This is a genomic window from Enterobacter sp. MGH85, from assembly GCF_001037655.1.
Taxonomy (GTDB): Bacteria; Pseudomonadota; Gammaproteobacteria; order Enterobacterales; family Enterobacteriaceae; genus Enterobacter; species Enterobacter intestinihominis.
Genome location: NZ_KQ089925.1, coordinates 2,177,077 through 2,234,747 on the forward strand (window position 1 = coordinate 2,177,077; position 57,671 = coordinate 2,234,747).

44 protein-coding genes and 1 pseudogene (1 of these 45 running past the window's edge) are annotated in these 57,671 nt (G+C 55.7%); 25 read left to right on the forward strand and 20 right to left on the reverse strand.

Annotated elements, in window-relative coordinates; all coding sequences use genetic code 11:
- Positions 1–307: the final stretch of an aminopeptidase PepB gene (gene pepB, locus SK51_RS10340; protein WP_023306708.1), read on the forward strand. The gene continues 980 nt to the left of window position 1, outside the view; 307 of the gene's 1,287 nt are visible here — the last part of the coding sequence; its start codon lies off the left edge, out of view; it ends in the stop codon at positions 305–307.
- A gap of 96 nt (positions 308–403) precedes the next feature.
- On the forward strand, positions 404–1,180 hold the full coding sequence (gene sseB / locus SK51_RS10345; RefSeq protein WP_023306707.1) for an enhanced serine sensitivity protein SseB: 777 nt from the start codon (positions 404–406) through the stop codon (positions 1,178–1,180).
- A 17-nt stretch (positions 1,181–1,197) separates the two neighbouring features.
- Here the strand turns inward: sseB and SK51_RS10350 are convergent, their stop codons facing one another.
- The 4 genes from SK51_RS10350 to SK51_RS10365 all read right to left on the reverse strand — a co-directional run bounded on the left by SK51_RS10350 (position 1,198) and on the right by SK51_RS10365 (position 5,827).
- Entirely contained in the window at positions 1,198–1,968 is a 771-nt protein-coding gene (locus SK51_RS10350; RefSeq protein WP_023306706.1) for a MurR/RpiR family transcriptional regulator, read from the reverse strand.
- Positions 1,968–2,813 (reverse strand): 3-mercaptopyruvate sulfurtransferase, encoded by an 846-nt coding sequence (sseA, locus tag SK51_RS10355; RefSeq protein ID WP_023306705.1) that lies wholly within the window; start codon positions 2,811–2,813, stop codon positions 1,968–1,970. Before sseA ends, SK51_RS10350 begins: the two co-directional genes overlap by 1 nt.
- An 89-nt stretch (positions 2,814–2,902) precedes the next feature.
- Complete coding sequence (locus SK51_RS10360; protein WP_023300715.1) at positions 2,903–4,270, reverse strand: 6-phospho-alpha-glucosidase; 1,368 nt, start codon at positions 4,268–4,270, stop codon at positions 2,903–2,905.
- A gap of 12 nt (positions 4,271–4,282) precedes the next feature.
- Positions 4,283–5,827, reverse strand: a complete 1,545-nt coding sequence (locus SK51_RS10365; RefSeq protein ID WP_023306704.1) for a PTS transporter subunit EIIC — start codon at positions 5,825–5,827, stop codon at positions 4,283–4,285.
- Positions 5,828–6,113: 286 nt separating this feature from the next.
- Between SK51_RS10365 and SK51_RS10370 the strand changes: the two genes are divergently transcribed.
- The 16 genes from SK51_RS10370 (at position 6,114) to SK51_RS10445 (ending at position 29,337) form a co-directional block, all read left to right on the forward strand.
- The gene (locus SK51_RS10370) at positions 6,114–11,066 is read left to right on the forward strand and encodes an alpha-2-macroglobulin family protein (protein ID WP_023306703.1); all 4,953 of its coding nucleotides are present in this window, start codon (positions 6,114–6,116) and stop codon (positions 11,064–11,066) included.
- A gap of 1 nt (position 11,067) precedes the next feature.
- Positions 11,068–13,395, forward strand: a complete 2,328-nt coding sequence (gene pbpC, locus SK51_RS10375; protein ID WP_032676143.1) for a peptidoglycan glycosyltransferase PbpC — start codon at positions 11,068–11,070, stop codon at positions 13,393–13,395.
- 88 nt (positions 13,396–13,483) lie between these two features.
- Complete coding sequence (locus SK51_RS10380; RefSeq protein ID WP_023306701.1) at positions 13,484–15,862, forward strand: DMSO/selenate family reductase complex A subunit; 2,379 nt, start codon at positions 13,484–13,486, stop codon at positions 15,860–15,862.
- Entirely contained in the window at positions 15,859–16,488 is a 630-nt protein-coding gene (locus SK51_RS10385; protein ID WP_022649006.1) for a DMSO/selenate family reductase complex B subunit, read from the forward strand. The genes SK51_RS10380 and SK51_RS10385 overlap by 4 nt, the downstream gene beginning before the upstream one ends.
- The gene (locus tag SK51_RS10390) at positions 16,481–17,260 is read left to right on the forward strand and encodes a dimethyl sulfoxide reductase anchor subunit family protein (protein WP_023306700.1); all 780 of its coding nucleotides are present in this window, start codon (positions 16,481–16,483) and stop codon (positions 17,258–17,260) included. Before SK51_RS10385 ends, SK51_RS10390 begins: the two co-directional genes overlap by 8 nt.
- Positions 17,260–18,135, forward strand: a complete 876-nt coding sequence (locus SK51_RS10395) for a 4Fe-4S binding protein (RefSeq protein ID WP_023306699.1) — start codon at positions 17,260–17,262, stop codon at positions 18,133–18,135. The genes SK51_RS10390 and SK51_RS10395 overlap by 1 nt, the downstream gene beginning before the upstream one ends.
- Positions 18,136–18,259: 124 nt before the next feature.
- Positions 18,260–18,691: a nucleoside-diphosphate kinase gene (ndk, locus tag SK51_RS10400; RefSeq protein ID WP_003860625.1), complete on the forward strand. Its 432-nt coding sequence runs from the start codon at positions 18,260–18,262 to the stop codon at positions 18,689–18,691.
- A 147-nt stretch (positions 18,692–18,838) separates the two neighbouring features.
- Entirely contained in the window at positions 18,839–20,005 is a 1,167-nt protein-coding gene (locus SK51_RS10405) for a dual-specificity RNA methyltransferase RlmN (protein ID WP_003860623.1), read from the forward strand.
- A 291-nt stretch (positions 20,006–20,296) separates the two neighbouring features.
- Positions 20,297–21,307: a cytoskeleton protein RodZ gene (rodZ, locus tag SK51_RS10410; protein WP_023306698.1), complete on the forward strand. Its 1,011-nt coding sequence runs from the start codon at positions 20,297–20,299 to the stop codon at positions 21,305–21,307.
- A gap of 26 nt (positions 21,308–21,333) precedes the next feature.
- The gene (ispG, locus tag SK51_RS10415) at positions 21,334–22,452 is read left to right on the forward strand and encodes a flavodoxin-dependent (E)-4-hydroxy-3-methylbut-2-enyl-diphosphate synthase (RefSeq protein WP_003860619.1); all 1,119 of its coding nucleotides are present in this window, start codon (positions 21,334–21,336) and stop codon (positions 22,450–22,452) included.
- An 81-nt stretch (positions 22,453–22,533) separates the two neighbouring features.
- Positions 22,534–23,808, forward strand: a complete 1,275-nt coding sequence (gene hisS / locus SK51_RS10420) for a histidine--tRNA ligase (protein ID WP_022649001.1) — start codon at positions 22,534–22,536, stop codon at positions 23,806–23,808.
- Positions 23,809–23,821: 13 nt separating this feature from the next.
- Positions 23,822–24,442, forward strand: a complete 621-nt coding sequence (locus SK51_RS10425; protein ID WP_032622338.1) for a YfgM family protein — start codon at positions 23,822–23,824, stop codon at positions 24,440–24,442.
- Between the two features lie 10 nt (positions 24,443–24,452).
- A complete protein-coding gene (gene bamB / locus SK51_RS10430) occupies positions 24,453–25,631 on the forward strand; it encodes an outer membrane protein assembly factor BamB (RefSeq protein WP_022648999.1) in 1,179 nt (392 codons plus the stop codon).
- A 112-nt stretch (positions 25,632–25,743) separates the two neighbouring features.
- The gene (gene der / locus SK51_RS10435; protein ID WP_022648998.1) at positions 25,744–27,216 is read left to right on the forward strand and encodes a ribosome biogenesis GTPase Der; all 1,473 of its coding nucleotides are present in this window, start codon (positions 25,744–25,746) and stop codon (positions 27,214–27,216) included.
- 299 nt (positions 27,217–27,515) lie between these two features.
- On the forward strand, positions 27,516–29,057 hold the full coding sequence (locus SK51_RS10440; protein ID WP_023306697.1) for a peptide MFS transporter: 1,542 nt from the start codon (positions 27,516–27,518) through the stop codon (positions 29,055–29,057).
- Between the two features lie 58 nt (positions 29,058–29,115).
- A complete protein-coding gene (locus tag SK51_RS10445; RefSeq protein WP_022648996.1) occupies positions 29,116–29,337 on the forward strand; it encodes a zinc ribbon domain-containing protein in 222 nt (73 codons plus the stop codon).
- Here the strand turns inward: SK51_RS10445 and SK51_RS10450 are convergent.
- The 3 genes from SK51_RS10450 to xseA are packed head-to-tail and all read right to left on the reverse strand — an operon-like array spanning position 29,334 to position 32,136.
- Positions 29,334–29,684, reverse strand: coding sequence for a protealysin inhibitor emfourin (locus SK51_RS10450; RefSeq protein WP_006811517.1), 351 nt, complete (start codon positions 29,682–29,684; stop codon positions 29,334–29,336). The two genes, SK51_RS10445 and SK51_RS10450, sit on opposite strands and share 4 nt — an antisense overlap.
- Positions 29,685–30,704: a M4 family metallopeptidase gene (locus SK51_RS10455; protein ID WP_023306696.1), complete on the reverse strand. Its 1,020-nt coding sequence runs from the start codon at positions 30,702–30,704 to the stop codon at positions 29,685–29,687.
- A 58-nt stretch (positions 30,705–30,762) separates the two neighbouring features.
- Positions 30,763–32,136 (reverse strand): exodeoxyribonuclease VII large subunit, encoded by a 1,374-nt coding sequence (gene xseA, locus SK51_RS10460; protein WP_023306695.1) that lies wholly within the window; start codon positions 32,134–32,136, stop codon positions 30,763–30,765.
- A 159-nt stretch (positions 32,137–32,295) separates the two neighbouring features.
- Between xseA and guaB the strand changes: the two genes are divergently transcribed.
- Positions 32,296–33,762, forward strand: a complete 1,467-nt coding sequence (gene guaB, locus SK51_RS10465; RefSeq protein WP_003860601.1) for an IMP dehydrogenase — start codon at positions 32,296–32,298, stop codon at positions 33,760–33,762.
- Positions 33,763–33,830: 68 nt separating this feature from the next.
- On the forward strand, positions 33,831–35,408 hold the full coding sequence (gene guaA / locus SK51_RS10470) for a glutamine-hydrolyzing GMP synthase (RefSeq protein WP_006811514.1): 1,578 nt from the start codon (positions 33,831–33,833) through the stop codon (positions 35,406–35,408).
- Between the two features lie 159 nt (positions 35,409–35,567).
- Here the strand turns inward: guaA and SK51_RS10475 are convergent, their stop codons facing one another.
- From SK51_RS10475 to SK51_RS10480, 3 genes are all read right to left on the reverse strand, one after another.
- Positions 35,568–36,059: an Hcp family type VI secretion system effector gene (locus SK51_RS10475; protein ID WP_023300702.1), complete on the reverse strand. Its 492-nt coding sequence runs from the start codon at positions 36,057–36,059 to the stop codon at positions 35,568–35,570.
- Between the two features lie 251 nt (positions 36,060–36,310).
- Positions 36,311–36,826, reverse strand: a complete 516-nt coding sequence (locus SK51_RS24140; protein WP_023300701.1) for a DUF2778 domain-containing protein — start codon at positions 36,824–36,826, stop codon at positions 36,311–36,313.
- A gap of 461 nt (positions 36,827–37,287) precedes the next feature.
- On the reverse strand, positions 37,288–37,641 hold the full coding sequence (locus tag SK51_RS10480; protein WP_006811509.1) for a helix-turn-helix domain-containing protein: 354 nt from the start codon (positions 37,639–37,641) through the stop codon (positions 37,288–37,290).
- A gap of 334 nt (positions 37,642–37,975) precedes the next feature.
- On the opposite strand from SK51_RS10480, the gene SK51_RS10485 reads away from it, so the two are divergent.
- Positions 37,976–39,151 (forward strand): multidrug efflux RND transporter periplasmic adaptor subunit OqxA, encoded by a 1,176-nt coding sequence (locus SK51_RS10485; protein WP_022648992.1) that lies wholly within the window; start codon positions 37,976–37,978, stop codon positions 39,149–39,151.
- Positions 39,152–39,174: 23 nt separating this feature from the next.
- Positions 39,175–42,327: a multidrug efflux RND transporter permease subunit OqxB gene (oqxB, locus tag SK51_RS10490; RefSeq protein ID WP_023300700.1), complete on the forward strand. Its 3,153-nt coding sequence runs from the start codon at positions 39,175–39,177 to the stop codon at positions 42,325–42,327.
- A 66-nt stretch (positions 42,328–42,393) separates the two neighbouring features.
- On the opposite strand, the gene SK51_RS10495 is transcribed toward oqxB, so the two are convergent.
- The 3 genes from SK51_RS10495 to SK51_RS10505 all read right to left on the reverse strand — a co-directional run bounded on the left by SK51_RS10495 (position 42,394) and on the right by SK51_RS10505 (position 45,106).
- Positions 42,394–42,873: an efflux pump transcriptional repressor OqxR gene (locus SK51_RS10495; protein ID WP_003860591.1), complete on the reverse strand. Its 480-nt coding sequence runs from the start codon at positions 42,871–42,873 to the stop codon at positions 42,394–42,396.
- Between the two features lie 167 nt (positions 42,874–43,040).
- Positions 43,041–44,429 carry a sensor histidine kinase gene (locus SK51_RS10500; protein WP_023306694.1) on the reverse strand — a complete coding sequence of 463 codons (1,389 nt, stop codon included), beginning with the start codon at positions 44,427–44,429 and terminating at the stop codon, positions 43,041–43,043.
- Positions 44,429–45,106, reverse strand: coding sequence for a response regulator (locus tag SK51_RS10505; RefSeq protein ID WP_023306693.1), 678 nt, complete (start codon positions 45,104–45,106; stop codon positions 44,429–44,431). The genes SK51_RS10500 and SK51_RS10505 overlap by 1 nt, the downstream gene beginning before the upstream one ends.
- A 205-nt stretch (positions 45,107–45,311) precedes the next feature.
- Here SK51_RS10505 and SK51_RS10510 point away from each other — a divergent pair, with 205 nt between their 5' ends.
- Positions 45,312–46,148: a MipA/OmpV family protein gene (locus tag SK51_RS10510; protein ID WP_023306692.1), complete on the forward strand. Its 837-nt coding sequence runs from the start codon at positions 45,312–45,314 to the stop codon at positions 46,146–46,148.
- A gap of 130 nt (positions 46,149–46,278) precedes the next feature.
- On the opposite strand, the pseudogene SK51_RS10515 reads toward SK51_RS10510, so the two are convergent.
- The 3 genes and pseudogenes from SK51_RS10515 to SK51_RS10525 form a co-directional block, all read right to left on the reverse strand.
- Positions 46,279–47,023 (reverse strand): annotated as a pseudogene (locus tag SK51_RS10515) (alpha/beta fold hydrolase).
- Positions 47,024–47,033: 10 nt separating this feature from the next.
- Positions 47,034–47,501 carry a DUF6130 family protein gene (locus SK51_RS10520; protein ID WP_023306689.1) on the reverse strand — a complete coding sequence of 156 codons (468 nt, stop codon included), beginning with the start codon at positions 47,499–47,501 and terminating at the stop codon, positions 47,034–47,036.
- A gap of 156 nt (positions 47,502–47,657) precedes the next feature.
- On the reverse strand, positions 47,658–47,828 hold the full coding sequence (locus SK51_RS10525; RefSeq protein WP_017383512.1) for a YfgG family protein: 171 nt from the start codon (positions 47,826–47,828) through the stop codon (positions 47,658–47,660).
- Between the two features lie 368 nt (positions 47,829–48,196).
- Here SK51_RS10525 and SK51_RS10530 point away from each other — a divergent pair, with 368 nt between their 5' ends.
- A complete protein-coding gene (locus SK51_RS10530; protein ID WP_023306688.1) occupies positions 48,197–50,494 on the forward strand; it encodes an EAL domain-containing protein in 2,298 nt (765 codons plus the stop codon).
- On the opposite strand, the gene ppx is transcribed toward SK51_RS10530, so the two are convergent.
- The 4 genes from ppx to purM form a co-directional block, all read right to left on the reverse strand.
- Entirely contained in the window at positions 50,442–51,980 is a 1,539-nt protein-coding gene (ppx, locus tag SK51_RS10535; protein ID WP_003860570.1) for an exopolyphosphatase, read from the reverse strand. The two genes, SK51_RS10530 and ppx, sit on opposite strands and share 53 nt — an antisense overlap.
- Before the next feature lie 3 nt (positions 51,981–51,983).
- Positions 51,984–54,044 (reverse strand): polyphosphate kinase 1, encoded by a 2,061-nt coding sequence (gene ppk1, locus SK51_RS10540; protein WP_006811494.1) that lies wholly within the window; start codon positions 54,042–54,044, stop codon positions 51,984–51,986.
- Positions 54,045–54,248: 204 nt separating this feature from the next.
- Complete coding sequence (gene purN / locus SK51_RS10545; RefSeq protein ID WP_023300681.1) at positions 54,249–54,890, reverse strand: phosphoribosylglycinamide formyltransferase; 642 nt, start codon at positions 54,888–54,890, stop codon at positions 54,249–54,251.
- On the reverse strand, positions 54,887–55,924 hold the full coding sequence (gene purM, locus SK51_RS10550) for a phosphoribosylformylglycinamidine cyclo-ligase (RefSeq protein ID WP_023306687.1): 1,038 nt from the start codon (positions 55,922–55,924) through the stop codon (positions 54,887–54,889). The genes purN and purM overlap by 4 nt, the downstream gene beginning before the upstream one ends.
- A 266-nt stretch (positions 55,925–56,190) precedes the next feature.
- Between purM and SK51_RS10555 the strand changes: the two genes are divergently transcribed.
- Positions 56,191–57,621 (forward strand): 6-phospho-beta-glucosidase, encoded by a 1,431-nt coding sequence (locus tag SK51_RS10555; RefSeq protein ID WP_023306686.1) that lies wholly within the window; start codon positions 56,191–56,193, stop codon positions 57,619–57,621.
- The last annotated feature ends 50 nt before the right edge of the window (positions 57,622–57,671 follow it).

Sequence of the window (57,671 nt, forward strand, 5' to 3'; positions counted from 1 at the left end):
GGCCGCTCGCCTGCTGGCCAGCGCGGCGGCGGAAAACGAGCCGTTCTGGCGTCTGCCGCTGGCCGAGTTCCACCGCAGCCAGCTGCCGTCTAACTTCGCCGAGCTGAACAACACCGCGAGCGCGGCGTACCCGGCGGGAGCCAGCACAGCAGCAGGCTTCCTGTCTCACTTCGTTGAGAACTACCATGAAGGCTGGCTGCACATTGACTGCTCCGCAACCTACCGTAAAGCGGCGGTTGAGCAGTGGTCAGCAGGCGCAACCGGTCTGGGTGTGCGTACCGTGGCGAACCTGCTGACGGCTGAGTGATCTTTTTTGCCGGGTGGCGCTACGCTTACCCGGCCTACAAAACCCGTAGGCCCGTGCAAGCGTTGCGCCGCCGGGCAATTGTGAAGTAGCCAAACTATGTCAGAAACCAAAAACGAATTAGAAACCCTGCTGGAGCAGGCGGCGACCGAGCCCGCCCACCGTCCGGCCTTTTTCCGCACGCTGCTGGAATCCACCGTCTGGGTGCCGGGCACCGCAGCAGAAGGGGAGCAGGTTGTCGAAGACAGCGCCCTGGATCTGCTGCACTGGGAGAAAGACGACGGCACGTCGGTGATCCCGTTCTTTACCTCGCTCGAGGCCTTGCAGGAAGCGGTAGAAGACGAACAGGCGTTCGTGGTGATGCCGGTGCGCACGCTGTTCGAAATGACCCTGGGGCAGACGCTGTTCCTCAACGCCAAACTGCCGACAGGGAAAGAGTTCACTCCGCGTGAAATCAGCCATCTGATTGGTGACGAGGGCAACCCGCTCAGCACCCAGGAGGTGCTGGAAGGGGGCGAAACGCTGCTGCTGTCTGAAGTGGCCGAGCCGCCCGCGCAGATGATTGACTCCCTGACCACGCTGTTTAAAACCATCAAGCCGGTAAAACGCGCGTTCCTCTGCTCCATCAAAGAGAGCGCTGACGAAAAGCCTGTTCTGCTGATTGGAATTGAGGCCGACGGCGATGTTGACGAGATCATCCAGGCGGCGGGAAGCGTAGCGACCGACACGCTCCCGGGCGATGAGCCGATTGATATCTGTCAGGTGAAGAAAGGTGAGCAGGGCATCAGCCACTTTATTACCGAGCACATCACCCCATTCTACGAGCGTCGCTGGGGCGGCTTCCTGCGCGATCTCAAGACCAACCGCATTATCTGATTACGGCGGGGTGACCTTCACCCCGTTGCTTCCAGCAACAGTAAATCCATCAGCAGCACCAGATTCGACTCAAACGACGTCACCCCTGCGGCTTCGGCGGCGAAATGTACCGCTTCGTCATAGAGGGCAAAATGCACGTCGGCCATACCTGCCAGCGTATTGGCCGACGCGCGGGTAAACGCGACGATCGTCATGCCGACGTTTTTGGCGATCCGCGCTTTATCCAGCACCTGCTCCGTTTCGCCGCTGCGCGAAACGGCAATAAATACCTGATAGCGTGCGGCGTTGCTGAGAAAAATATTCCGGCTGTCCCCCGGTCCGGAGATGAACGCGGTTTTTCCCAGCACCTGCAACTTCTTGGTCAGGTACTCGGCAAAAAGATATGAAAACCCGGCGCCGTAGAGAAAGAAGCTCTCTTTCTGGCGCAGCAGGCTGGCAAACTGCTGGCGTTTGTCCTGGGTAACCCACTGGAAGGTCTGCTGATAGTTGGCAATAAACCGGGCAAAAAGCGCGGGCATTTCTGCATGTTGCGCAGACTGTACGGTGATATGCGGCGTGTCAGAAAGCAGCTGCTTGCAGTGCCAGATAAACTCGCTAAAGCCGCTGAAGCCCAGCTTCTGGCACAGCCGCATAATCGTCGCGGTGGAGACAAATGTCGCCAGCGCCAGCTCGCGCACCGTGATATTGCCCACCAGCAGCGGATGCTCAGTGAGGTGGGCGAGAACGCGATACTCCGCGCGGGTCAGTGACGACCCGCGTGTTAACAGCGTTGCCAGGCGGTTATCCATTATTTAGCCGGTTCTACCGGCAGATCGTCCCGTGCACCCCATTCACTCCAGGCACCGTCATACAGCATCACGTCATTTGCGCCAAGGGTTGCCAGCGCCAGGATCACCACGCAGGCCGTCACGCCGGAGCCGCAGCTGGCAATAACCGGACGATGCAAATCCACGCCCTGACGTTCAAAAATGGCACGCAATTCATCGGTGGTTTTCAGCTCGCCTTCAAACACCAGATCGCCCCACGGCACGTTCAGCGCCCCCGGGATATGTCCGCGCTTCAGCCCCGGACGCGGCTCATCCGCTTCAGCGTTGAAGCGCGGAGCAGGACGGGCATCGACGATTTGCGCCGTGTTTTCGTGGCTCACGACCAGCACGTCGGTCAGGCGTTTCACCACGTGTGCGTCGAACGTGGCATCGAATTCGCCTTCCGGCAGCGTCACGTCGCCCTGCTGAAGCGGCAGCTCGTCGCGCTTCCAGCCCGCAAGCCCGCCCGCCAGAATCGACACTTTTTCCACGCCGAAGTTTTTCAGCATCCACCACGCCCGCGGGGCGGAGAAGAGGTTACCCTCATCGTAAACAACGAGGTGTTTGTCTTTGCTGATGCCGAGCTCGCGCATCGCCACGGAAAACGCTTCCGGACGAGGCAGCATGTGCGGCAGGGGAGAGGTGTGATCGGAGAGGGCTTCGATATCGAAAAAAACCGCGCCAGGCAGGTGCCCTGCGTGATATTCAGCGGGAACGTCACGATGCTCCTGGCCCGGAGGGGCCATGCGCGCGTCGATAATCTGAACTTCCGGGTCGTCGCCGTGCTCAATCAGCCAGTCGGCGGCGACAAAATATGAGGTGGACATGGTTGCCTCCATTCTTTTCCGTAAAAAAGGATTGTCGGTGTTTTTTCTGACACCGACAAGTTAACCACGTTCAACTCGCGAGCAAGCCCCTATTTTTTCACCGCTTCACCGTCCTGCCATGCCTTTTGCAGCGCTGGCCAGTAGTCGCGGTTGGCTTCGATCATCTCATCCAGAATCGCTTTCGCGTGCTCCATGGTCGGCACGGTGCGGTTCAGGGTAAACGCCTGCAACGCTTTCTCGTAGCTGCCTTCGATGGTTGCCTCCACCAGCAGCTGTTCAGAAGCGAGCTGCTGTTGCAGGAGCGTCTGGTGGAACAGCGGCACCCGACCCACGCGGACGGGCTCTGGTCCTTCGGAGGTAATATAGGCAGGCACTTCCACCACCGCATCATAAGGCAGGTTGGTAATCGCCCCGCGGTTTTCCACCATCACCAGGTGACGCTGGCGCAGGTTGAATGCCAGCGAGCAGGCGACATCGACGATAAATTCGCCGTGAACACCTACGTGGAAGGCGTCCGGTAAGATCCCGCTGCGCTGGTACTCTTCGGCGGCGGCAAACAGCTTTTTCTCACGTCCGTTCATCACTTCGTTGGCACGGGTATAGTCCGGGTTCTGATGCTCCACAATCTGGTTCGGCATCAGGTAGTACTGTAGATACGGGTTCGGCAGGTACTCCGGGAAGTTATCCATAATCGGCTTGATGTTGCGCCAGGTTTTCACCCATGACGGATCCGAGTGCTGCGGGTCGGTTTTGGCCGCGTCTTCCGTCAGCAGGCCAAACTTCGCGATATGTTTACGCAGCTCCGGCAGCTTGTCCTCGCCGTCCACCAGCACGCGGGTAAACCAGCCGAAGTGGTTGAGGCCAAAATAGTCCACCTCCAGTTTATGACGGTCCACGCCCAGAATGGCGCCCATATTGCGCATCGCGGCGACAGGCATATCGCAGATGTTCAGCACGCGTGCGTTGGGGCGCAGGCGACGCACGCCCTCAGCGACGATCGCCGCCGGGTTGGAGTAGTTCACGATCCACGCCTTTTCGTGCGCGTAGCGTTCCACCCTATCGATCAGCTCTACCATCGGCAGGATCGTACGCAGGCCATATGCCAGCCCGCCGGGTCCGCAGGTTTCCTGGCCGACCACCCCGTGGCGCAGCGGAATTTTTTCATCCTGCTCGCGCATTTTGTACTGTCCGACGCGCATCTGAGCAAAAACAAAATGCGCGCCGCTGAAGGCCACCTCCGGATCGCTGGTGACGGTGAATTTGATGCTCTGGCTGTGGTCGCGAATGACCTTTTCCACCACGGGCGCAATGGTGTTCTGGCGCGCCTCGTCGATGTCATACAGGCGAATCTCTGCCAGGGGGAAATCGTGCAGGCGTACCATCAGGCTTTTCACTATACCTGGCGTGTAGGTGCTGCCGCCGCCGGCAATCGACAGAATGAATGGGGGTGTTAACATCTTTAGCTCCTTTCAGAGAAACGTCTCAACGGCTTCTCGCATTTTTTTGACATGCAGCCCGTAGACCACCTGAACGTTGTTACCTTGTTTGATAATCCCTTTCGCGCCGGTCGCTTTCAGGCGCGGTTCGTCGATGATGGCGACGTCCTTCACCGTGACGCGTAAGCGGGTGTAGCAGTTATCAACCACCTGAATGTTTTCCCGACCGCCCAGACCGACGACGATCGATTCGCCCAGCCCGTCATTATTTCCCTTCGCCTGGTATTCCTGTTTGCTGTAGAGGCGCGTCTCCCGATCGTCATCTTCACGACCGGGCGTTTTCATGTTGAAACGCAGGATCAGGAAGCGGAACACCACGAAATAAAGAGCGAACATGATCAGCCCGACCACGATGTACATGGGCCAGTTGGACTTTTCCGTGCCGAGCGGCAGGTTGTAGAGGATAAAATCGATAATTCCGTTGGCGCCGATGGCGTGAACGCCAAACAGGGTGAACAGCATCATGCCAATGCCGGTCAGCACCGCATGCACCACGAACAACAGCGGGGCGACAAACAGGAAAGAGAACTCGATCGGCTCGGTTACGCCGACCAGCAGCGAGGTCAGCGCCGCCGGGATCAGAATGGCTTTCGCAATCGCTTTACGCTCTGGCTTCGCGGTCATGTACATCGCCAGCGCGGCGGCGGGAAGGCCGAACATCTTGCTGATGCCGCGAGCATCCCACACCACGGTGCTGCTGAGCTGCTTCACGTCCGGGCAGGCCATCTCGGCGAAGTAGATATTGCGCGCGCCATGGTAAGCCGTACCGCACACCTCCTGCGTACCGCCCAGTTCGGTATACAGGAACGGCGTATAGACCAGATGATGCAGGCCCGTCGGCACCAGAATGCGTTCAAGGAAACCGTAGATCGCCACCCCAAACGGACCGGACCCTTTGATCGCCAGCGCCAGGGCGCTTATTCCATGCTGTGCGTACGGCCAGAGTTCGCTCATGACCACGCCGAGCAGCATAGAGACTGGCAACATCACAATCGCGACAAAGCAGTGGCCGGAGTATATCGCCATCGCGCCGTTAAACTGGACACCGGAATATTTGTTGTACAGATAACCGGAGAGCGCCCCGGTCAGGATCCCGGCGAAAACGCCCATCTCCAGCACCTGGACGCCCAGAACCATGCTTTGTCCGGCGGCTTTCATCTGCTCTGCAGGGGCCAGTTCTCCCTGAAGCTGTAACGTCACGTTCATGGCATTGATAAACACGATAAAAGTCACCAGCCCAATCAGCGCCGCGTAGCCTTTGTCTCGGGTTGCCAGGCCAATGGGGATCCCGACGGCAAACAGCAGCGCCAGGTTGACCAGCACCGACACGGCAGATTTGGCGATCAGCTGGCCGACACTCTGGATCAGCGGATGGCCGAGAAACGGCAGGTACTCGGCCAGATTGCCGTTACCCAGCACATTCCCAAAGGCGATAAACAGACCGACGATAGGTAAGATAAGTACAGGTCCGTAAAGTGATTTTCCGAAATTTTGTAGGGCGTTCACGGCTCGTTTCATGGCTTTCTCTCTTATTGAACCGCGCACTCGGGGTGCGTCATGGTCATAAAACTAGCAGGCATGATGCGAGCTTATCCAGCTATCTTCTTGTTTTAAAAACAAATGACGCGAAAGGTAACATGTTACGTTACGCTGTGTGATCGCGGTTCCACCCTCGCATACGAGTACGATGCCATTCTGCGAGGCGCTTTCCAGATTATAAAATTGGACTTTTTGTAATAACGAAACTTGCGGATAATACTTATCCGGACGACGACCAACAGGCTCCTCAGGCCAGGGACATAGGATGAAACCGTTTCGCTTAGCTGCGATCTCTCTCGCGCTGCTCACCACCTTTACGCTTGTCGGCTGTGATAACAGCGATGACAAACCTCAGGCCGCTGCCCCCGCAGCGTCTACTACATCAGAACAGAAAACCCCGGCAAAACCGGATCCTGAAAAGCTGGCTAAGCTGGCCGCGCAGAGTCAGGGTAAGGCGTTGACGCTGCTGGATGCCTCTGAAGTGCAACTCGACGGTGCTGCGACACTGGTTCTGACCTTCTCTGTACCGCTGGATCCCAGCCAGGATTTTGCGAAAACGGTGCATGTGGTGGATAAAAAAAGTGGCAAAGTGGACGGCGCCTGGGAACTGGCCCCCAATCTGAAAGAGCTGCGCCTGCGCCATCTGGAGCCGAATCGTAATCTGGTCGTCACCGTCGAGCGTAATTTGCTGGCGCTGAACAAAGCGACATTCGGCATTGACTATGAAAAAGCGATCACCACCCGGGATGTTGAACCGACGGTCGGATTCGCCAGCCGCGGATCGCTGCTGCCGGGTAAAGTGGTGGAAGGGTTGCCGGTGATGGCGCTCAACGTCAACAATGTGGACGTGAACTTCTACCGCGTTAAGCCGGAGTCGCTGGCCTCGTTTGTCAGCCAGTGGGAGTACCGTAACTCGCTGACCAACTGGGAATCTGACAACCTGCTGAAGATGGCGGAACTGGTCTACACCGGCCGTTTCGACCTCAACCCGGCGCGCAACACGCGTGAAAAACTGCTCCTGCCGCTCAAAGATATTAAGCCGCTCCAGCAGTCTGGCGTCTATATCGCCGTGATGAATCAGGCTGGTCACTATAACTACAGTAACGCCGCGACGCTCTTTACCTTAAGTGATATTGGGCTGTCCGCTCACCGTTATCATAACCGCCTGGACATCTTCACCCAGAGTCTTGAAAACGGTGCGGCGCAGTCAGGCGTGACCATTACCCTTCTGAACGATAAAGGACAGACCCTGGCCGAGGCGAACAGCGACGCCGATGGTCATGCGAAACTGGAAACCGATAAAGAAGCCGCGCTGATCCTGGCCAGTAAAGATGGCCAGACCACGCTTCTTGACCTCAAACTTCCGGCACTGGATCTGGCGGAGTTTGATATCGCCGGTAACCCGGGTTACAGCAAACAGTTCTTTATGTTTGGCCCGCGCGATCTCTATCGTCCGGGTGAAACGGTGATCCTTAACGGCCTGCTTCGCGACAGCGATGGCAAACCGCTTCCCGAGCAGCCTGTAAAACTTGACGTGCTGCGTCCGGACGGCCAGGTAGCGCGTACGGTCGTTGTGCAACCTGAGAACGGCCTTTATCGCTTCAACTATTCGCTTGATAGCGGCGCCCAGACCGGCATGTGGCATATTCGCGCGAATACGGGGGATAACCAGCAGCGCATGTGGGATTTCCACGTCGAAGATTTTATGCCTGAGCGTATGGCGCTGAATCTGACCGGGCAAAAAACGCCGGTTTCCCCGCAGGAGGATGTGGACTTTAACGTTGTGGGCTATTACCTGTACGGCGCGCCGGCTAACGGTAATTCTCTGCAAGGCCAGCTTTTCCTGCGTCCGCTGCGTGACGCGGTGCCTGCACTGCCTGGCTTCCAGTTCGGTGATATTGCCGAGGAGAACCTGAGCCGCAGCCTGGATGAAGTGCAGCTTACGCTGGACGAACAGGGGCGCGGACAGGTTACCACCGAAAGTCAGTGGAAAGAGGTGCACTCGCCGCTGCAACTGATTTTGCAGGCCAGCCTGTTGGAATCAGGCGGGCGTCCGGTAACGCGACGCGCCGAGCAGGCTATCTGGCCTGCGGCTGAACTTCCGGGGATCCGCCCACAGTTCGCCAGCAAGGCCGTGTACGACTACCGCACCGATACCACCGTCAACCAGCCGATTGTTGATGAGAACGGCAACGCCAGCTTTGACATCGTCTATGCCGATGCCAGCGGGGCGAAAAAAGCGGTATCTGGTCTGCAGGTGCGTCTGGTCCGCGAGCGTCGCGACTACTTCTGGAACTGGTCCGAGAGCGAGGGCTGGCAGTCTCAGTTTGATCAAAAAGATCTGGTTGAGGGCGAGCAGGAACTTAACCTCAAGGCCGATGAAACCGGTAAAGTCACCTTCCCGGTGGAGTGGGGCTCATACCGTCTGGAAGTGAAAGCCCCTGATAGCATGGTCAGCAGCGTGCGCTTCTGGGCGGGGTACAGCTGGCAGGATAACAGCGATGGCACGGGTGCTGCACGCCCGGATCGTGTGACGCTGAAACTGGACAAGCCATCCTATCAGCCAGGCGATACCATCAACCTGCATATTGCAGCGCCGGCCGCAGGCAAGGGCTATGCAATGATCGAATCCAGCGAAGGGCCACTGTGGTGGAAAGAGATCGACGTACCGGTTAACGGTCTGGATCTCGCCATTCCGGTGGATAAGGCCTGGAAACGTCACGATCTCTACCTCAGCACGCTGGTGGTTCGTCCTGGCGATAAATCTAAATCCGCCACGCCAAAACGCGCGGTTGGTCTGCTGCATCTGCCAATGGGGGACGAAAATCGTCGCCTGAGCATCGCACTTGATAACCCACAAAAAATGCGTCCGAACCAGACGCTTTCTGTGAAAGTGAAAGCCAGCGTAAAAGAGGGGGCTGTGCCACAGAAGGTGAACGTGCTGGTCTCGGCTGTTGATAGCGGCGTGCTGAACATTACCGACTACGTCACGCCGGATCCGTGGGAAGCCTTCTTCGGTCAGAAGCGCTATGGCGCGGACATCTATGATGTTTACGGCCAGGTGATTGAAGGTCAGGGACGTCTTGCCGCACTGCGCTTTGGCGGAGACGGCGATGAACTGAAACGCGGCGGTAAGCCACCGGTGAACCATGTCACCATTATTGCTCAGCAGGCGCAGCCGGTTACGCTTGATGCCAACGGTGAAGGCACCATCACGCTGCCGATTGGCGATTTTAACGGCGAACTGCGTCTGATGGCGCAGGCCTGGACGGAAGACGATTTCGGCAGCAGCGAAAGCAAAATCATTGTGGCGGCTCCGATTATCACCGAGCTTAACACGCCGCGATTCCTCGCAAGTGGCGATACCTCTCGCCTGACGCTGGACCTGACCAACCTTACTGACCAGCCGCAAACGCTGAACATTGCGTTAACCGCAACCGGTAAGGTGTCGCTCGAAGGTGCTCAGCCAGAGCCGGTTAAGCTGCCGCCTGGCGCTCGTAGCACTCTGTTTATTCCGGTGCGCGCGCTGGAAGGCTATGGCGATGGTGAAGTAACTGCTCAGGTGACGGGGCTTCAGCTCCCTGGTGAGACGTTTGCGCCGCAGCATAAGAGCTGGAAAATTGGTGTACGCCCCGCATTCCCGGCGCAAACGGTGAATACGGGCACGATGCTGAACCCTGGCGAATCCTGGAGCGCGCCAGCACAGCATATCGACGGTTTCTCGCCTGCCACGCTACAGGGACAGCTGTTGCTCAGCGGTAAACCACCTTTGAACCTGGCGCGCTACATTCGTGAACTTCAGGCCTATCCATACGGATGTCTTGAGCAGACCACCAGCGGCCTGTTCCCGTCCCTCTACACCAACGCGGCACAGCTTACGGCGTTGGGCATTAAAGGCGACACCGACGATAAACGCCGTGCGGCCATTGATATCGGCATCTCCCGTCTGCTGCAAATGCAGCGTGACGATGGCGGTTTTGCCTTGTGGGATAAAAACGGCCCGGAAGAGTACTGGCTGACCGCCTATGTTACGGACTTCCTGGTGCGGGCAGGGGAGCAGGGTTACAGCGTGCCTGCCGAGGCGGTGAATAACGCCAACAGCCGACTGCTGCGCTATTTACAGGATCCGGGGATGATGTCCATCCGCTACAGCGACGACACCCAGGCCAGCAAATTTGCTGTCCAGGCGTATGCTTCGCTGGTGCTGGCTCGTCAGCAAAAAGCGCCGCTCGGTGCACTGCGTGAAATCTGGGAGCGTCACGCTCAGGCCGCTTCCGGGCTTCCGTTGATGCAGCTGGGCATGGCACTCAAACTGATGGGGGATACACCGCGCAGCCAGCAGGCGCTGGATCTGGCTCTCAAAACTCCCCGTAACGACAGCCGAAACTGGATGGCGGATTACGGCAGCCAGCTGCGTGATAATGCCCTGATGCTCTTCCTGCTGGAAGAGAACAAGCTGCTGCCGGATGCGCAAAACAGGCTGTTGAACGCGTTATCTGAAGACGCGTTCAGCCAGCGCTGGCTGTCAACCCAGGAGAGCAATGCGCTGTTCCTGGCTGGACGTTCACTGCAAACCTTGTCAGGCGCGTGGCAGGCAACGACCACCCTCTCTGAACAGACCCAGAGCAGTGATAAAGCGCAGGTAGAAAACCTGAACGGCGACCAGCCTGGTGCCTTGCAGGTGACGAATACCGGCACGACGCCGCTGTGGGTACGACTGGACACTACTGGCTATCCGGAGTATGCGCCCCAGCCATCTTCTCACGTCTTGCAGATTGAACGTCATATCCTGGCGACAGACGGCAGCAGCAAGTCGCTCTCTTCACTTAAGAGCGGTGAGCTGGTTCTGGTGTGGCTGGAAGTGAAGGCCAGCCAGAACGTACCGGATGCGCTGGTGGTGGATCTGCTCCCGGCAGGTCTGGAGCTGGAAAACCAGAATCTGGCGAGCAGCAGCGCCAGCTTGCAGGACAGCGGCAGTGAAGTGCAAAACCTGCTGAATCAGATGCAACAGTCTGATATTCAGCACATGGAATTCCGGGACGATCGCTTTGTGGCCGCCGTGCCGGTCAATGAAGGTCAGCCGGTCACGCTGGTTTACCTGGCCCGTGCCGTTACGCCGGGAACCTATCAGGTGCCTGTTCCGATGGTCGAGTCCATGTACGTTCCGCAGTGGCGGGCAACGGGGTCGGCCAGTGGCCCGCTGATCGTTGTTCCGTAAGATGCGGATAGCACGCCTGATTCGCTCCCGCTGGCTGTGGCTTGCGGGAGCGCTTCTCTTTTCAGGGGGGCTGATTGTCGCCGCTGACCGCGTGTGGCCGTTGCCCCTGAAAGAGGTCAACCCTGCGCGAGTGGTCGTGGATGAGCAGGGTGTTCCGTTGTGGCGTTTTGCCGACAGCGAAGGCATCTGGCGCTATCCGGTTACCATTGAAGAGGTTTCCCCACGCTATCTTGAGGCGCTGATCCAGTATGAAGATCGCTGGTTCTGGGATCACCCTGGCGTCAATCCGCTTTCTGTACTGCGTGCCGCCTGGCAGGATCTCACCGCCGGGAGAGTGGTTTCTGGCGGGAGCACGCTTACCATGCAGGTGGCACGCCTGCTGGATCCGCATCCGCGTACCTTTGGCGGTAAAATTCGTCAGCTGTGGCGGGCGATGCAGCTGGAGTGGCATCTCTCCAAGCGTGAAATCCTGACGCTGTATCTCAACCGTGCCCCGTTTGGCGGCACGTTGCAGGGCGTGGGCGCGGCAAGCTGGACTTATCTTGGCAAACCGCCGTCTCAGCTGAGCTATTCCGACGCGGCGCTGCTGGCTGTACTGCCACAGGCACCCAGCCGTCTGCGCCCCGACCGCTGGCCGGAACGTGCCGAAGCGGCGCGGAACAAAGTGCTCGACCGCATGCTGACTCAGGGCGTCTGGTCTGAGAAGCAGGTGAAAGAGTCCCGTGAAGAGCCGGTCTGGCTGGCCCCCCGGCAGATGCCGCAGCTGGCGCCGCTCTTTTCCCGCATGATGTTGAGTAAAAGCCGCGACACAAAAATAGTCACCACGCTGGATGCAGCTTTGCAACGACAGCTTGAAGAGCTGGCAATGAACTGGAAATCGCGCCTGCCTGCCCGCAGTTCACTGGCGATGATCGTCGTGGATCATACATCCATGAAAGTGCGTGGCTGGGTAGGCTCGGTAGATATCAATGATGACAGTCGCTTTAGTCACGTGGATATGGTCAATGCGATCCGATCACCGGGATCGGTCCTCAAGCCATTCATCTATGGCATGGCGCTGGACGATGGCCTGATCCATCCCGCTTCGTTATTACAGGATGTTCCAAGAAAAACGGGGGATTATCGCCCCGGCAACTTTGACAGCGGTTTCCATGGGCCGGTCAGCATGAGCGAAGCCCTGGTGCGTTCCCTCAACCTGCCTGCGGTGCAGGTACTGGAAGCGTACGGCCCAAAACGTTTTGCAGGCATGCTGAGCAACGCGGGATTACCGCTCATACTCCCCGCGGGTGCGCAGCCCAACCTCTCCCTGATCCTGGGTGGCGCTGGGGCACGCCTGGCTGATATCGCTGCCGCCTACAGTGCCTTTGCGCGGCAGGGGCAGGCGGGCCGGTTGCGTTTACAGCCGGGAGATCCGCTGATCGAACGTCCGCTGCTGTCGCAGGGGGCGGCGTGGATCATTCGTCGCATTCTCGCCAGTGAAGCACAGCCCCTGCCGGACAGTGCGCTGCCCCAGGTTGCGCCGCTGGCGTGGAAAACGGGCACCAGTTACGGCTACCGGGATGCCTGGGCCATCGGGCTGAACGCCCGGTATGTCATTGGAATCTGGACCGGACGTCCGGACGGCACGCCCGTTGCCGGGCAGTTTGGTTTCGCCAGCGCAGTTCCGCTCCTGCATCAGGTCAATAACATGCTTCAGTCCCGCTCGATGGTGGATGAAGCCCGTCTGCCGCGCGATCCGCGTCCTGCAAGCGTAGGACGGGGCGTGATTTGCTGGCCGGGGGGCCAGTCCCTGCCTGAAGGGAACGAAAACTGTCGGCGTCGGCTGTCAACCTGGCTGCTGGAAGGCAGTGAACCGCCTACGCTGCTGCTGCCGGAACAAGAGGGTATTCGCGGGATCCGTTTCCCGGTCTGGCTGGATAAAGAAGGCAAACGCGTCGCAGCGGATTGTCCTGATGCGACAGAAAAAGTGCTGGATGTCTGGCCGCTGCCGCTGGAGCCCTGGCTGCCTGCTGCCGAAAAACGGGCTGCTCGTCTCCCCGCCCGTTCAGCGATTTGCCCTCCGCTGAATAACCATAATGCGGCGCCGCTGATGTTGTCAGGCGTCAGAGAAGGGGCGGTAATTAAACGTCTTCCGGGTGAGAAAAACATGACCCTGTTCGTTTCAACCAGCGGCGGGGAGGGGCAACGATGGTGGTTTTTGAATGGCGAACCGCTGGACGGACATCAGAAGAATTATTCACTGCAATTATATTTGTCGGGTAAATATCAGTTAGTTGTATTAGATGAAACAGGACAAACGGCGACTGTCAATTTTGAGTTAGATCGCTAAGTGTTACTCCTCAAGAGTTAGCTTGATAATTATCAATATCCGTTCCTGAAAAAAAACGAGAATGCGTTTTTATTTTAAGGAACGAGCAATGGAAAAAAATAAACATCAGGGAGAGGGGACTATTCCCGCCATATCCCGGCGTCAGTTTATTCAGGCAGGATCGGCGCTCGCCGCTCTGCCTTTTGTCGTCAAAACCGGCAAAGTACAGGCACAGGGCGCGGCGGTTTCAGACACTACGCCTGAAGAAAAAGTAGTGCAAACCTGTAGTACGTTTGACTGCGGCGGCAAGTGTGATATTCGTGCTCACGTCAGTGAGGGCGTTGTGACCCGAATTTCTACGCGTCCGGATAACGCGTTGGATCCGCAAATGCCCGTAATGCGCGCCTGCGTGCGTGGCCGGGCTTATCGGAAATTTGTTTACCATCCCGATCGACTGAAATACCCAATGAAACGTGTAGGGAAACGTGGCGAAGGAAAATTCGAGCGTATTACCTGGGATGAAGCCACCACCCTTATTGCGAATCAATTAAAAACTATTACGCAAAAATACGGTGCGGCTTCACGCTATGTTCATGTGGGCACCGCTGTGTCCGGCGGGACTTTTTCCGGCGATAAAATGGTTCGTCGTCTGCTCAACTTAACCGGCGGCTATCTCGAAAGCTATCACTCGGTCAGTATGGGTAACACGGCGGCAGCAACGCCGTATACCTATGGCACCGCTGCCAGCGGCAGTTCTCTTGACACGCTGCTGGACACCAAACTGGTCATCCTCTGGGGACATAACCCGACGGAAACGATCTTTGGTCACAGCAACCACTTCTACCAGAAGATGAAGCAAAACGGCACTCGCTTTATTGTTGTCGACCCTCGCTATTCCGATACGGTTTCCTCCCTGGCCGATCAGTGGATCCCGCTGCTTCCCACCACGGACAACGCCCTGATGGACGCGATGATGTATGTGATCGTCACGGAGAACCTGCACGATCGCGACTTTATTCAGCGCTACACCCTGGGCTTTGACGAAGACACTATGCCAGAAGGCGTTCCGGCCAATGAATCCCTGATGGCTTACCTGAGCGGCGCAAAAGATGGCGTGGCGAAAACGCCCGAGTGGGCAGAGAAAATCACTCACGTGCCTGCACAAACAATTCGGCAACTGGCGCGCGACTACGCAACCACCAAACCCGCTGCGCTGATCCAGGGCTGGGGACCGCAGCGTCATAACTGCGGCGAGCGCACCGCGCGCGGCTCGACGTTGCTGGCTACGCTCACGGGTAACGTCGGGGTGAAAGGCGGTTGGGCAGCAGGCTATGGCGGCTGCGCAAACCGGAAATTTGCCGCCGGACCAGAAATGCCGGACAACCCGGTCAAAGCCAAAATATCGGTGATGAACTGGGTGCAGGCCGCCGACGATGCCTCTCAGGTCACCGCGGACGTCGGCCTGAAGGATGCCGAAAAGCTGGACAGCAATATCCGCATCCTGTTCTCGCTGGCGGGAAATTATCTGGCTAACCAGAACCCGGATCTTCATCAGGCAACCCGTGTCCTGGAAGACGAGTCGAAAATCGAGTTTATCGTCGCAAGCGATCTGTTTATGACGCCGAGCGCCCGATACGCCGACCTTCTTTTGCCGGAAACCAGCTTTATGGAACGCTGGAATATCGGCGAAACCTGGGGCACGGCAAGCTATCTGATCCTGTCAGAAAAGCTCATTGAACCTGAATTTGAACGCCGTTCAGACTACGACTGGCTGCGGGAGGTCGCCGCTAAGCTTGGCGTCGAACCCGCGTTCAGTGAAGGGCGTGACGAAAAAGCGTGGATTGAGCACATCTGGGAGCAGACGCGTCTTTCCATGCCTGACGAAAACCTGCCGGACTTCGCGACGCTACAGAAGACGCGTCAGCACCTTTTCAAAAGCGCGCCGTTCGTCGCCTTTGAAGACAACATTCGCGATCCGCAGAATCATCCGTTTCCGACGCCGTCCGGAAAAATTGAGATCTTCTCGAAGCGTCTGTACGACATGCATCACCCGGAAATTCCGGCGCTGTCGCACTACGTGCCTGCCCATGAAGGGCCGGAAGACGCGCTGGCGAAACGCTTCCCGCTCCAGCTGATTACATGGAAAGGAAAAAACCGCGCTAACTCCACCCAGTACGCCAACCCGTGGTTAATTGAGGCGCAGCAGCAAAAGCTGTGGATCAACCCGCAGGATGCGCAAAATCGCGGCATTGCGCAGGGAGATACCGTGCGTATTCATAACGCGCGCGGCATTTGCGAGATCCCGGCGGAGGTCACGCCGCGCATCATTCCAGGCGTTGTGGCCATGCAGGCAGGTGCCTGGTGGCAGCCGGACGAGCAGGGTATTGATAAGGGCGGCTGCGCGAACGTGCTCAGTTCCGCACGTATTACCGCGCTTGCGAAAGGGAATTCCCATCAAACCATGCTGGTGGAGGTAGCTAAAGCATGAGTCAGTTTAAACATTACGCACCGGTAAGCGACAAACAGCTGGGTTTTTATATCGACTCTTCTCGCTGCTCGGGCTGCAAAGCATGTCAGGTAGCGTGCAAAGATAAAAACAACCTTGAGGTCGGACGTCGTTTCCGTCGCGTGTACGAAGTTAATGGCGGGAGCTTTATCCCGACCGGGCAGGGTGGCGTCAGCAATAACGTTTTTGCCTACACGCTCTCTATCTCCTGTAACCACTGTGCCGACCCAATCTGCACCAAAAACTGTCCGACCACTGCGATGCATAAGCGTCCGGGGGACGGTATTGTGCGCGTAGATACTGATAAGTGCGTCGGCTGCGGCTACTGCGCGTGGTCATGCCCTTACGGCGCGCCACAGCTCAACGAGCAGACCGGGCAGATGTCCAAATGTGATTTCTGCGTGGATCTACAGGCGAAGGGGGAACAGCCTGTCTGTGTGGCAACCTGTCCACTCGAAGCGATTAAATTCGGGCCGATTGATGAACTGCGGGCGAAGTATGGTGCGGTCTGTGATGTGAAAGGCTTGCCTGATTCCTCCATCACCAAACCGAACCTGGTGATCAAAGCGCATCAGGGCGCAGAGAAAGAGGGGAAACGTCATGCATGAGTTACCGCTGCTGATTTTTACGCTGTTCCTGCAAGGATCGGTTGGCGTTACGCTGTGGCTGGCCTTCGGAAGCACGCAACGCAGCGCGCTGCTGCCGGCTGCCGGAGCGTTTGTGCTGGCCAGCCTCGGTCTGCTCGCCTCCGCGTTGCACATGGGCTATCCACTTAATGCGTTCAACGCGCTGCGTCACGTATCCAGCTCCTGGCTGAGCCGTGAGATTATCTTTGCCAGTCTTTATCTTGCGGCACTTGGCCTCGCAACGCTGCTGATGTTTGTCAAAAAACCAGGCTGGAAGCCGCTGTTGGTTGTGGCAGGTCTTGTCGGGCTGGTGGATGTGTTCTGCATGGCGCAGATCTACATGCATGCATCCGTGGTGACGTGGCATCACATTAATACCCTGGTGCTGTTTATCGGTTCGGTGGGAATTATCGGTTCAGCCTGCATGGCCGTTGGGGCACGTTCCCAGACTCGCGTGCGAACGGCGATTGTCATTATCACGCTGCTGGTGATTGCACGTCTGGTGATGCAGCCCGTCTGGCTGGCAGATATTACGGCTATGGACAACACCGTTGTGACGTTCCCACACGCACCGTTACAAATGCTGGAGCAACTGCGAACCGTGCATCTGCTGAGCTGGTGCGTTTCCGTTGCGGGTATGGTGTGCTTTGCTGCGGGCGGCTTAAAAGCGGCGCGAGGCACAATGCTGTTGGGCAGCGCCTTGCTGATTGTGGGTGAGCTGATGCTGCGCTTTGTTTTCTTCAGTATTGGCTGATGGGCGGATTAACCTTTGCCCCGGCGATGGACGTGACGCATGCGTGCGTCCGTCGCCGTTTTCGCCACTCTTCCTGCTGCGCCTGCGCGGACGTCTGTCCCGTGCAGGCTTTTTCTTTTACCGACACCGGCGTCTCGGTTGATGACAGCCGCTGTATTGAATGCAGTGACTGCCTGTTTGTCTGCCCCGCTGAAGCCATCACCGGCATCACGCCGCGAAAACGTTTTCTGTGTGGCGATACGCTTGTTGGGCCTTTTACTGACCGTGCGCCAGGGGTGAATGAGCTTCTGCTGTGGCACGCGCAGCACCACGTTCGTTTTATCAGTATCGACGCGGAGCAGAATCCTGAATGGTTGCTGGCGATTGCCCGGCTGAATCTGGCGCTTCGTCGACGTGGTGAAGCAGCGTGGGCGTTTAAACATATACCCGTCAACGAGGTAAATACCGCCCGGCGTGCGCTGATGCACGTTCCCCGTGAGGATGTCCGGGTCTGTTGCGTCGTGCCCGGTCAGCGTGAGCTGCGCAGGGCGTTTTCTGCATTTAGCGAGGCAGAGATAACTCTCGATACCGAATCCTGCGTACTCTGCGGCGCGTGCTGGCGGAGTTGTACGGAAAACGCGATTCGGTTTGAGAACGCTGAACTGGTCGTGGAAACCGGACGCTGTACGGGGTGTGGCGGCTGCGAAGCGGTATGCCAGCATGCGGCGATAAACGTGACGCAAACAGACGGGACAGCGAAAAGCGTGACCATACCGGCATATGAAGCCGTTTGTTTGACGTGCCACCGTCATTTCTGGTCATTTAGTTCTGATGAAAAGCAGTGTCCGCTCTGTTTTCACCATCAGTACGGCATGCGAAATACGAGCTGTTGCTAATCTTCGTCTCATTTTAAAAAAATGTTATGCATAACCATAGGCAATGGCGCTATTGCTCTTTATAATCCGCGCCACACCATACTCAGGTATGCAAAAACAACAGAACATTTTACAGAGGTTATCAATGGCTATTGAACGTACTTTTTCCATCATCAAACCAAACGCGGTGGCAAAAAACGTTATTGGCAGCATCTTCGCTCGCTTTGAATCAGCAGGGTTTAAGATCGTTGGCACCAAAATGCTGCACCTGACCGTTGAACAGGCTCGCGGTTTCTACGCTGAGCACGAAGGTCGCCCATTCTTTGACGGTCTGGTCGAGTTCATGACTTCTGGCCCAATCGTGGTATCCGTACTGGAAGGCGAAAACGCGGTACAGCGTCACCGCGATCTGCTGGGTGCAACCAACCCGGACAACGCGCTGGCAGGTACTCTGCGCGCTGACTACGCAGACAGCTTCACCGAGAACGGCACCCACGGTTCCGACTCTGTTGAATCTGCTGCGCGCGAAATCGCGTTCTTCTTTGCAGAAGGCGAAGTGTGCCCGCGCACTCGCTAATAATTTCGTAAATGCCGCGTGCAAACGTGGCATCCCTGCGCCAGACTTTGTACAATGCAACGCCCCGGACGAGCAGACTGCTTACCGGGGCGTTTCTTTTCAACCCACCAAGGGCCACAACGTGTAACAACGAGGCCGGAAAAAATTATGTCTGAATTAGTGAATACCTCCGAAGTCGCCATTCCTGCGGTTCCCAATAAAAATGGAAAAATTAACCTGCTGGACCTGAACCGTCAGCAGATGCGCGAGTTCTTTAAAGAGATGGGCGAGAAGCCGTTTCGTGCCGATCAGGTCATGAAATGGATGTACCACTATTGCAGCGACAACTTTGATGACATGACGGACATCAACAAAGTGCTGCGCAATAAGCTTAAAGAAGTGGCGGAAATCCGCGCACCGGAAGTGGTGGAAGAGCAGCGCTCTTCAGATGGCACTATCAAGTGGGCCATTGCCGTTGGCGATCAGCGTGTTGAAACCGTGTATATCCCGGAAGACGATCGCGCCACGCTGTGCGTCTCTTCTCAGGTGGGCTGTGCGCTGGAGTGCAAATTCTGCTCTACGGCGCAGCAGGGCTTTAACCGTAACCTGCGCGTATCGGAAATTATCGGCCAGGTCTGGCGTGCTGCGAAAATCGTGGGTGCAGCGAAAGTCACCGGTACACGTCCAATCACCAACGTGGTGATGATGGGGATGGGTGAACCGCTGCTCAACCTGACCAACGTCGTTCCGGCGATGGAAATTATGCTCGACGATTTCGGTTTTGGTCTGTCCAAGCGCCGCGTTACGCTCTCTACTTCCGGCGTGGTGCCTGCGCTGGACAAACTGGGCGATATGATTGACGTTGCGCTGGCCATCTCCCTTCACGCGCCAAACGACGCCATCCGTGACGAAATTGTGCCGATCAACAAAAAGTACAATATCGAAACTTTCCTGGCTGGCGTGCGCCGTTACCTGGAGAAATCCAATGCTAACCAGGGCCGCGTGACCATTGAATACGTGATGCTGGATCATGTTAACGACGGTACCGAGCATGCACATGAGCTGGCTGAACTGCTGAAAGATACGCCATGTAAGATCAACCTGATCCCATGGAACCCGTTCCCGGGCGCGCCGTATGGCCGTAGCTCGAACAGCCGTATCGATCGCTTCTCAAAAGTGCTGATGGAGTATGGTTTCACCACCATCGTACGTAAAACGCGTGGCGATGATATCGACGCAGCCTGTGGTCAGCTGGCGGGTGACGTTATTGACCGTACCAAACGTACGCTGCGTAAGCGCATGCAGGGTGAGTCAATCGCGGTCAAAACCGTTTGATTATTATGCAGACACGGCGCGTTTTTTGCGCCGTGAAGCATTAATTTACTGAATATTCAGTCACAATCCTTATGACTGATTAATAATTACGGTGCGTTTCATACGACTTTCGGGCAGTATGTAACGACGTAACAACAGTTTAGCGTGAAGGCCTGCCAGCGCTGTCATCTGCGGCCCGACAGTCTTATACTGTTTGTTCCAGGTTAACTGACCTAAAGTTTCGCGGTGCGGGTGGCATTGTGACTCACCGGCACCTGAACCCTTATTTTCACGTACCAGTAGTTGTAGCGAATGAATACTGAAGCCACTCACGATCAAAATGCAGCACTCTCCACTGGCGTTCGTCTTCGCAACGCCCGTGAACAACTCGGACTCAGCCAGCAAGCCGTTGCAGAACGCCTGTGCCTGAAGGTTTCCACCGTTCGCGACATTGAAGAAGATAAGGCACCCGCCGATCTGGCTTCAACGTTTCTGCGCGGTTATATCCGTTCTTACGCCAAACTGGTTCATATTCCTGAAGACGAATTACTGCCGATGATGGAGAAGCAGGCGCCTGTGCGTGCGGCAAAAGTTGCGCCGATGCAGAGCTTCTCTCTGGGCAAACGTCGTAAAAAACGCGATGGCTGGCTGATGAGCTTTACCTGGCTGGTCCTGTTCGTGGTTGTCGGCCTGACGGGCGCATGGTGGTGGCAAAACCACAAAGCGCAACAGGAAGAGATCACCACCATGGCCGATCAGTCCTCCGCTGAGCTTAATCAGTCTGGTACTAACGGCGCGCAAAGCGTGCCGCTGAGCACCGAAGGGGCTGCGACCTCCAGCGAACCTCAGGCGACAGCAACCAGCACGCCTGCAACCGATCCAGCGGCGACGCCAGAATCGACGGCGAATACCGCACCGGCTACCCAGGCCCAGGATCAGAACGCGGTCGTATCACCTTCTCAGGCCAATGTTGATACCGCCCCTGCGGCAACGGCACCGGCAGATAACACCGCGGCGTCACTGCCAACTGACCCGGCGGGTACGGCGGCACCTGCCGTTGACCCGAATGCGCTGGTGATGAATTTCACGGCTGATTGCTGGCTGGAAGTGACTGACGCGACAGGTAAAAAGCTGTTCAGCGGCCTGCAACGTAAAGATGGCACGTTAAATCTAACGGGCCAGGCACCATACAAGCTTAAAATCGGCGCACCGGCAGCGGTACAGATCCAGTATCAAGGAAAACCTGTCGATCTGAGCCGCTTTATCAGAACTAACCAGGTTGCGCGTCTTACCGTTAATGCCGAACAATCAGCAGCACAGTAACAGACGGGCAATGCGGGAGATTTTACATGCATAACCAGGCTCCTATTCAACGTAGAAAATCGAAACGGATTTACGTTGGGAACGTGCCAATCGGCGATGGGGCGCCTATCGCCGTCCAGTCGATGACCAATACGCGTACTACGGATGTAGAAGCGACGGTTAATCAAATCAAAGCATTAGAACGCGTCGGCGCGGACATTGTTCGCGTCTCAGTGCCGACCATGGACGCCGCTGAGGCGTTCAAACTGATCAAGCAGCAGGTGAGCGTTCCGCTGGTTGCCGATATTCACTTCGATTACCGTATCGCGTTGAAAGTCGCTGAATACGGTGTCGATTGTCTGCGTATTAACCCAGGCAACATCGGCAACGAAGAGCGCATTCGCATGGTGGTTGACTGCGCCCGCGACAAAAACATTCCAATCCGTATCGGCGTAAACGCTGGCTCTCTGGAAAAAGATCTCCAGGAAAAGTATGGTGAGCCGACGCCACAGGCGCTGCTCGAATCCGCCATGCGTCACGTCGATCATCTGGATCGCCTTAACTTCGATCAGTTCAAAGTGAGCGTGAAAGCGTCTGACGTTTTCCTGGCCGTTGAATCGTATCGTCTGCTGGCAAAACAGATCGATCAGCCGCTGCACCTTGGCATCACCGAGGCGGGCGGTCTGCGCAGCGGTTCGGTAAAATCGGCAATTGGTCTCGGCCTGCTGCTCTCTGAAGGCATCGGTGACACGTTACGCGTCTCCCTGGCCGCCGATCCGGTGGAAGAGATCAAAGTCGGTTTCGACATCCTGAAATCACTGCGTATCCGCGCGCGTGGGATCAACTTCATCGCCTGCCCAACCTGTTCACGTCAGGAGTTTGACGTGATCGGCACCGTCAATGCCCTGGAGCAGAGACTGGAAGACATTATCACCCCGATGGACGTCTCCATCATCGGCTGCGTGGTGAACGGTCCGGGTGAAGCGCTGGTGTCCACGCTGGGCGTTACCGGCGGTAACAAGAAAAGTGGTCTCTATGAAGATGGCGTTCGTAAAGATCGTCTGGATAATAGTGATATGATCGACCAGCTTGAAGCCCGCATTCGCGCAAAAGCGACGATGATGGACGAAGCGCAGCGCATCAGCGTTCAGCAGGTTGAAAAATAACGTGATGGGAAGCAGGCTGCTTCCCATGTATGATTGAACCCATTCTTTGGGTTCTTTTTTGTATATAGAAAGAGAATAAACGTGGCAAAAAACATTCAAGCCATCCGCGGCATGAACGATTATCTGCCTGGCGAAACCGCCATCTGGCAGCGCATTGAAGGCACACTGAAGCAGGTGCTCGGCAGCTACGGTTACAGCGAAATTCGTTTGCCGATTGTAGAGCAGACCCCGTTATTCAAACGCGCGATCGGCGAAGTAACCGACGTGGTTGAAAAAGAGATGTATACCTTTGAGGACCGCAACGGCGACAGCCTGACCCTGCGTCCTGAGGGGACGGCGGGTTGCGTACGCGCCGGCATCGAACATGGTCTCCTGTACAATCAGGAGCAGCGCCTGTGGTATATCGGCCCGATGTTCCGCCACGAACGTCCGCAAAAAGGCCGCTACCGTCAGTTCAACCAGCTTGGCGTGGAAGTGTTTGGTCTGCAAGGACCAGATATCGATGCCGAACTGATTATGCTGACTGCCCGCTGGTGGCGTGCGCTCGGTATTTCTGAGCACGTTTCCCTGGAGCTGAACTCTATCGGTTCTCTGGAAGCGCGTGCGAACTATCGCGATGCGCTGGTGGCGTTCCTGGAACAACACAAAGAGAAGCTCGACGAAGACTGTAAACGTCGTATGTACAGCAACCCGCTGCGCGTACTCGATTCCAAAAATCCTGACGTACAGGCGCTGCTGAACGATGCGCCAGCGCTGGGTGACTACCTGGATGAGGATTCCCGCGAACACTTTGCTGGCCTGTGCAAGCTGCTTGAAGCGGCGGGCATTGCTTATACCGTTAACCAGCGTCTGGTGCGCGGTCTGGACTACTACAACCGCACCGTATTTGAGTGGGTCACCACCAGCCTCGGTTCGCAGGGCACCGTCTGTGCTGGCGGTCGTTATGACGGACTGGTCGAGCAACTGGGTGGTCGCGCAGCACCGGCTGTAGGCTTCGCGATGGGCCTTGAGCGACTTGTTTTGCTGGTTCAGGCAGTTAATCCGGAATTTAAAGCCGATCCTGTTGTCGATATATACCTGGTGGCCTCAGGTGCGGATACGCAGTCTGCGGCGATGCAGCTTGCCGAACGCGTGCGCGATGCGCTGCCGGACGTAAAGCTGATGACCAACCACGGCGGCGGCAACTTTAAAAAACAGTTTGCTCGTGCCGATAAGTGGGGCGCAAGTATTGCACTGGTGCTGGGTGAGTCCGAAGTGGCCAACGGCGAAGTGGTGGTTAAAGACCTGCGCTCTGGTGAGCAAACTACGGTAACGCAGGATGGCGTTGCGGCGCACTTGCGCACTCTATTGGGCTAAGGAGAAGGACTGCGTGGAAATGTACGAGAACGAACACGACCAGGTTGATGCGGTTAAACGCTTCTTTGCTGAAAACGGCAAGGCACTGGTTGTAGGGGTTATTTTAGGTGTTGGTGCGCTGGTTGGCTGGCGTTACTGGAACAATCATCAGGCTGACTCTGCTCGCGGTTCATCCCTGAACTACGAAAACACCGTTAGCGCAATCCGTGCCGATCAGCCGCAAACGCTGACGGCTGCGGAGAAATTTGCCGCTGACAACAAAAACACCTACGGTGCGCTGGCTGCGCTGGAAGTGGCTCAGCAGTATGTTGATAAAAACGAACTGGACAAAGCCGCTGCGCAACTGTCTCAGGGGCTTGCTGCTGCCAGTGACGAAAATCTGAAAGCGGTGATCAATCTGCGCCTGGCACGTATTCAGGTTCAGCAGAAAAAAGCCGACGACGCGCTGAAAACGCTTGATACCATCAAAGGTGATGGCTTTGCCGCTATTGTCGCCGATCTTCGCGGTGAAGCACTGCTGAGTAAGGGTGATAAAGCGGGCGCGCGTAAAGCGTGGCAAGCTGGCGTGGATAGTAAAGCTTCACCTGCGCTGAGCGAAATGATGCAGATGAAAATAAATAATTTGTCCGTCTGAGAGGGACCCAATGCAATTGCGTAAATTACTTCTGCCAGGACTGCTTTCTGTTACGTTATTGAGTGGTTGTTCACTGTTCAGTGGCGAAGAAGACGTTGTCAAAATGTCCCCGCTACCGACGGTTGAAAACCAGTTCACTCCGTCCACCGCCTGGGACACCTCCGTGGGTGATGGTATTGGCGATTTTTATTCCAACCTGCACCCGGCATTTGCTGACGGCGTGGTCTATGCGGCCGATCGCAAAGGCACCGTTAAAGCGCTGAACGCTGATGACGGAAAAGAAGTGTGGTCCATTAACCTGGCGGAAAAAGACGGCTGGTTCTCCCGTAAACCTGCGCTGCTTTCTGGCGGCCTGACCGTTGCCGGCGGTCACGTGTATGTGGGCAGCGAAAAAGCGCAGGTTTACGCGCTGAATGCCAGCGACGGTTCGGTTGCATGGCAGACCAGCGTTGCCGGTGAATCCTTGTCACGTCCGGTTGTCAGCGACGGCCTGGTGTTGATCCATACCAGCAACGGCCAGTTGCAGGCGCTGAACGAAGCCGATGGTCTGGTAAAATGGACGGTTAACCTGGATATGCCAGCGCTGTCTCTGCGTGGTGAATCTGCTCCGGCGACTGCATTTGGCGCCGCCATTGTGGGTGGTGACAACGGTCGTGTCAGCGCAGTACTGATGCAGCAGGGTCAGATGATCTGGCAGCAGCGTATTTCCCAGGCGACCGGTTCAACTGAAATCGACCGTCTGAGTGACGTGGACACCACGCCGGTCATCGTTGACGGTGTGGTTTACGCGCTGGCGTATAACGGCAACCTGACGGCGCTGGACCTGCGTAGCGGCCAGATCATGTGGAAACGTGAGCTGGGTTCCGTGAACGATTTCATTGTCGACGGCAACCGTATTTATATGGTGGATCAGAACGACCGTCTGCTGGCGCTGAGCACCGAAGGTGGCGTGACGCTGTGGACGCAGAGCGATCTGCTGCACCGTCTGCTGACCGCACCGGCACTGTATAACGGCAGCCTGGTGGTGGGCGACAGCGAAGGCTATATGCACTGGATCGATCCAGAGAATGGCCGCTTCGTGGCGCAGCAGAAAGTGGACGGCTCGGGCTTCCTGACCGACCCGGTTGTGGCTGACGGCAAACTGCTGATTCAGGCAAAAGACGGCACGCTGTACGCGATCACGCGTTAATTACACGGCGGTTGTAGTATACTAAACGGCTCCTGTTCACTCAGGAGCCGTTTTGACATTTTTAAAAACGCTGCGAAAGCGACGTTATTTTGAATTTTATGAGGCTTCAAACATGGTACCTGTGGTCGCGCTTGTCGGGCGCCCTAACGTTGGAAAATCCACTCTTTTTAACCGTTTAACACGCACCCGTGATGCGCTGGTTGCGGATTTCCCGGGGCTGACGCGTGACCGTAAGTACGGTCGTGCAGAGGTGGAAGGACGCGAGTTCATCTGTATCGATACCGGGGGTATTGACGGTACGGAAGACGGCGTAGAAACCCGCATGGCAGAGCAATCTCTGCTGGCTATCGAAGAAGCGGATGTGGTTCTGTTTATGGTGGATGCGCGCGCTGGCCTGATGCCCGCGGACTCCGCTATCGCTAAACATCTGCGTTCACGCGAAAAGCCAACCTTCCTGGTGGCGAACAAAACTGACGGTATCGATGCCGATCAGGCCGTTGCGGATTTCTGGTCTTTAGGCCTTGGCGATATTTATCCAATTGCGGCCTCGCATGGCCGTGGCGTCACCAGCCTGCTGGAAACCGTTCTGCTGCCGTGGGTTGATGAAGTAAACCCGCCGGAAGAGGTGGACGAAGACGCCGAATACTGGGCACAGTTTGAAGCCGGAGAGGAAGGCGAGGAAGAGCCGGAAGATGACTTCAACCCGCAGGATCTGCCGATTAAGCTGGCTATCGTTGGTCGCCCAAACGTAGGTAAGTCTACGCTTACTAACCGTATTCTGGGCGAAGAGCGCGTGGTGGTTTACGACATGCCAGGCACAACGCGCGACAGCATTTACATTCCAATGCAGCGCGATGAACGTGAGTACGTACTTATCGACACTGCAGGGGTGCGTAAGCGCGGGAAAATCACCGATGTAGTGGAAAAATTCTCGGTGATCAAAACCCTTCAGGCGATTGAAGACGCCAACGTGGTGCTGCTGGTTATTGACGCACGTGAAGGTATCTCCGATCAGGATCTCTCTCTGCTCGGCTTTATCCTTAATAGTGGGCGCTCACTGGTTATCGTCGTCAACAAGTGGGATGGCCTGAGCAATGAAGTACGCGAACAGGTGAAAGAGACGCTGGACTTCCGTCTGGGCTTTATCGACTTTGCCCGCGTTCACTTCATCTCTGCCCTGCACGGCAGCGGCGTAGGCAACCTGTTCGAATCCGTTCGTGAAGCCTATGACAGCTCTACCCGCCGCCAGAGCACGGCGATGCTGACCCGTATCATGAACATGGCTGCTGAAGACCACCAACCGCCGCTGGTGCGTGGCCGTCGCGTGAAGCTGAAATATGCCCACGCCGGGGGGTATAACCCGCCTATCGTGGTGATCCACGGTAACCAGGTGAAAGACCTGCCGGACTCCTACAAACGCTACCTGATGAACTACTTCCGTAAGTCGCTGGACGTGATGGGTACGCCTATCCGTATTCAGTTCAAGGAAGGGGAAAACCCGTTTGCGAATAAACGTAATACCCTGACGCCGAACCAGATGCGTAAGCGTAAGCGTTTGATTAAGCACATTAAGAAAAGCAAATAATTCTTACCGAACTCACTAAAACCCGCGCCTGTCGCGGGTTTTTTTCGCTCATTCAAAAGGTCTGCCTTCCCTGTGTGATGTCAATCACTATTCGCTTTTAACCATGTTTATATCTAAGAAAGTAGACAATCGTCGAATTTTCATCTTAAAGTCCAGGGTTCGGTACTAGACAAAACTAGCGCCTGGTTATCAAATGGTTAACCAACATTTCGCCGCATGTAAAAAATCGATCGGATACGTAACCGTTCGGCGTACATGCTGGTGTTTACAAGCACGACACATACCTTTTCGGGAGAATTATGCAATCCTCTGTTAATCAAAAAGAGAGCCGAACCTTCTTCGGCCATCCTTATCCGCTCGGTTCGCTGTTCTTCACCGAGATGTGGGAGCGTTTCTCGTTTTACGGTATTCGCCCGCTATTGATCCTGTTTATGGCCGCCACCGTGTATGACGGCGGAATGGGCCTGGCGCGTGAAAACGCCTCGGCGATTGTCGGCATCTTCGCGGGCACCATGTACCTCGCCGCACTGCCGGGCGGCTGGCTGGCGGATAACTGGCTCGGCCAGCAGCGGGCCGTCTGGTACGGTTCGATTTTGATTGCACTTGGGCACCTGTCGATTGCCCTGTCGGCCATTATGGGCGACAACCTGTTCTTCATCGGCCTGATGTTCATCGTGCTCGGCTCCGGCCTGTTCAAGACCTGTATCTCGGTCATGGTCGGTACCCTCTACAAAAAGGGCGATGCGCGTCGTGACGGCGGTTTCTCGCTGTTCTATATGGGCATCAACATGGGCTCGTTCATTGCTCCTCTGATTTCCGGCTGGCTGATTAAAACCCACGGCTGGCACTGGGGCTTTGGTATCGGCGGTATCGGGATGTTGGTCGCCCTGATTATCTTCCGCGTGTTTGCCGTTCCGGCCATGAAGCGCTACGACAGCGAAGTCGGTCTGGACTCCACCTGGAACAGTCCAGTAGTGAAACGTAACGGCGTGGGTGCCTGGCTGCTGGCGCTGGCTGTGGGTGTTGCAATCATCGTCACGTTGATTGCCCAGGGCGTGATTGTGATTAATCCGGTCGCGGTGGCCAGCGTGCTGGTATATGTGATTGCCGCCTCCGTCGCGCTCTACTTCATCTACCTGTTCATCTTCGCCGGGCTGAATCGCAAAGAGCGCGCAAGGCTGCTGGTATGCTTTATTCTGCTGGTCTCCGCCGCGTTCTTCTGGTCCGCGTTCGAGCAGAAGCCAACCTCCTTCAACCTGTTCGCCAACGACTACACTAACCGCATGATCGGTGATTTTGAGATCCCGGCGGTGTGGTTCCAGTCGATTAATGCCCTGTTCATCATTCTGCTGGCACCGGTATTTAGCTGGGCATGGCCGAAGCTGGCGAGCAATAATATTCGCCCGAGCAGTATCACCAAGTTCGTGATCGGTATTTTGTGCGCGGCGGCGGGCTTCGGCCTGATGATGCTGGCGGCACAGAACGTGCTGAGCAACGGTGGAGCAGGGGTTTCTCCGTTCTGGCTGGTGGGCAGTATCCTGATGCTGACGCTCGGGGAACTGTGCCTGAGTCCGATTGGTCTGGCAACCATGACCCTGCTGGCGCCGGAAAGAATGCGCGGTCAGATGATGGGCCTGTGGTTCTGCGCCAGTGCGCTGGGTAACCTGGCTGCGGGCCTGATTGGTGGTCACGTGAAGGCCGACCAGCTGGATATGCTGCCAGACCTCTTTGCCCGTTGCTCCATCGCGCTGTTGATTTGTGCTGCGGTGCTGATCGTCCTCATTGTTCCGGTGCGTCGCATGCTGGAAAATGTGCAGACAAAACCGGCTACCGAAGCCTGATACTATTCAGCCTGCCGGGGCAGTTATCCAGCCCCGGCCCACCTCAACAGGAGAGAGCATGTCGATAACCTGTCCGGATTGCCACGCAGCGCTCGAGCCGCAAAACGGTATCGCGCACTGCGACAGCTGCAATAACGATATTCCCCTCGAAGCGCGCTGCCCTGATTGCCATCAACCGCTTCAGGTACTCAAGGCCTGCGGTGCGGTGGACTATTTTTGCCAGAACGGCCACGGTCTTATCTCAAAAAAACGCGTGGAGTTTGTTCGGGCTGAGGCTTAATCGCACACGCAGCCTTCACCTTTCTGCCACAGTTCCACCAGCGACTCGGGTGCTTCCTGCTCGGGTACCAGCACGATGATATCGGCGTAGTGCGCCTGATTTTGGCCGGTCCAGATAATCTGGATGCGGAAATAGCGCTGGTCACCGCTGCCGGGGGAAGAGGCTTGCCCAGGCGGCTGGCCGCGCGGGAAAGCCTGCTCCAGAATGCTCACCAGGCGCTGGCGCTGGGCCTCATTAAGCGAGGAGAGCGCAATGGTGCGCTGGCCGCTCAGCTTAGGGATAAAAGCGACGCCGCCTTCCCGGGCCAGCTCAACCACGGCGTCATCCGTCAGTTCCGGAACCTGCATTTACAGCACTCCTACCTGTTCCCAGGCTTGTTTTATAGCCGCCCCAACGTCGCTACCGGAGCGTTTCTCGCCGTGCGCTATCGTCAGTTTTGCAAAGGCATCAAAATCCGCATCCTGCGCCAGGTTGCGATCGCAAACCGTGTCGTACCAGGCATAACCCGCTTTTTCCCAGGCGTAGCCACCGATCGCCGTTGCGGCCAGGTAAAACGCGCGGTTGGGGATACCGGAGTTAAGGTGTACGCCGCCGTTATCCTCGCGCGTTTTGATGAAATCTTTCATATGCCCGGGCTGCGGATCTTTACCGAGCAGCGGATCGTTATAGGCCGTGCCGGGTTCAGACATGGAGCGAAGCCCTTTCCCGTTGATGCCCTCCGCCAGCAGCCCTTCACCAATCAGCCAGTCTGCTTTATCGGCGGTTTGCTTAAGATGGTATTGCTTCACCAGCGAACCGAACACGTCGGATAACGACTCGTTCAGCGCGCCCGATTGTTCAAAGTAGATGAGTCCGGCTTCGGTCTCCGTCACGCCGTGGCTAAGCTCATGCGCTACCACGTCGATGGCAATGGTAAAGCGGTTGAAGATTTCCCCGTCACCATCGCCAAAGACCATCTGCTGGCCGTTCCAGAAGGCGTTTTGATACTCACGGCCATAGTGCACGGTGCCGGTGAGGATCAGCCCTTTGTTATCGAGCGAATCGCGCTGATACTCCTTCCAGAAGAAATCATGGGTAATACCCAGATAATCGTACGCTTCATCCACCGCCACATCTCCGTTGGAGGGCTGGCCTTCATAGCGTACCTGGGTACCCGGCAGCTCCTGGGTCTGTTTCGCATCGTAGATGTCACGCTCAAGCTGACCGGCTTTATTCACATGCGGCGCGGCGGGTTTGCCCGGCATATGGGCCATCAGCGTCTGGACGTGGGTTAAGGTCTGACGGGCGCAGCGCTGCTGCGGCTCAGAACCGCTTTCGATAATACGGCGAAGAATATACGGAGGGATGACGCTATGTAGATGGGGCATGCTGCTCTCCTTATTAAAAAAGGCAATAGCAGCAGTATAGTTTGTAACCGGCGAAGATTTATCCGCTTTTACGCTGACGCGTTTTTTTCACCGGTTTGATCTCTTTCACTTCACTCTCGACCCAGCCGTCAGAAAACCGGGTGGTGAGCACATCCCCTGCTTTAACCTGCTTCGTCTGCTTCAGCACTTTGCCGTCCGTCGCGGTGGTCACGCTATAGCCGCGGGCCAGCGTGGAGAGTGGACTGACGGCTTCCAGATGGGTGACCGCATTGCCAAAACGCTCGCGGGTGGCGCTCAGGCGTGAGCGGATATTTTCCGCGAGGCGGAACTCAAGCTGCTGGATCCGCGTTTGTGCGCGATAAATCTTTGGCTGCGGATTCTGCTGGTTCAGACGCTGAGTCGTGCGCTGCTGGCGCGATATCGCTTTCTTAAGCTGGTTATCCAGCGCGAAGTTCATCCGCTGACGCAGACGCTCCAGTACGGTTTGCTGACGCGCCAGACGCAATTGCGGATGCTGCTGTTGCAGACGATGATGAAGCTGGGTAAAGCGGCGGGTACGGTTGGCGAGGAAGTAGTCCATCGCCATCTCCAGGCACTGCTGCCCGTTCTGGATCTGGCGCAGCAGCTCCTGCTGATTACGGCTGACCACCTCTGCCGCCGCGGACGGCGTGGGCGCGCGTAAATCCGCGACAAAATCGGCTATCGTCACATCCGTTTCATGGCCGACGGCGCTCACCACAGGGATAAGGCTGGCAAAGATTGCCCGCGCCACGCGCTCGTCGTTAAAGCTCCACAGGTCTTCCAGCGAGCCGCCGCCGCGCCCGACGATCAGGACATCGCACTCCTGACGCGCATTCGCCAGCTCAATCGCGCGCACGATCTGCCCCGGCGCATCGTCACCCTGAACGGCAGTTGGGTAGATAATGACGGGCAGGGAAGGGTCACGGCGCTTCAGGACGTGCAAAATATCGTGCAGCGCCGCGCCGGTTTTCGAGGTGATAACTCCAACACAGTGGGCAGGTGAGGGCAGGGGTTTTTTAAACTGCTGGTCAAACAATCCCTCAGCCGAAAGCATGGCTTTTAACTGCTCGTACTTCTGCTGCAACAAGCCTTCACCAGCGGGCTGCATGCTCTCGACGATAATCTGATAATCGCCGCGCGGCTCATACAGGGTAATGTTGGCGCGAACCAGAACCTGCTGGCCATGCTGAGGGCGGAACGTCACGCGACGATTGCTGTTGCGGAACATCGCGCAGCGCACCTGAGCGGTGTCGTCTTTTAGCGTAAAGTACCAGTGACCGGAAGCAGGCTGCGTGAAGTTAGAGATTTCACCGCTGATCCAGACCTGTCCCATTTCCTGCTCAAGCAGCAAACGCACCGTCTGATTAAGGCGGCTGACAGTATAAATTGAGGGGGATTGAGAGGATAACATGTGAGCGGGATCAAATTCTAAATCAGCAAGTTATTCAGTCGATAGTAACCTGCTGAGAGGCGATCGCAAGCATTTTTTTCAAAAAAGTGTAGATGCAATCGGTTACGCTCTGTATAATGCCACGGCAATATTTAACCACCCAGGTCAGAGATATTGCCCATGCTACGTATCGCTAAAGAAGCACTGACGTTTGACGACGTCCTCCTCGTTCCCGCTCATTCCACCGTTCTGCCGAATACTGCCGACCTCAGCACGCAGTTGACGAAAACCATTCGTCTGAACATTCCTATGCTCTCCGCAGCAATGGACACCGTGACTGAAGCGCGTCTGGCTATCGCTTTGGCACAGGAAGGCGGCATTGGCTTTATCCACAAAAACATGTCTATCGAGCGTCAGGCGGAAGAAGTTCGCCGCGTGAAGAAACATGAATCCGGTATCGTGTCCGATCCTCAGACCGTTCTGCCAACCACCACCCTGCACGAAGTGAAAGCGCTAACCGAGCGTAACGGCTTTGCAGGTTACCCGGTTGTGACCGAAGACAACGAGCTGGTGGGCATCATCACCGGTCGTGATGTGCGTTTCGTGACTGACCTGAACCAGCCTGTCAGCGTCTATATGACACCAAAAGAGCGCCTGGTGACCGTTCGCGAAGGCGAAACCCGCGACGTGGTGCTGGCGAAAATGCACGAAAAACGCGTTGAGAAAGCGCTGGTTGTGGATGCGAACTTCCACCTGCGTGGCATGATCACCGTTAAAGATTTCCAGAAAGCAGAACGTAAACCGAACGCCTGTAAAGACGAGCATGGCCGTCTGCGCGTCGGCGCTGCGGTTGGCGCGGGCGCAGGTAACGAAGAGCGCGTTGACGCGCTGGTTGCCGCGGGCGTTGACGTGCTGCTGATTGACTCCTCACACGGCCACTCCGAAGGCGTTCTGCAACGTATTCGTGAAACCCGTGCTAAATACCCGGATCTCCAGATCATCGGCGGTAACGTGGCTACGGGCGCAGGTGCTCGCGCACTGGCGGAAGCCGGTTGCAGCGCGGTGAAAGTGGGTATCGGCCCTGGCTCTATCTGTACTACCCGTATCGTCACCGGCGTGGGCGTTCCGCAGATCACCGCGGTGTCTGACGCGGTTGAAGCGCTGGAAGGCACCGGTATTCCGGTTATCGCGGACGGCGGTATCCGCTTCTCTGGCGACATCGCCAAAGCGATCGCCGCAGGTGCCGCAGCCGTGATGGTGGGCTCCATGCTGGCCGGTACCGAAGAATCCCCGGGCGAAATCGAACTCTACCAGGGCCGTTCTTATAAATCCTACCGCGGTATGGGCTCCCTGGGCGCGATGTCCAAAGGTTCCTCCGACCGTTACTTCCAGACCGATAACGCCGCTGACAAACTGGTACCGGAAGGCATCGAAGGCCGCGTGGCCTATAAAGGCCGTCTGAAAGAGATCATCCACCAGCAGATGGGCGGCCTGCGTTCCTGTATGGGGCTGACCGGCTGTGGTACCATTGACCTGCTGCGTACCAAAGCGGAATTCGTACGCATCAGCGGTGCGGGTATCCAGGAGAGCCACGTGCACGACGTGACGATCACCAAAGAGTCCCCGAACTACCGTCTGGGATCATGATTTTCTTCGCCCGACCTCGTGTCGGGCGATTTATTTAATCTGTTTCACTTGCCTCGGAATTAGCGTCAATGACGGAAAACATTCATAAACATCGCATCCTCATCCTCGATTTTGGTTCTCAGTACACTCAACTGGTGGCGCGTCGCGTGCGTGAGCTGGGCGTTTACTGTGAGCTGTGGGCGTGGGATGTCACGGAAGCACAGATTCGCGAGTTCAATCCAAGCGGCATCATCCTGTCCGGCGGCCCGGAGAGCACCACCGAAGAGAACAGCCCGCGCGCGCCACAGTACGTATTCGAAGCGGGCGTACCGGTGTTCGGCGTGTGCTACGGCATGCAGACTATGGCGATGCAGCTGGGCGGCCACGTAGAAGGCTCTAACGAGCGTGAGTTCGGCTACGCGCAGGTAGAAGTCGTCACCGACAGCGCGCTGGTGCGCGGAATCGAAGACTCCCTGACCGCAGACGGCAAACCGCTGCTGGACGTGTGGATGAGCCACGGCGACAAAGTCACCGCTATCCCGTCGGACTTCGTGACTGTAGCCAGCACCGAAAGCTGCCCGTTCGCGATTATGGCGAACGAAGAAAAACGCTTCTACGGCGTGCAGTTCCACCCGGAAGTGACTCACACCCGTCAGGGTATGCGCATGCTGGAGCGCTTCGTGCGTGATATCTGCCAGTGTGAAGCCCTGTGGACCCCGGCAAAAATCATCGACGACGCCGTGGAGCGTATCCGCCAGCAGGTTGGTGATGACAAAGTGATCCTCGGCCTCTCCGGCGGCGTGGACTCCTCCGTGACCGCGATGCTGCTGCACCGCGCCATCGGCAAAAACCTGACCTGCGTCTTCGTGGACAACGGCCTGCTGCGTCTGAACGAAGCCCAGCAGGTCATGGACATGTTCGGCGACCACTTCGGTCTGAACATCGTTCACGTGGAAGGCGAACAGCGCTTCCTGGACGCGCTGAAAGGCGAGAACGATCCGGAAGCGAAACGTAAAATCATCGGCCGCGTATTCGTGGAAGTGTTCGATGAAGAAGCGCTGAAGCTGGAAGACGTGAAATGGCTGGCGCAGGGCACTATCTACCCTGACGTGATCGAGTCTGCGGCCTCCGCAACCGGTAAAGCGCACGTTATCAAATCTCACCACAACGTGGGCGGCCTGCCGAAAGAGATGAAGATGGGCCTGGTTGAACCACTGCGTGAGCTATTCAAAGACGAAGTGCGTAAGATCGGTCTGGAGCTGGGGCTGCCGTACGATATGCTCTACCGTCACCCATTCCCGGGCCCGGGCCTCGGCGTACGCGTGCTGGGCGAAGTGAAGAAAGAGTACTGCGACCTGCTGCGTCGTGCGGACGCGATCTTCATCGAAGAGCTGCACAAGGCTGACCTGTACAACAAGGTAAGCCAGGCGTTCACCGTGTTCCTGCCGGTTCGTTCTGTAGGCGTAATGGGCGATGGACGTAAGTACGACTGGGTTGTTTCCCTGCGTGCAGTGGAAACCATCGACTTCATGACCGCGCACTGGGCGCACCTGCCGTATGACTTCTTAGGCCGCGTGTCTAACCGCATCATCAACGAAGTGAACGGCATTTCCCGCGTGGTGTATGACATCAGCGGCAAGCCACCGGCGACGATCGAGTGGGAATGATTTCGCGTCTGGCTACAGCCTGTAGGTAAATGCAGTAAAGTATCTCTAAGCCCGCGTAACTGCGGGCTTTTTTGTTTTTTATGTCTGGCACTTTCTGGCAGCGTTAGCAACGAAGAGCATAATTTCAGAACGCACTGTGGCGCAGAAAGTAACAGAAATTTATGCTGTTGGCCTCTCGTACCATGAATCAGAGAATTGGATATTCCCATCTACAATACGCCATGTGATTTTTTCATATTGCATAGAGACGGATTCCATATGATTTAACTTATCATTGCCTGATAATTTAACATTGGGCACACCACAATTAACACCCGTTATTTTTACATTTTCCATTAATACGGTGTAATAACACACCTCTTGGCCCGCATCATTGATATGATAAAATTTTACTTCTGCACTTTTTAATGTTTGCCCTGTAGCTGCTGCTTTGTAGAGATAGGGACTGGAACTGTCGACTTCTTTTTCAAAATTAAATGATGAATGTTGGCGTGTTCCGGTGATCTTTCCATTGGCAGTATCGACGGGAAGGTTAACACCATGACCCATACTGATTACCTCGATAGAGCCCTCACGATCCTGAACATCTACAGAGCCTTTGATATCTGCACCACCATCATCTTTTAGCCAAAGATAGGGAGGGATAGGCATTTTATTTACTCCTTATTAGTTTAATTAACTTCATTGTTATGATGTAGAAAAAGATAGAGGTAAGAGTGTTGAATGAAATTAATACATAATCATAACTATAATAGATATCTTCGGGTGTTGGGTTGTTGCTAATTAAATAGGAAATTCTAATAGCTGTTTCGTGACTTATTAATGGATGTTCAGTTAAGTAGCAAACATCTAACCATGAAACAATAGCGAATATGCCGATGAAAAGAACCATTCTAACAGAACTAAGGACAAGTTTTCTGATAACCACCAATAATGACCTCAATTGTTCCATAGGATTCTAAATCAAGACCTTTAACCTTTGCTGTCTTTGTTCTTAATAGTGCGTTTCTTAATCTATTGTAATCTGATTGGCTTGGTAAAGTTATACACCCTTCTGATACCTGACCGGGATGTAGCCTAAATCCACCTCTGGCTACGCTTTTGTAAAATGTAGAATCATCTATATTCCCATCGTCGCGAAATAAAGCAAACCATTCAGAATGATCAACATGATAACTAAAAGTGCTTTTATATGTATCGACTCCCCAGGCTCTAAATCTGTTAGCCATACTTCCTTTAGGCCTGTCTACTATATAATATTTACCTTTTGGTAGCGGTCCAACGTTAGGAATGATGCCACATGCTCCTTTGTTTCTGTATGCACCGTTACCAGAAAAAGCCATAAAGACTCCAACACCATCAAATTCAAGTGGTGAGTAATCAGCATCATTTATAATAAACTTTCCATGCAAAGTCATGTATCTCTCTTTTCTTTATAGATGCTTATGAAAATTATCTGCATATAGTGCGTGTATTTTTAAAATAAAATATACATAAAGTGCGCATTTAATTATTTTACTCTAAAAAAGGTTGGCTTGCCTTTGGAAAGTAGATCTATATCAATTTTACAGCTACACCCGATAGTAGATCGTTTTAAGGGATGTGTTCATAAAAATATAAAGTGAAGTTCCACAGATAATCCCGACAAAAATCATCCCTACAGTTGTGCTCGGAACCTCGACGTAACGAGATTAAGGACAATATATAAGAAAGCCGATTATCGAGAATAGCGTAAAGCCAAAATGCAAGGACTGAGCTGATATGATTGAGTAGGAATAAGCCCGTAAACCTTTCTGCACGTCATAAGCAGTTAAGACTGATAAACCCCCCTTTTACAGAGGGTTTTTCTTTTGTAACTGATATCCGAACGGGACGTGAATTATTGGCTCATCTGTCGGGATCCACGGCAGCCGATACTGCGTCGCCATGCCCCTGGCGCCTGACCATACTGACGCTTAAAGCTGCGGTTGAAGGACTGCTGAGAGTCAAAGCCCAGCGCGATCGCCACGTTCAGAATCGGTTCATCGCTTTGGGCTAAGCGCTCAACCGATTTTTGCAGCTTTTGCGCGCGAATATATTCGGCGAGAGGGGAGCCGGTATGTTCTTTGAAGATCCGCTGGAGATGCCATTTCGAATAGCCGGCTCGCCTGGAGACGGTTTCAATGTCCAGGCGGCTATCAAGGTTGTTGTCGATCCAGTCGAGCAAATCGTGAATGAATGCACCCGTGTTCATCTTGCTTCCCCCTACGCCACGCATTAAAAGCATCTTTGTTTGTTGCACTTAAAGGTGGCCCGTTTTGATATTAATTGCAAGTTTTATTGTTACATTTAAATCCCTTCTCAAAACCCGTGATTTACCTTCGCGGCAAATAGCACATAAAGTGCAACAATTATTCTTGCACTTAATTAAGCGCCTTCCTACAATCGCCGCGATAGTGTATTCGCAACTGTTACAGTTTTGTGGCGATGAACGACACAAATGGCCTTAAGCCAGACCGGACAAAGGAAGTGGCGCGGCGCCTCCCGCTGCGTCTTGCCCGGCGGCTACAATAACCGGAATAAAAATAATGAGCCTGCAAAAAACCTGGGGTTACTTTCATCTGAGCGCGACGGGGGTGGTTTTACTCTCCGCGCTTCTCGTCGGGTGCGATGACAGTGTCGCGCAAAATGCTGCACCGCAAGCGCCCGTCGTCAGCGCAGCTGACGTGGTGGTGAAATCCATTAGCCAGTGGGACAGCTTTAACGGTCGCATTGAAGCGGTGGAAAGCGTTCAGCTGCGCCCACGCGTCTCCGGCTACATTGATAAAGTGAATTACACCGACGGTCAGGAGGTGAAAAAGGGCGAGGTGCTGTTCACGATTGATGACCGAACCTATCGCGCGGCGCTGGAACAGGCGCAGGCGAACCTGGCGAGAGCCAAAACGCAGGCCAGCCTGGCGCGAAGCGAGGCTAACCGTACCGATAAATTAGTCAATACCAACGTGGTATCCCGTGAAGAGTGGGAGCAGCGCCGTTCCGCCGCTACCCAGGCGCAGGCCGATATTCGCGCGGCACAGGCGGCGGTTGATGCCGCGCAGCTCAACCTCGACTTCACCAAAGTGACCGCGCCTATCGACGGTCGCGCCAGCCGGGCGCTGATCACCAGCGGTAACCTGGTGACTGCGGGTGACAGCGCCAGCGTGCTCACCACCCTGGTCTCACAGAAGACGGTTTACGTCTACTTCGACGTGGACGAGTCCACCTATCTTCACTATCAGAACCTGGCCCGCAGCGGGCAGGGGGCGTCCAGTCACCACACGGCGCTGCCAGTGGAGATTGGTCTGACGGGTGAGGAGGGCTATCCCCATCAGGGCAAAGTGGATTTCCTGGATAACCAGCTCACGCCGAGTACCGGTACAATCCGCATGCGCGCGCTGCTGGATAACTCACAGCGTCAGTTCACGCCGGGACTCTTCGCACGCGTGCGCCTGCCGGGCAGTGCGGAATTTAAAGCCACGCTTGTTGACGATAAGGCGGTGCTGACCGATCAGGATCGTAAGTATGTTTATGTCGTTGATAAAGACGGGAAAGCGCAGCGCCGCGATATTACGCCGGGGCGTCTGGCCGACGGTTTACGTATCGTACAGCAGGGGCTGAATCCCGGGGATAAAGTCATCGTCGATGGTTTACAAAAAGTGTTTATGCCGGGTATGCCGGTTAACGCGAAAACCGTTGCCATGACCGCCAGCGCCGCCCTCAACTGATCCCTTACCTGAGAATCCAATCCATGGACTTTTCCCGTTTTTTCATCGACAGGCCGATTTTTGCCGCCGTACTGTCGATTCTGATTTTTATCACAGGATTAATCGCCATCCCGCTGCTGCCGGTGAGCGAATATCCTGATGTCGTGCCGCCAAGCGTGCAGGTGCGCGCCGAGTACCCGGGCGCCAACCCGAAAGTGATTGCCGAAACCGTGGCGACGCCGCTGGAAGAGGCGATCAACGGCGTTGAAAACATGATGTACATGAAATCCGTCGCGGGCTCCGATGGCGTGCTGGTGACTACCGTCACCTTCCGTCCGGGTACCGACCCGGATCAGGCGCAGGTACAGGTGCAAAACCGCGTCGCACAGGCCGAGGCGCGTCTGCCGGAAGACGTTCGGCGTCTGGGCATCACGACTCAGAAACAGTCGCCAACGCTGACGCTGGTGGTGCATCTCTTTTCGCCTGGCGGTAAGTACGATTCACTGTATATGCGTAACTACGCCACGCTGAAGGTGAAGGACGAGCTGGCGCGTCTGCCCGGCGTGGGTCAGATCCAGATTTTCGGCTCGGGTGAATACGCGATGCGCGTCTGGCTGGATCCAAACAAGGTGGCGGCGCGCGGACTGACGGCCTCGGACGTGGTGACGGCGATGCAGGAGCAAAACGTACAGGTATCCGCCGGGCAGCTTGGCGCCGAGCCGCTGCCGAAAGAGAGCGATTTCCTGATCTCCATTAACGCCCAGGGCCGTCTGCATACCGAAGAAGAGTTTGGCAATATTGTCCTGAAAACAACGCAGGACGGTACGGTCGTCCGCCTGCGCGACGTGGCGCGTATCGAGATGGGTTCCGGCAGCTATGCGCTGCGCTCCCAGCTGAACAATAAAGACGCGGTCGGGATTGGTATCTTCCAGTCGCCGGGGGCAAACGCCATCGATCTGTCTAACGCGGTGCGCGCCAAAATGGACGAACTGTCCACCCGTTTCCCGGACGATATGAAGTGGGCGGCACCTTACGACCCAACGGTATTTGTGCGCGACTCGATCCGTGCGGTTGTACAAACGCTGCTGGAAGCGGTGGTGCTGGTCGTGCTGGTGGTGATCCTGTTCCTGCAAACCTGGCGCGCGTCGATCATCCCGCTGATCGCGGTGCCGGTATCGGTCGTGGGTACCTTCAGCATTCTTTACCTGCTGGGCTTCTCGCTGAATACCCTGAGCCTGTTCGGGCTGGTGCTGGCCATCGGTATCGTGGTGGATGATGCCATCGTGGTGGTGGAGAACGTCGAGCGAAATATCGAAGAGGGGCTCGCCCCGCTTGCGGCGGCGCATCAGGCGATGCGTGAAGTGTCCGGGCCGATTATCGCCATTGCGCTGGTGCTGTGTGCAGTGTTTGTGCCGATGGCGTTCCTCTCTGGCGTGACCGGCCAGTTCTACAAACAGTTTGCGGTAACGATAGCCATTTCCACGGTGATCTCCGCGATCAACTCGCTGACGCTTTCTCCGGCGCTGGCCGCGCTGCTGTTGAAGCCGCATGGTGCCCCGAAAGATTTCCCGACCCGGCTTATCGATCGTCTGTTCGGCTGGATTTTCCGTCCGTTTAACCGCTTTTTCCATCGCAGCTCGACCGGCTATCAGGGACTGGTAGGGAAAACGCTTGGCCGACGCGGTGCAGTGTTTGCGGTTTATTTGCTGCTGCTTTGTGCCGCGGGTGTGATGTTTAAAGTCGTACCCGGCGGGTTTATTCCGACGCAGGATAAGCTGTACCTGATCGGCGGCGTGAAAATGCCGGAAGGCTCGTCGCTGGCGCGTACCGATGCGGTGATCCGCAAAATGAGCGAAATCGGGATGAATACCGAAGGCGTGGATTATGCGGTCGCGTTTCCTGGCCTGAACGCGCTCCAGTTCACCAATACGCCGAACACCGGAACGGTCTTCTTTGGCCTGAAGCCGTTCGACCAGCGTAAACATACTGCGGCGGAAATTAACGCGGAGATCAATGCGAAAATCGCTCAAATCCAGCAGGGCTTTGGCTTCTCGATTCTGCCGCCGCCGATTTTAGGGCTGGGTCAAGGGTCCGGTTATTCCCTGTATATTCAGGATCGTGCTGGTCTGGGCTATGGCGCGCTGCAAAACGCGGTGAACACCATGTCCGGGGCGATTATGCAGACGCCGGGTATGCATTTCCCCATCTCAACCTACCAGGCTAACGTTCCGCAGCTGGATGTGCAGGTTGACCGTGATAAAGCGAAAGCGCAGGGCGTATCGCTTACCGATCTTTTCGGCACGCTGCAAACCTATCTGGGCTCGTCATATGTAAACGACTTTAACCAGTTTGGACGGACCTGGCGCGTAATGGCACAGGCCGACGGGCAGTTCCGCGACAGCGTGGAAGATATCGCGAATTTACGCACACGCAATGACCAGGGCGAAATGGTGCCGATTGGCAGTATGGTGAAAATCACGACCACCTACGGGCCGGACCCGGTGATCCGCTATAATGGTTACCCGGCGGCGGATCTTATTGGTGATGCTGACCCGCGCGTGCTCTCTTCCGCGCAGGCGATGACGCAGCTGGACGCCATGTCTAAGCAGATCCTGCCGAACGGGATGAATATTGAATGGACGGACCTGAGTTTCCAGCAGGCCACCCAGGGCAATACGGCGCTGATCGTCTTCCCGGTCGCGGTGCTGCTGGCGTTCCTGGTGCTGGCGGCGCTGTATGAAAGCTGGACGCTGCCGCTGGCGGTGATCCTTATCGTGCCGATGACGATGCTCTCCGCGCTGTTCGGCGTCTGGCTGACCGGGGGCGATAACAACGTCTTCGTGCAGGTGGGGCTGGTCGTGCTGATGGGGCTGGCCTGTAAAAACGCGATACTTATCGTGGAGTTTGCCCGCGAGCTGGAAATTCAGGGCAAAGGCATCATGGAGGCTGCGCTGGAGGCGTGCCGCCTGCGTTTACGCCCGATTGTAATGACCTCTATCGCCTTTATTGCCGGGACCATTCCACTGATCCTTGGTCACGGGGCAGGGGCAGAAGTCCGCGGCGTCACCGGGATCACCGTCTTCTCCGGGATGCTGGGCGTAACGCTGTTTGGTCTGTTCCTGACGCCGGTCTTTTACGTGACGCTGCGTAAGTTCGTGACGCGCGGCAAAGCGGAAAGAGAGGTGTTGCCTGCGTAGGACGTAGCAGATAACAAAAAGCCGCCTTCACTGTAAAGGCGGCTTTTTTTTCGCAATCCGTCAGGATTAAGGCGCTTTTTTATGCTGTGTACAGAGTTCCGGCACCGGATCGCACCCGCTGGTATCGGCTTTTTTCACCTCTTCCAGCGCGCTGGCGACGGTATGGCGCGCTAAAACCGCTAACGAAGCCTGCTCCGCTTCATCAGCGATTGATTTGAAGTACCAGCAGGCGTTGGCGCTGACCACACAGCGGGCCGGGACGTCAGGACGGGACGCCCACAGCTTTTTATCTTCAGTGACAGAAAGGTAGATATCACGCAGGGTGATCTCTTCAGCCGGGCGGCCAAGGTGAATAGAGCCGTTGCGGCCAAGCGTGGAGACGATAATGCCGTCGCGGGCGAGAGGAACCATTAATTTGCGGATAAAGCTCGGATTCGCTTCCAGGCCGTAAGCCAGGATTGCACTCGTCGAACGTTCACCCGATTGCTCCGCCATCGCTACGCTGAGAACCATCTGCAAAGCTGTCGGGAAGCGGTAATCTAACATTTTTCTGTCCTGGGTTGCGGTGAATCTTGTTCTTTTTGGCACCGCAGAGGTGAATAATCAGTGAGTAACAATATAACAAATACGGTAATTTTATTGAAGCAATCTGCGGCATACGTGAAGTAACGCTGCGCTGACACATGTCAGGACGTGTAGCGCCGGGTTTACGTTCATGCGAACGACGGATTCGGGAAATCAACGGTCACCATAAGACCACCTTCGGCTGACGTACTCAGATTGACCCTGCCGTTGTGTTGCTGCGTAACGGCTTTGACGATGGCAAGCCCCAGTCCACTCCCGCTTTGGGTCTGATTAGGATCGCGGAAAAATCTGTCGAACACGCGCTCCCGCAGTTCAACCGGGATACCGGGGCCGGCGTCTGAGACGCGCAGCTGAGCGGACTTATCACGCGATTGCAGTTGTACCTCAATGCGTCCACCCTCAGGGCTGTACTTCACGGCATTCTCAATTAAATTGTCGATCAGCGACACCAGACGTTCCCGAATGCCTGCGACATGGATTTCATCGTCACCGAAGAATTCAAACTCAATCCCGCGTGCCGATGCCAGCGGCTCCAGTGCGGCCATTCGCTCCTGAATAAGCGTTGTCAGCGGCACAGGCTCCATTAACGTGTCGATGTGCGCTTCGCTGTGCTTCATCAGCAGAAGCTGATTGACGAGACGAGCAGCACGGCTATTGCTGCGAACAATGCCTGCAAGCAGCTCCTGCTGGCTTTCGCTGATGACCCAGGACTGCAGCGCCTCGACGTTGATTCGCATCGCGGCCAGCGGCGTACGCAGCTCGTGCGCGGCATCGGCAATAAACACCCTTTCCCTTTCGGCGCTTTCCCGCACCCTGGCGAGAAAGTCATTAATCGCGTCCACCGTCTGGCGCAGCTCCCTGTGCCTGGGAACGGCTTTTAAGGGAGAGAGATCGTCTGGCGTGCGCAATGAAATTTCATTCACTACCCTGTTCCAGGGGCGCATCGCGATGCGGATTGACAGCCATGCGGGAAACAGAAGAAAAGGGATGCATACCAGCAGCGGCATGACGTAATAGCCGCGCGAGTTCAGGTAGATAAAGAAATTCCAGCTGCCAGCCGGGGTGAAAAGGGTGACTTCAACGTCGGAGCGCGCGGATTTGAGCGTGCGGCTCGTCCAGGTGTGGTCTCCGGTCCGGACGCGCTGCATTTCCCCCAGGAGGCTATTTTTCACCTCCGTTGGCGCGCCACGCGAAGAAAAAATAATCTCATTATGCTTGCGAACGATCAGGTTGATAGCGAGCTCCGGATCTTCACCGCCGCCATAACCCTCCCGCAGCGCCTTGCTGAACGCGGCCAGCACCTCATTACGCGCCTGCGGCCTATCCTCCATGCTCTCAACAAGGGAAAAGAGGGTTTCGTAAGTCTCACTGCCCGTGAGTATTGGAGGGCTGCGCAGGTCCTCCAGCAAAATGAAGGTTAAAAAGAAACACCAGAGCAACGTAAGCAGCAGCATCTGGGCGACCAGCATTCGCCTGACCAGCGTAGGGAGCCTGAGGCGGTACCAAAAATTACGCATCAACCTGCCGCCTTCTGAACCGGTACGGTATCAATGACGTACCCTACGCCCCGCACCGTTCGCACAAAGCCATCGCCAATTTTTCGCCGCAGGTTACCCATATGCACGTCGAGCGCGTTGCTGAGATTTTCTTTCGTGCCGAATATCCTCTCTTCCAGATACCGCCGCGTAAGCACGCGATCGGCGCGCAGCATTAACGTTTCAAGCAGCGCATATTCGCTTGCCGTCAGCTCAACGTGGCGTGCGCTCACCGTTACGCGACGCGTCGGAATATGAAGCGACAAACCGCGAATTTCTATTGCCTCATTTTCAAAACCGTAACTGCGTCGCGCAAGGGCTCTCACGCGTGCCAGCAGCTCGGCGAGAACAAAAGGTTTGACCAGATAGTCGTCCGCGCCCGCGTCCAGCCCGCACAGGCGGTCCTGCAGCGTGCCTCGCGCCGTCAGGATAATGACGGGGATCCCCCGGAGCTGCTGACGCAGACGCGTCATCAGGCTCATGCCATCGCCATCGGGCAGCCCCAGGTCGAGCAGAATAAGTTCCGGCACGCAGAGCTCAAGCTGAAGCAGCGCATCCTCTTTCCGGCGTACCCATATGACATCAAATCCTTGATCTGCAAGGGCGATACGTACGCCATTGCCGAGATCCAGGTCGTCTTCAATTAGTAGAATTTTCACAAAGGTAACGGTATCAGCAGTGGATGAAGAACAGCTTAAGAAAAAAACGGTATCAGGAAATCATTCAGCTTTACAGAACCAGCACGTGCTTCAGCGTTTCTTCATTTTCGGCTCATAAGAACCTTAGGGAGGGTATTCAGAATGAGCGCGCTGGCGTTTAACACCGCCTGAATCGTAACCATCTGAATCCAAAAGGGCTTCTTTAATGAGAAACTGCAAACTGCGTCACAGGTTCCCCCGTTCACTCATCGGTCGCAGCGTGAAAAGCATCCTGTCGGGGGCCGTCCTGGCGTTACTGGCTACCCCGGCGCTGGCGGCCGGGCAGCGCCAGGGCAACGTGTTAACCCTGGGGGGCGGCGTGGATGTTGCGCCACGCTATTCCGGTTCGGATAAGAGCCGCGTTACTGCGGCTCAGGTGGTTGATTACGCGATGGCAAATGGGTTCTTTATCAGTACCACCCGCGGGCTCGGCTACGGCAACCGCGTTGGCAACCTGGATTACAGCGCTGCGCTGAGCTATCGCGCAGGACGTAAGGATCGCGACGTAAGCAGCGATTCAATCGCCTCCGGCAGCGACTACCTGCGGGGGATGGGTGACATCAAAGGCTCGGTCGTCGTTGTGCCGGGGCTGGGGTACAGGATAACTGACTGGCTTAACGTGCAGCTGCAGGCTGAGGTCCCGGTTTCGGAAAGAGACAACGGTGAGGCTGTGCACTTTGGCATTGCCAGCCCGCTCTACACCTCTCCTGAAAACTCGGTGACGCTGGCGCTGACCGGCAGCTGGGGATCCAGCAAGTACATGCAAACGTACTACGGGGTCAGCGCCGCCCAGTCGGCCGCATCGGGATTTGCCCGACATGATGCCGGATCGGGCATATACGCCTATTCGCTGAACCTGGACTGGACCCATAAGCTCACCTCCCGCTGGAGCCTGCTTACCGCAGCTGGCGTTACGCAGCTGACGGGAGAGGCGGGCGATAGCCCCATTGTTCAGCGAAAAACGTCTCCTGTGGGAAGTTTGAAGGTGACGTATAGCTTCTGATGGTTCAGTGAGGGCGAAGGCGCGTTTGTGACAAAACCGCACATAACCCCGTTACAGGAGCCGGAAGTACATAAAGCCCGTAGGATGGCGTGGCCCGAAGTCGGACCGTTCATCATGCGGGCTTTTTTTATCACTGTTGACCCGATAACGCCTGTTCAATCGTACGGGTAACAACGTCCGGCTGGCTGACCATCGATACATGGCTTGCCGCAACCTCCGTGGTGTTGGCGTTGATTTTCTTCGCCATTGCGCGCTCAAGCTCAGGATTGATCATCCGGTCATGTTTGCTGACCACATACCAGCTCGGTTTGTCATGCCAGGCGGCATGCGCGACTTTCTCCCCAAACGCATTGGCCTTAATGGGGCTCAGCGTCGCGGCAATCACGCTGCGCTCAACGTCCTTCACGTCAGGGGCAAAATTCTCGCTGACCGCTTTTGTCGGCAGATATAAATACCCCTCTGCCGTTTTAGCGAGGCTGGCGCTCCCTGGCGGATCAGGGAAGCTATTTGCCAGTTCTGCCGTCGACTGGCCGGAATCCGGCGCAAAAGCGGCAACGTAAACCAGTGACTTCAGCGGGCATTGTTTCCCGCCTCGCTGATTACCGTCCCGCCCCAGGAGTGACCGACCAGCACCACATCCCCATGAGCCCGGGCAATAGCCGCTGCGTGGCGGCGACATCATCTTTCAGAGACGTGAGCGGAAGTTGTACCGCAATGACCTCGGTATGGTGTTTTTGCAGCCGGGTGATCACCTTATTCCAGCTGCTCCCGTCGGCAAACGCCCCGTGCACCAGCACCACGCTGGCTTTCGTCTCTGCCAGCGCGCTGGTGGAAACCGCCAGCAGCGCCGCTGTTAATACAGACAATGCTTTCATAACAGGCTCCTTAAAAGTGATGAACCGCCGCGTGGGGCGGTACGGTGAATTCAACGGTTTTATGGTCGATGGGCTTATGCGTCGGGTCGGCAACGATGATGGTTACCTTGTGTTTCCCGGCGGGCAGCCCGACCAGGATCACCGGCTCGCCGCTGGTTTCAGCCCAGTGCCAGGGCGCGTCATCCACCACTACGTGAATATGGCCGATACGCGGAGTGACTTTCAGCGCGTCGGGTCCAAATACAGGTTCAATGCGCAGGTTTTCGACGCGGTACTGAATAAAGACCGCACCTTTACTCAGCGGTCCCGCCAGCGGTGGGTCGACGATCAGTTTTGCTGGCGGCTGGGGTTTTTCCTGCGGCGCTACGGCGGCCGGGCCATTAACATCACCGGCGCTCAGGCCATCCAACGGTGCGGCCAGTGCGCCAGCAAAGGACGTCAGCGCAAATACAGGAAGCAGGAAATATCGACGAATCATCGGTGTCTCTCCTCATCAGTTTATTATGGCGAGGGACACAGAAGACCATTTTTATGTATCGGGGATGTTTGCTTTTGCGGGCGTTTTGTACCGGTTTGTCAGCGTAGCGCTCGGGATACAGTGCGATACAGTTTGTCTGCCTGGAGCGAACATGCTTTAGCGCTCGGGCGAATCCACTACAAGACCTGATTGCTGTGACTGAATTTTGTCCTGATGGTGATACCAGGCGCCAATGGAGGAATAAACAAAGCGGCCAAAGAAAAACAGGAAACTGATGAGCAGTATGATGCGGGTCATCCGGGTGTTAAATCGATGTCGTTTTCGCATACGCGTAGCCTGACTCACTTTCTTTTCCTGAGTATACCCTTTTGGGCGATACGGCTATTAAGGCACAGCCGCAAGTCGGGGTCAATTCAGCGAAATGTAAAATACCGTCAATGCTTACATTAATTTATGTTATTAAAAACAACGCTTTTATTTATCGCATTGATAATTACAGGAAAAATATTCAAATAAAACGTAAGAAATGTTTATTCAGATAAATTAATTTGATTTAGGTCAACGGCATCTCGTCGTTGATATTTAAAATCCCACCTCCACTGTGCTTGCCAGGAATTTTCCGGGCATCGTGTACGTCAGGTTGGATGCCTGTCTTCATTTACCCTCTGGAGCGCAAGGGTTGTAAACGAGCATCTATGAATATTCACCACATCCTGAAGCAAAATAAAGACCGCTGGTGGGCACTTCCTCTTATATTACCCGTCGTGTTACTCCCGGTGCTTAGTGTGGCTAATACCTTAACGCAGCTGGGCGACGGTATCGTTGCGCTCTATTATCTCCCACTCTCCTTTCTGCTGACGCTGATGTTGTTCTTTGGCCTGGAAGCCCTTCCCGGAGTGGTGGTGTCGCTGTTTTTACGTTATTACCCGTCCGTTGGGCTGTTTGAAACCGTGACCGGCATTCTGCATTTTATCGTCCCCCTGGTGCTCAGCTGGGGCGGTTACCGCGTGTTTGCGCCCCGACGCAATATGACCGCTTACGGTGACATACGCCTGATGGGGCAACGTATCTTCTGGCAGGTGTTTTGCCCGGCAACGCTTTTTCTGGTGCTATTTCAGTTTGCGGTTTATCTCGGGGTCTATGAGAGCCGCCAGAGCCTTGCAGGATTGAATCCCCTCAATATTCGGACCCTTATTAACTATCAGGGGCTGCTGGTGAGCGGGCTGACGGGTGTGCCGCTAAGCTACCTGCTGATCCGCCTGACACGTCATCCGCGCTATATCAAGGGACTGATGTCCCAGCTCCGCACGCAAATAGACAAAAAGGTGACGGCCGTTGAGTTTGTGGTGTGGTTTTTAGCTCTGGGTGGGTTGCTGGCTATGCTGCTGCTGCCCATGAATGAAAACAGTTCCATTTTCAGCACCAACTACACTTTGTCACTGCTGATGCCCGTGATGCTCTGGGGGGCGATGCGCTTTGGCTACAAGCTAATGTCAATCATCTGGACGCCGGTCCTGCTGGTGTCGATTCACTTTTTTTATCACTACATTCCGGTGCAGGAGGGTTATGGCATTCAGCTGGCGATCAGCTCATCCAGCTATCTGGTCTTTTCCTTCGTTGTGACGTATATGTCGATGCTGGCGACACGTCAGCGGACCATCAATATTCGCTCCCGCAGTCAGGCTTTTCTCGATCCGGTGGTGCATATGCCCAACCTGCGGGCGCTGTCGCGAGAGCTGGCCAGTAACCCCTGGTCGGCGCTCTGTTTACTGCGCGTGCCCGAGCTGGAAGTGCTGGGGCGTAATTACGGCGTACTGCTACGGATCCAGTATAAGCAGCAGCTGGCGCAATGGATAAATGGCACCCTTCAGCCAAAAGAGCAAGTCTATCACCTCACCGGATATGACATGGCGGTGCGACTGGAGGCGGAGTCGCATCAACAGCGTATTGAGACGCTGGACGAGCATATTAAGCAGTTTGTTTTTATCTGGGATGGTATGCCGGTGCAGCCTCAGGTTGGCGTGAGCTACTGCTATGTACGCTCACCCGTCAATCACCTCTATCTGGTGCTGGGGGAACTGGGCATCGTGGCTGACCTCTCCCTCTCAACGAATCACCCGGAAAATCTTCAGCAGCGCGGGGCTGTTCACTTGCAGCGTAGCCTGAAAGATAAGGTGGCGATGATGAGCCGTTTGCAGACAGCGCTGGAGCAGAACGCTTTTAGCCTGTTAGTTCAGCCCGTTCGCGGCCTGCGCGGCGATCATTACCACGAAGTGCTGCTGCGAATGCGTGATGATAACGGGGCGCTGATCTTTCCCGAGCAGTTCCTGCCCATAGCACAGGAGTTTGGTTTATCGTCGCGTGTCGATTTATGGGTACTGGAGCGTACGTTGAGTTTCCTGGCACAGCACCGCCAGCGTTTGCCGGGCCAGCGCTTTGCCATCAACCTCGCACCTTCTACCGTCTACCGGGCGCAGTTCCCGCTTGAAGTGAGCCGCCTGTTAGCCAGATATGCCGTTGAAGCATGGCAGCTGATCTTTGAAGTGACCGAAAGTAGCGCCTTTGGTCATGCGGATCTGGCGGCATCCACCCTCAGGCAATTGCAAAAAATGGGAATACGGATCGCCATTGATGATTTTGGCACCGGCTACGCCAGCTATGCGCGGTTAAAAAGCGTGGACGCCGACATTCTCAAAATCGACGGCGGCTTTATTCGCAATATTGTCAGCAACAGCCTGGATTACCAGATCGTGGCATCCATTTGCCATCTGGCCCGGATGAAGAAAATGCTGGTGGTGGCAGAATGTGTGGAAACAGAAGAGATACGTAGCGCGGTGCACGCGCTAGGTATCGATTATGTGCAGGGCTACTTAATTGGATTGCCAGTTGAGCTTGATACGTTGCTCGAAACACAGCCTTCTCAGGAGAGCGCCTTAGCCGTTACGCTGCCGCCTCAGAACTCTCTTCTTCAATCTTCAACAGCCAGCCGGTGACCGCTTCCCAGTACTGCTGCTCTTTTTCCAGATCCAGCAGCACCAGCGCGTTCTGGCTAAACCAGTCGTGCGGGAAGCTCAGCGTCCAGTGATAGTCATCCGTTTTAAGCTTCAGTGTCGGCGGCGTGGTGGTCGCCTGTCGCTGATTATTGAGCAGCACGCCCAGGCGCAGAAGCTGAATGAGTGGCAGGAACTGCTTTTTCTTAAATAGCGTAAAGCGCGGCAGATCGTCGAGCTTGATGGCTTTGCGGTGATAGCGCACCAGCGTCGCCATCATGGTTTGCTGCTCCTGGTTGAAGCCAGGCAGATCGCTATTTTGCAGAATATAGGCTGAATGGCGATGCATTCCGCTGTGGTTAATGTTCAGCCCCACCTCATGCAGCATCGCGGCCCATTTTAACAGCGCGGCCAGCTGCGGATGCGCCAGCTTTGGATTCTGCTCCTCCCACTGCTCGTACATCTGAACCGTGGTTTCCAGCACCCGTTTCGCCTGTTCGCGGTCGATGTTGTACTGGTTGGCAAGGCTCTGCGCGGTGCGGCTGCGAATATCCTGATGACGGAAACGGCCTTCCATCTCATACAGCACACCTTCGCGCAGGGCGCCGTCAGAGAGGCGCAGCTCTTTGATCGCCAGCGCGTCAAACACGCCGCAGAGGATCGCCAGCCCCGGTACGAACACCGCTTTACGCTCGTCGGACAAGCCCGGCAGACTCAGGGCGTCGAAGCTCTTGTGCTTAAGCACCTCTTCGGTGAGTTTCACCAGGCGCTCAGGCGTAATAAACCCGTCCTTTTCACCCATCGCCAGCAGCACTTCATGGGCCGCTTTAATCGACCCCGATGCGCCCAGCGCCACGTTCCAGCCCTGAATACGATACTGCCAGGCCAGATTTTCCAGTTTTTGCACGGCGGCCATGCGCGCGCGCTGGAAGTTTTCGCGGGTGATGACGCCGCCCGGAAAATACATTTGCGCGAAGCTGACGCAGCCCATACGGCGGCTTTCAACCAGACGCGGCTCGAAATCTTCGCCAATCACCAGTTCGGTTGAGCCTCCGCCGATATCAATCACCAGCTTGCGGCCTTTTTCCGGCTGCGTATGCTCCACGCCCATAAAAATCAGGCGCGCTTCTTCGTTACCGGAGATGATCTCAATCGGGTAGGGGATAACCTTTTCCGCGCGCTTAAGAAATTCCGGCGCGTTCAGCGCCTGGCGTAGCGTATGCGTCCCGACGATGCAGACGCTGGACGGCGAAAAGCCTTGCAGACGTTCTGCGAACAGCGACAGGCAGTTAAGCCCGCGCTCCATTGCCTCTTCGCTCAGCATGTTACGCGCGTCGAGCCCATCGGCCAGATGCACGCGCTGCTTCAGACGACCGATGATCTGCATCGCGCCATCCACCTCGCGGGCGATGACCATATGGAAACTGTTTGAGCCAAGATCGACCGCAGCGAACTCCTGCGGGCGTGGGGTATTATCGTTTATTGGCATAGGTTAATCGGGTTGCTCAAGTGATTTGATGTAATCGTAAATCGCCAGCTGCGACCGCACTTTACGGCGATTGCCGCGCGGTACATAGCGATTACTGAGTTCTTTGTCGATATAACGTGCTTTCACCGTATCGCTGAACAGGATCTCGATAATGTCCAGGATACGCTGCTTCAGGCGAGGATCCAGCAGCGGTGCCGCCACTTCAATACGGTAATCAATGTTACGCGTCATCCAGTCGGCGGACGAGAGGTATACGCGCTTATCACCGGCGTTATCGAAAATATAGACGCGATCGTGTTCAAGATAGCGATCCACAATGCTGATCACGCGGATGTTGTCGCTGATGCCTTCCAGTTCCGGAATGAGCGAGCACATGCCGCGAATGAGCAGATTTACCGGAACGCCGGAGCTGGAGGCCGCATACAGGCGATCCACCAGGCCTTTGTCCACCAGATTGTTGAGCTTCAGCGTGATGCCGGACGACAACCCGTTCTGCGCATTGGCAATCTCTTTGTCGATCATATCGTACAGCAGGCGCCGTGAGTTCTGCGGTGACACCAGCAGATAATCGAAGCTCACCGGGCGGTACGGGTTCTCAATGAAGTTGAACACCCGACGCACTTCGTTGGTGATGCGGGCATCGGCAGTCAGCAGCGAATAGTCGGTGTAAATACGCGCGGTTTTCTCGTTAAAGTTCCCGGTACCGATATGGGCGTAGCGCACCACGTCGTCGCCCTCTTTACGGGAGATCAGGAACAACTTGGCGTGAATTTTCAGCCCCGGCGCGGAGAAGATGACGTGCACGCCCGCTTCCGTCAGTCGGCGTGCCCAGTGGATGTTGGCCTCTTCGTCGAAGCGAGCCTGGAGCTCAACCACCACGGTCACTTTCTTGCCGTTGTGCGCCGCGTGGATCATCGCATCGATGATGCGGGAATCTTTCGCCACGCGATAAATGTTGATTTTAATCGCCAGCACGTTCGGATCGAACGAGGCCTGACGCAGCAATTCCAGCACGTGTTCAAAGGTGTGATACGGATAGTAGAGCAGCACATCCCGCTCGCGGATGGCATCGAACCCGTTGCGGAATTTATCGAACCAGATATGGCGCAGGCGCGGCAGCGGTTTGTTTACCAGATTGGCTTTGCCGACGTTCGGGAAGCCAATGAAATCTTTAAAGTTGTGGTAACGCCCACCGGGGATTATGGAGTCGTAGCGGGAGATGGTCAGCTTATCGCGCAGCATCTCCACCATCGCGTCCGGCATATCGCGCTGATAGACAAAACGCACCGGCTCTGCCGTCAGGCGCTGCTTGAGGCTGGAAGACATCAGTTCCATCAGGCTGGCCTCCATCTCATGCACCAGATCGTACTCGGCATCACGGGTCATCTTCATTGAGTAGGCGTTGAGCGCGTCGTAATCGAAGAAGCCTTTGAAGATATCGTCCAGACAGTAGCGCAGAATGTTATCCAGCAGGATCATCGGCTTACGTCGGCGCGGGGTTTCCGGCGGCAGATTTACAAAGCGCGGGACTTTATCAGACGGTATTTCCAGCAGCGCGTAGTTAATGGTCTCACCACGAATGATTTCTACCGCCAGATAGGTGTAATCATCTTTCAGGAACTGCACCAGATCGGTTTCACGGTTGATCAGAATCGGGGTGATATGCTGGCGCAGATAGTGTTTGAAATAGTGGCGCAGCCAGTTTTGCTGATTCGCGGAGAGCTGGCGTTCGTTGATCAGGAAGATTTGGTTGCGTGCCATTTCCAGCAGCAGCTCGTTATAGAGGCCATCAAATTCCTGATCGGCTTTCATGACGCGAGACTGGATTTTTCCAAGCAGATGCCGCGAGTGGGAGTTTAAGCCCTGTTCTTCGCTGATGATGATTCGGCGTTTTAGTTCGGCGAAGCGAACCTTGTAGAACTCATCCAGATTGTTGGAATAGATGCCTAAAAAACGCATACGCTCAATCAGCGGGTTGCTTTTATCGGCCGCTTCCTGAAGTACACGTTCGTTGAATGCTAACCAGCTTAGCTCTTTCTCGATATATAACTTTTCCTGACCCATTACAGCTCACACTCCAGTTCAATCACAGGACGTGGTAAATCCGTCTCGTCCTTATTATGGCGAGCATTTCCACGATATGTCCAACAGTGCCAGAAAAGTATGACAGTTATTTTTTTTGTTGGGGATTTTAGGGGGTTGGAGAAGGGAATATCGGGTAATGCAATATGTAGGTCGGGTAAGCGCAGCGCCACCCGACAGAACAAACTACTCTTCAGCCGCATGACCCTGCGGGGGTAACTTCACGCCGTCCAGCCAGGCGGCACCGTCGCGCATCTCAAGACGGCCGTCAACAAACCAGCTTACCACCAGCGGATAAATGGCGTGTTCCTGAGCCTGTACACGTTCCGTCACGTCGTCTTCGTTGTCACCGTCAAAGACCGGTACTTTTGCCTGCAAAATGACCGGACCGCCGTCCAGCTCGTCGGTAACGAAATGCACGGAGGTACCATGCTCCTCATCGCCGTTCTCCAGCACCTGACGATGGGTATGCAGGCCAGGATATTTCGGCAGAAGAGAAGGGTGGATATTCAGCAAACGTCCGTTGTAATGCGCGACGAAGGCCGGGCTCAGGATACGCATGTAGCCCGCCAGCACCACCACGTCAGGCGCGTAGGCGTCAATCTCCTGCACCAGCTCACGGTCAAAGGCTTCACGCCCGGCGAACTGGCTGGCTTCTAGCGCGTGCGCAGGAATGTTCGCTTCCCGCGCGCGCTCAAGGCCGAACGCATCGGCCTTGTTGCTGAATACTGCCCGAATGGTGCCATTGATTTTCTTCTGTTTGCAGGCGTCTATAATTGCCTGCAAATTGCTTCCGTTGCCGGAAATGAGCACCACGATGTTTTTCATTCAATGACCACACGCTGTTCGGAATCGGAAGCTTTAATCGTACCGATTTTCCACGCGTTTTCACCTTTTTCTGTCAGCAGCTTAACCGCTTTATCCGCTTCGCTGGCGGGCAGGGCGATAACCATGCCCACGCCGCAGTTAAAGGTGCGGTACATTTCATGCTCGCTCACGTTGCCTGCGGTTTGCAGCCAGTTGAAGACGGGCGGCCACTGCCATGAGGAGGCGTCGATCACCGCCTGGGTATTGTCCGGCAGCACGCGCGGAATGTTTTCCCAGAAGCCGCCGCCGGTAAGGTGAGCGATGGCGTGCACGTCAACGTTCTCAATCAGCTCCAGCACGTTTTTCACGTAGATGCGGGTCGGGGCCAGCAGGTGATCGGCCAGCGGTTTGCCGTCCAGCTCGGTGGTCAGCGGGTCGCAACCGCTCACTTCGAGGATCTTACGCACCAGAGAGTAGCCGTTGGAGTGCGGACCGCTGGAGGCCAGCGCAACCAGCACATCGCCGTCAGCCACTTTGCTGCCGTCGATAATTTCTGATTTTTCTACCACGCCGACGCAGAAGCCTGCGACGTCATAATCTTCACCGTGATACATGCCTGGCATTTCAGCGGTTTCACCGCCGACCAGCGCACAGCCGGATTGCAGACAGCCTTCGGCGATACCGTTAATGACGCTGGCTGCGGTATCCACATCCAGCTTGCCGGTCGCGTAGTAATCCAGGAAGAACAGCGGCTCAGCGCCCTGTACCACCAGGTCGTTGACGCACATCGCCACCAGATCAATACCAATCGTATCGTGATGCTTAAGATCCATCGCCAGGCGCAGTTTTGTACCGACACCATCCGTACCCGAGACCAGCACAGGTTCACGATATTTTTGCGGCAGCGCGCACAGTGCGCCGAATCCACCCAGGCCACCCATCACTTCCGGGCGGCGGGTTTTTTTCACCACACCTTTGATTCGGTCAACCAGCGCATTACCTGCGTCAATATCAACACCGGCATCTTTGTAGCTGAGAGAAGTTTTGTTGGTCACGGCTTAAATCCCCACGCGATTGCATAGCTAGTAAGAAAAATCGGCGCAATTCTAACAGTCCAGGCAAACGTTTGCGAGCCTATTCTCGGCGCGAGGATCTTTTTTTCTGTGCGGACTGTCCAGGGCAACAAACTTGACTCCGTTCACGAAAATGAAACCGGTTTCGGCGATCTGCTTGCAACGGCTATCCCCTTTGCACATCATCAAAATGAAACCGGTTTCTGTAACTGTTTTTGCAGAAAATAACGCAGAATGAGGGAAAGCGAATGTCAGGATTTAAAGCAGGTTTTCTGTGGGGTGGGGCCGTTGCGGCGCACCAGCTTGAAGGCGGCTGGAAAGAGGGCGGCAAGGGCGTGAGCGTTGCCGATGTCATGACGGCAGGCGCCCACGGGGTACCGCGTGAAATCACCAACGGCGTGCTGGAGGGGAAAAATTACCCAAACCACGAAGCCATCGACTTTTACCACCGCTATAAAGAAGACATCAAACTCTTTGCCGAGATGGGGTTCAAATGCTTCCGCACCTCCATTGCCTGGACGCGTATCTTCCCGAAAGGCGACGAGCTGGAGCCGAACGAAGCGGGACTCAAATTCTATGACGATCTTTTCGACGAGTGCCTGAAGCACGGCATCGAGCCGGTGATCACGCTTTCCCACTTCGAGATGCCTTTCCACCTCGTAACGGAATACGGCGGCTGGCGTAACCGTAAGCTGATCGACTTCTTTGTCCGCTTCGCGAAGGTCGTTTTTGAGCGCTATCAGCATAAAGTGAAGTACTGGATGACCTTTAACGAGATCAATAACCAGGCCAACTTTCATGAAGACTTTGCGCCGTTTACCAACTCCGGGCTGAAATATGCGCCGGGAGAAGATCGCGAGCCGGTGATGTTCCAGGCGGCGCACTATGAGCTGGTGGCCAGCGCCCTGGCGGTGAAAGCGGGGCGCAAGATCAACCCATCACTGCACATCGGCTGCATGATTGCCATGTGCCCCATCTATCCGCTGACCTGTGCCCCGGACGACATGATGATGGCGATGAACGCCATGCATCGCCGCTACTGGTTCACCGACGTTCACGTGCGCGGCAAGTATCCGCAGCATCTGCTCAACTACTTTGAACGTCGCGGCTTCGCGCTGGATATCACCGAAGAAGATAAAGTGGCGCTGACGCAGGGCTGCGTGGATTACATCGGGTTCAGCTACTATATGTCGTTCGCCACCAAAGCGACGGCGGATAATCCGACGCTGGATTATGACGAGAGCAAGAGCCTGGTTTCTAACCCGTACGTGCAGAAATCGGACTGGGGCTGGCAGATCGATCCTGTCGGGCTGCGCTACTCTCTGAATTGGTTCTGGGATCACTATCAGCTGCCGCTGTTTATTGTGGAAAACGGCTTTGGCGCGATCGACGTGCTGGAGAGCGACGGCACGGTGAACGACCAGTACCGCATCGACTACCTTTCCGCCCACATCCGCGAGATGAAAAAAGCGGTGGTGGAAGACGGCGTGGATCTGATGGGCTATACCCCGTGGGGCTGTATCGACCTGGTCTCTGCCGGCACTGGCGAGATGAAGAAACGCTACGGTTTTATCTTTGTCGATAAAGATAACGAAGGTAACGGCACGCTGAACCGCAGCAAGAAGAAATCGTTCGACTGGTATAAGCAGGTGATTGCGAGCAACGGCGATAACCTGTAATTGTCGGGTGGCGCTAACGCTTACCCGACCTACACTACACGTAGGCCCGC

Coding starts and splice junctions, on each gene's coding strand:
- sseB (WP_023306707.1), top strand. CDS start 404: ATGTCAGAAACCAAAAACGAATTAGAAACCCTGCTGGAGCAGGCGGCG.
- SK51_RS10350 (WP_023306706.1), bottom strand. CDS start 1,968: ATGGATAACCGCCTGGCAACGCTGTTAACACGCGGGTCGTCACTGACC.
- sseA (WP_023306705.1), bottom strand. CDS start 2,813: ATGTCCACCTCATATTTTGTCGCCGCCGACTGGCTGATTGAGCACGGC.
- SK51_RS10360 (WP_023300715.1), bottom strand. CDS start 4,270: ATGTTAACACCCCCATTCATTCTGTCGATTGCCGGCGGCGGCAGCACC.
- SK51_RS10365 (WP_023306704.1), bottom strand. CDS start 5,827: ATGAAACGAGCCGTGAACGCCCTACAAAATTTCGGAAAATCACTTTAC.
- SK51_RS10370 (WP_023306703.1), top strand. CDS start 6,114: ATGAAACCGTTTCGCTTAGCTGCGATCTCTCTCGCGCTGCTCACCACC.
- pbpC (WP_032676143.1), top strand. CDS start 11,068: ATGCGGATAGCACGCCTGATTCGCTCCCGCTGGCTGTGGCTTGCGGGA.
- SK51_RS10380 (WP_023306701.1), top strand. CDS start 13,484: ATGGAAAAAAATAAACATCAGGGAGAGGGGACTATTCCCGCCATATCC.
- SK51_RS10385 (WP_022649006.1), top strand. CDS start 15,859: ATGAGTCAGTTTAAACATTACGCACCGGTAAGCGACAAACAGCTGGGT.
- SK51_RS10390 (WP_023306700.1), top strand. CDS start 16,481: ATGCATGAGTTACCGCTGCTGATTTTTACGCTGTTCCTGCAAGGATCG.
- SK51_RS10395 (WP_023306699.1), top strand. CDS start 17,260: ATGGGCGGATTAACCTTTGCCCCGGCGATGGACGTGACGCATGCGTGC.
- ndk (WP_003860625.1), top strand. CDS start 18,260: ATGGCTATTGAACGTACTTTTTCCATCATCAAACCAAACGCGGTGGCA.
- SK51_RS10405 (WP_003860623.1), top strand. CDS start 18,839: ATGTCTGAATTAGTGAATACCTCCGAAGTCGCCATTCCTGCGGTTCCC.
- rodZ (WP_023306698.1), top strand. CDS start 20,297: ATGAATACTGAAGCCACTCACGATCAAAATGCAGCACTCTCCACTGGC.
- ispG (WP_003860619.1), top strand. CDS start 21,334: ATGCATAACCAGGCTCCTATTCAACGTAGAAAATCGAAACGGATTTAC.
- bamB (WP_022648999.1), top strand. CDS start 24,453: ATGCAATTGCGTAAATTACTTCTGCCAGGACTGCTTTCTGTTACGTTA.
- der (WP_022648998.1), top strand. CDS start 25,744: ATGGTACCTGTGGTCGCGCTTGTCGGGCGCCCTAACGTTGGAAAATCC.
- SK51_RS10440 (WP_023306697.1), top strand. CDS start 27,516: ATGCAATCCTCTGTTAATCAAAAAGAGAGCCGAACCTTCTTCGGCCAT.
- SK51_RS10445 (WP_022648996.1), top strand. CDS start 29,116: ATGTCGATAACCTGTCCGGATTGCCACGCAGCGCTCGAGCCGCAAAAC.
- SK51_RS10450 (WP_006811517.1), bottom strand. CDS start 29,684: ATGCAGGTTCCGGAACTGACGGATGACGCCGTGGTTGAGCTGGCCCGG.
- SK51_RS10455 (WP_023306696.1), bottom strand. CDS start 30,704: ATGCCCCATCTACATAGCGTCATCCCTCCGTATATTCTTCGCCGTATT.
- xseA (WP_023306695.1), bottom strand. CDS start 32,136: ATGTTATCCTCTCAATCCCCCTCAATTTATACTGTCAGCCGCCTTAAT.
- guaB (WP_003860601.1), top strand. CDS start 32,296: ATGCTACGTATCGCTAAAGAAGCACTGACGTTTGACGACGTCCTCCTC.
- guaA (WP_006811514.1), top strand. CDS start 33,831: ATGACGGAAAACATTCATAAACATCGCATCCTCATCCTCGATTTTGGT.
- SK51_RS10475 (WP_023300702.1), bottom strand. CDS start 36,059: ATGCCTATCCCTCCCTATCTTTGGCTAAAAGATGATGGTGGTGCAGAT.
- SK51_RS24140 (WP_023300701.1), bottom strand. CDS start 36,826: ATGACTTTGCATGGAAAGTTTATTATAAATGATGCTGATTACTCACCA.
- SK51_RS10480 (WP_006811509.1), bottom strand. CDS start 37,641: ATGAACACGGGTGCATTCATTCACGATTTGCTCGACTGGATCGACAAC.
- SK51_RS10485 (WP_022648992.1), top strand. CDS start 37,976: ATGAGCCTGCAAAAAACCTGGGGTTACTTTCATCTGAGCGCGACGGGG.
- oqxB (WP_023300700.1), top strand. CDS start 39,175: ATGGACTTTTCCCGTTTTTTCATCGACAGGCCGATTTTTGCCGCCGTA.
- SK51_RS10495 (WP_003860591.1), bottom strand. CDS start 42,873: ATGTTAGATTACCGCTTCCCGACAGCTTTGCAGATGGTTCTCAGCGTA.
- SK51_RS10500 (WP_023306694.1), bottom strand. CDS start 44,429: ATGCGTAATTTTTGGTACCGCCTCAGGCTCCCTACGCTGGTCAGGCGA.
- SK51_RS10510 (WP_023306692.1), top strand. CDS start 45,312: ATGAGAAACTGCAAACTGCGTCACAGGTTCCCCCGTTCACTCATCGGT.
- SK51_RS10520 (WP_023306689.1), bottom strand. CDS start 47,501: ATGATTCGTCGATATTTCCTGCTTCCTGTATTTGCGCTGACGTCCTTT.
- SK51_RS10525 (WP_017383512.1), bottom strand. CDS start 47,828: ATGCGAAAACGACATCGATTTAACACCCGGATGACCCGCATCATACTG.
- SK51_RS10530 (WP_023306688.1), top strand. CDS start 48,197: ATGAATATTCACCACATCCTGAAGCAAAATAAAGACCGCTGGTGGGCA.
- ppx (WP_003860570.1), bottom strand. CDS start 51,980: ATGCCAATAAACGATAATACCCCACGCCCGCAGGAGTTCGCTGCGGTC.
- ppk1 (WP_006811494.1), bottom strand. CDS start 54,044: ATGGGTCAGGAAAAGTTATATATCGAGAAAGAGCTAAGCTGGTTAGCA.
- purN (WP_023300681.1), bottom strand. CDS start 54,890: ATGAAAAACATCGTGGTGCTCATTTCCGGCAACGGAAGCAATTTGCAG.
- SK51_RS10555 (WP_023306686.1), top strand. CDS start 56,191: ATGTCAGGATTTAAAGCAGGTTTTCTGTGGGGTGGGGCCGTTGCGGCG.